General features: G+C 72.8%; 36 protein-coding genes and 1 pseudogene. 11 read left to right on the top strand and 26 right to left on the bottom strand.

Annotation, left to right across the window (positions count from 1 at the left end; all coding sequences use genetic code 11):
- The 7 genes and pseudogenes from OERS_RS14220 to OERS_RS14250 form a co-directional block, all read right to left on the bottom strand.
- Positions 1-193 (bottom strand): annotated as a pseudogene (locus tag OERS_RS14220) (hypothetical protein); the annotation flags it as partial.
- Positions 194-428: 235 nt separating this feature from the next.
- Positions 429-2,531 (bottom strand): acyltransferase family protein, encoded by a 2,103-nt coding sequence (locus tag OERS_RS14225; RefSeq protein ID WP_083201478.1) that lies wholly within the window; start codon positions 2,529-2,531, stop codon positions 429-431.
- Positions 2,532-2,533: 2 nt separating this feature from the next.
- A complete protein-coding gene (hemW, locus tag OERS_RS14230; protein ID WP_068626412.1) occupies positions 2,534-3,943 on the bottom strand; it encodes a radical SAM family heme chaperone HemW in 1,410 nt (469 codons plus the stop codon).
- A gap of 76 nt (positions 3,944-4,019) precedes the next feature.
- Positions 4,020-5,942: a translation elongation factor 4 gene (gene lepA, locus OERS_RS14235; protein WP_056650754.1), complete on the bottom strand. Its 1,923-nt coding sequence runs from the start codon at positions 5,940-5,942 to the stop codon at positions 4,020-4,022.
- 303 nt (positions 5,943-6,245) lie between these two features.
- Positions 6,246-7,115, bottom strand: a complete 870-nt coding sequence (locus tag OERS_RS14240; protein WP_248948581.1) for a transglutaminase family protein — start codon at positions 7,113-7,115, stop codon at positions 6,246-6,248.
- On the bottom strand, positions 7,112-8,041 hold the full coding sequence (locus OERS_RS14245) for an alpha-E domain-containing protein (RefSeq protein ID WP_068626416.1): 930 nt from the start codon (positions 8,039-8,041) through the stop codon (positions 7,112-7,114). The genes OERS_RS14240 and OERS_RS14245 overlap by 4 nt, the downstream gene beginning before the upstream one ends.
- On the bottom strand, positions 8,035-9,696 hold the full coding sequence (locus OERS_RS14250) for a circularly permuted type 2 ATP-grasp protein (RefSeq protein ID WP_083201479.1): 1,662 nt from the start codon (positions 9,694-9,696) through the stop codon (positions 8,035-8,037). The genes OERS_RS14245 and OERS_RS14250 overlap by 7 nt, the downstream gene beginning before the upstream one ends.
- Before the next feature lie 204 nt (positions 9,697-9,900).
- On the opposite strand from OERS_RS14250, the gene OERS_RS21570 reads away from it, so the two are divergent.
- Together OERS_RS21570 and rpsT are read left to right on the top strand one after the other, a co-directional pair.
- On the top strand, positions 9,901-10,602 hold the full coding sequence (locus OERS_RS21570; RefSeq protein ID WP_083201480.1) for a type II toxin-antitoxin system PemK/MazF family toxin: 702 nt from the start codon (positions 9,901-9,903) through the stop codon (positions 10,600-10,602).
- A 305-nt stretch (positions 10,603-10,907) separates the two neighbouring features.
- The gene (gene rpsT, locus OERS_RS14260) at positions 10,908-11,168 is read left to right on the top strand and encodes a 30S ribosomal protein S20 (protein ID WP_056650751.1); all 261 of its coding nucleotides are present in this window, start codon (positions 10,908-10,910) and stop codon (positions 11,166-11,168) included.
- 123 nt (positions 11,169-11,291) lie between these two features.
- Here the strand turns inward: rpsT and OERS_RS14265 are convergent, their stop codons facing one another.
- The 5 genes from OERS_RS14265 to OERS_RS14290 all read right to left on the bottom strand — a co-directional run bounded on the left by OERS_RS14265 (position 11,292) and on the right by OERS_RS14290 (position 17,727).
- Positions 11,292-11,819, bottom strand: a complete 528-nt coding sequence (locus tag OERS_RS14265; RefSeq protein WP_068626418.1) for a GNAT family N-acetyltransferase — start codon at positions 11,817-11,819, stop codon at positions 11,292-11,294.
- On the bottom strand, positions 11,816-12,832 hold the full coding sequence (gene holA / locus OERS_RS14270; RefSeq protein WP_068626420.1) for a DNA polymerase III subunit delta: 1,017 nt from the start codon (positions 12,830-12,832) through the stop codon (positions 11,816-11,818). The genes OERS_RS14265 and holA overlap by 4 nt, the downstream gene beginning before the upstream one ends.
- A 126-nt stretch (positions 12,833-12,958) precedes the next feature.
- Positions 12,959-15,529: a ComEC/Rec2 family competence protein gene (locus OERS_RS14275; RefSeq protein ID WP_248948583.1), complete on the bottom strand. Its 2,571-nt coding sequence runs from the start codon at positions 15,527-15,529 to the stop codon at positions 12,959-12,961.
- 34 nt (positions 15,530-15,563) lie between these two features.
- The gene (locus OERS_RS22050) at positions 15,564-15,821 is read right to left on the bottom strand and encodes a ComEA family DNA-binding protein (RefSeq protein WP_068626423.1); all 258 of its coding nucleotides are present in this window, start codon (positions 15,819-15,821) and stop codon (positions 15,564-15,566) included.
- 1,051 nt (positions 15,822-16,872) lie between these two features.
- The gene (locus OERS_RS14290) at positions 16,873-17,727 is read right to left on the bottom strand and encodes a DegV family protein (protein WP_068626427.1); all 855 of its coding nucleotides are present in this window, start codon (positions 17,725-17,727) and stop codon (positions 16,873-16,875) included.
- A gap of 105 nt (positions 17,728-17,832) precedes the next feature.
- On the opposite strand from OERS_RS14290, the gene OERS_RS14295 reads away from it, so the two are divergent.
- Complete coding sequence (locus tag OERS_RS14295) at positions 17,833-19,746, top strand: helicase HerA-like domain-containing protein (RefSeq protein ID WP_068626429.1); 1,914 nt, start codon at positions 17,833-17,835, stop codon at positions 19,744-19,746.
- 78 nt (positions 19,747-19,824) lie between these two features.
- Here OERS_RS14295 and OERS_RS14300 read toward each other — a convergent pair whose 3' ends face one another.
- From OERS_RS14300 to OERS_RS14350, 11 genes are all read right to left on the bottom strand, one after another.
- On the bottom strand, positions 19,825-20,736 hold the full coding sequence (locus tag OERS_RS14300; RefSeq protein WP_068626430.1) for an endonuclease domain-containing protein: 912 nt from the start codon (positions 20,734-20,736) through the stop codon (positions 19,825-19,827).
- A gap of 136 nt (positions 20,737-20,872) precedes the next feature.
- On the bottom strand, positions 20,873-23,833 hold the full coding sequence (leuS, locus tag OERS_RS14305; protein ID WP_068626432.1) for a leucine--tRNA ligase: 2,961 nt from the start codon (positions 23,831-23,833) through the stop codon (positions 20,873-20,875).
- Between the two features lie 254 nt (positions 23,834-24,087).
- Entirely contained in the window at positions 24,088-24,777 is a 690-nt protein-coding gene (locus OERS_RS14310) for a vitamin K epoxide reductase family protein (protein WP_068626434.1), read from the bottom strand.
- A 102-nt stretch (positions 24,778-24,879) separates the two neighbouring features.
- On the bottom strand, positions 24,880-26,061 hold the full coding sequence (locus tag OERS_RS14315; RefSeq protein ID WP_068626471.1) for an MFS transporter: 1,182 nt from the start codon (positions 26,059-26,061) through the stop codon (positions 24,880-24,882).
- Positions 26,062-26,282: 221 nt separating this feature from the next.
- Positions 26,283-26,987, bottom strand: coding sequence for a metal-dependent transcriptional regulator (locus tag OERS_RS14320; RefSeq protein WP_282956068.1), 705 nt, complete (start codon positions 26,985-26,987; stop codon positions 26,283-26,285).
- A 102-nt stretch (positions 26,988-27,089) separates the two neighbouring features.
- Positions 27,090-27,992, bottom strand: coding sequence for a metal ABC transporter permease (locus OERS_RS14325; protein ID WP_068626436.1), 903 nt, complete (start codon positions 27,990-27,992; stop codon positions 27,090-27,092).
- Entirely contained in the window at positions 27,989-28,888 is a 900-nt protein-coding gene (locus OERS_RS14330) for a metal ABC transporter ATP-binding protein (protein ID WP_083201485.1), read from the bottom strand. The genes OERS_RS14325 and OERS_RS14330 overlap by 4 nt, the downstream gene beginning before the upstream one ends.
- Positions 28,889-28,941: 53 nt before the next feature.
- Positions 28,942-29,883 (bottom strand): metal ABC transporter substrate-binding protein, encoded by a 942-nt coding sequence (locus OERS_RS14335; protein WP_248948585.1) that lies wholly within the window; start codon positions 29,881-29,883, stop codon positions 28,942-28,944.
- Positions 29,884-30,000: 117 nt separating this feature from the next.
- Positions 30,001-30,726 (bottom strand): YceI family protein, encoded by a 726-nt coding sequence (locus OERS_RS14340; protein WP_068626441.1) that lies wholly within the window; start codon positions 30,724-30,726, stop codon positions 30,001-30,003.
- An 85-nt stretch (positions 30,727-30,811) separates the two neighbouring features.
- Entirely contained in the window at positions 30,812-32,770 is a 1,959-nt protein-coding gene (locus OERS_RS14345) for a metallophosphoesterase family protein (protein WP_068626443.1), read from the bottom strand.
- A 68-nt stretch (positions 32,771-32,838) separates the two neighbouring features.
- On the bottom strand, positions 32,839-34,326 hold the full coding sequence (locus OERS_RS14350; RefSeq protein ID WP_068626473.1) for an MFS transporter: 1,488 nt from the start codon (positions 34,324-34,326) through the stop codon (positions 32,839-32,841).
- 196 nt (positions 34,327-34,522) lie between these two features.
- On the opposite strand from OERS_RS14350, the gene OERS_RS22275 reads away from it, so the two are divergent.
- Entirely contained in the window at positions 34,523-35,095 is a 573-nt protein-coding gene (locus tag OERS_RS22275) for a TetR/AcrR family transcriptional regulator (protein WP_068626445.1), read from the top strand.
- 402 nt (positions 35,096-35,497) lie between these two features.
- Here OERS_RS22275 and OERS_RS14360 read toward each other — a convergent pair whose 3' ends face one another.
- The 3 genes from OERS_RS14360 to OERS_RS14370 all read right to left on the bottom strand — a co-directional run bounded on the left by OERS_RS14360 (position 35,498) and on the right by OERS_RS14370 (position 41,157).
- Positions 35,498-39,523, bottom strand: coding sequence for an NPCBM/NEW2 domain-containing protein (locus OERS_RS14360; protein ID WP_068626447.1), 4,026 nt, complete (start codon positions 39,521-39,523; stop codon positions 35,498-35,500).
- 195 nt (positions 39,524-39,718) lie between these two features.
- Positions 39,719-40,351, bottom strand: a complete 633-nt coding sequence (locus OERS_RS14365) for an SGNH/GDSL hydrolase family protein (RefSeq protein WP_068626449.1) — start codon at positions 40,349-40,351, stop codon at positions 39,719-39,721.
- Positions 40,348-41,157 carry a FadR/GntR family transcriptional regulator gene (locus OERS_RS14370; RefSeq protein WP_082608883.1) on the bottom strand — a complete coding sequence of 270 codons (810 nt, stop codon included), beginning with the start codon at positions 41,155-41,157 and terminating at the stop codon, positions 40,348-40,350. The genes OERS_RS14365 and OERS_RS14370 overlap by 4 nt, the downstream gene beginning before the upstream one ends.
- A 94-nt stretch (positions 41,158-41,251) precedes the next feature.
- Here OERS_RS14370 and OERS_RS14375 point away from each other — a divergent pair, with 94 nt between their 5' ends.
- From OERS_RS14375 to OERS_RS14405, 7 genes are all read left to right on the top strand, one after another.
- The gene (locus tag OERS_RS14375) at positions 41,252-42,877 is read left to right on the top strand and encodes an ABC transporter substrate-binding protein (protein WP_068626453.1); all 1,626 of its coding nucleotides are present in this window, start codon (positions 41,252-41,254) and stop codon (positions 42,875-42,877) included.
- 75 nt (positions 42,878-42,952) lie between these two features.
- Positions 42,953-43,906 carry an ABC transporter permease gene (locus tag OERS_RS14380; protein ID WP_139107857.1) on the top strand — a complete coding sequence of 318 codons (954 nt, stop codon included), beginning with the start codon at positions 42,953-42,955 and terminating at the stop codon, positions 43,904-43,906.
- A gap of 1 nt (position 43,907) precedes the next feature.
- Positions 43,908-46,016, top strand: a complete 2,109-nt coding sequence (locus tag OERS_RS14385; protein WP_068626455.1) for a dipeptide/oligopeptide/nickel ABC transporter permease/ATP-binding protein — start codon at positions 43,908-43,910, stop codon at positions 46,014-46,016.
- Positions 46,013-46,807, top strand: coding sequence for an ATP-binding cassette domain-containing protein (locus OERS_RS14390; protein ID WP_068626458.1), 795 nt, complete (start codon positions 46,013-46,015; stop codon positions 46,805-46,807). The genes OERS_RS14385 and OERS_RS14390 overlap by 4 nt, the downstream gene beginning before the upstream one ends.
- Before the next feature lie 73 nt (positions 46,808-46,880).
- Positions 46,881-47,810 (top strand): dihydrodipicolinate synthase family protein, encoded by a 930-nt coding sequence (locus tag OERS_RS14395; protein ID WP_068626460.1) that lies wholly within the window; start codon positions 46,881-46,883, stop codon positions 47,808-47,810.
- Positions 47,807-48,895, top strand: coding sequence for an ROK family protein (locus tag OERS_RS14400; RefSeq protein WP_068626461.1), 1,089 nt, complete (start codon positions 47,807-47,809; stop codon positions 48,893-48,895). Before OERS_RS14395 ends, OERS_RS14400 begins: the two co-directional genes overlap by 4 nt.
- Positions 48,892-49,617: an N-acetylmannosamine-6-phosphate 2-epimerase gene (locus OERS_RS14405; RefSeq protein WP_068626463.1), complete on the top strand. Its 726-nt coding sequence runs from the start codon at positions 48,892-48,894 to the stop codon at positions 49,615-49,617. The genes OERS_RS14400 and OERS_RS14405 overlap by 4 nt, the downstream gene beginning before the upstream one ends.
- The last annotated feature ends 24 nt before the right edge of the window (positions 49,618-49,641 follow it).

Here is a 49,641-nt window from a genome sequence, read left to right on the forward strand (position 1 = left end):
GTGCTGTCGGGGGCGTGACCGGCGGTGCGGTCGGCGGCGTGGGCTGTGCGGGCGGGGTCACCGGAGGCGTGACGGGCTGCACGGGCTCGGAGGGAGGCGGCGCGGCGTCCGGGTCGGGCGTGCTCGCGTACGGGTTCTGCGGCGTGGGCTCGTTCTCTTCCGGCGGCGGCCCGCCTGCGGTGTTGTCGCTCATCGGGATCCCTCGGTCGTCGGGGTGCGGCAAGCCACACTGTGAACAGACTGTGACGATCGAACATTTCACAGATCGCTATCAACGATGACGCTTCGGGACGTTTCCCGCCACAGGAGCGCCGGGTGACGTCGAGGGCCAGGGGCGCCGGCACCTGTATGGCCGGGGGGTCCCGAACGCCCACCGCAGGTGACCGGTCCGGACAGCGCGGACCAGGGCCTCGCAGAGCGGAGGACGGTCAGCCGCGGAGCGCGACCGCCTGCGCGAGGCCGGCCGCGACCACGCTCGCGTAGAGCGCGGTCCCCTCCCCGGCCGGGTGCACGCCGTCGGGCCCCAGGAGCGTGGGCTGGGCCGCGATCGCCGCGCTCCAGTCCGCGACGACGACGTTGCCGAACCGCTGGGAGGCCCCGATCATCTCGGCGTTGGCGACAGGCACCCAGGACCTGTCGGCGTACCCCGTCACGAGCACCACGGTGTGGTCCGGTCCGATCGTCGCGAGGACCCGGTCCATCATCGCGGCGTCGACCGTGCTGTTCGTGCCCAGCGAGACCACGACGTAGGGCCGCAGGTTCCCGGCCGCCCGGACCGCGTCCACGAGCCCACCGGCGTCCTTCATCTGCCGGGAGACCGCGCCGTCGATGAGCACCCCGGGCAGTGCAGCCGCGAGCGCCGGTGCGCTCGCGAGGGTGACCGAGTCGCCGATGATCGTGACCTGGTCGCCCGGTGGGGGTCCTGGGACCGCGGCTGGCGCCGCGGGTTCCTGGACCGCCGGGTCCGGAGGCGCGGGCTCCGGGGCCGCTTCGGGGACCGGCGCCTCCTCGACCGCCGCTCCACCCGGCTGCTGCGTCCCCGCCGCCACCTCCTGCCCTGCGAGGATCTGCGACTCGACCGAGGAGACGGCCGGGGCCCGCACGAACCCCGCGACGGCCAGCCCCACGACGAGCACCGACGCCGCGAGCGTGACCCACCCGTGCACGGGCAGCGGGTTCCGCCCCGCGGCACCCCGCCGGGCCCACGCGACGACCGTGCGGACGTAGCCGCCGAGCCCTCGTCCCATGACCGGCCGTTCGACGAAGCGGTAGGACAGGGCCGCTGCGACTACGGTCACGGCCGTCGCGGTCAGAGCGACCCACGGACCGGGGGTCGCGTACAGGCCACCGCCGCCCGCGATCGCGGCGACCAGGACGAGCACGGGCCAGTGCCACAGGTAGAGCCCGTAGGAGCGGGCGCCGATCCAGCCTGCGGGGCCCTTGTCGAGCACCTGGCCCAGCCGAGGGGCGTGCAGGACGAGGTTGACGACCCCGGCGGTGGCCAGCGACACGACGAAGAGCCCGCCTCGGTAGGTCACCGCTGCGTCCCACGGCATCCGGAGCATCGCGAGCACCAGCACGACCGCGCCCACGATCCCCGCACCGAGCACGAACGCCGCGCCGCGCGTGGTCGACGTCCGCGGGGACTCGCGCACGAGCGTCGGGCGCCCGGTCCGCAGGTGCCAGAAGGCCAGGAACGCACCGATCATGAGCCCGAACAGGTGCGTGTCGGTGCCGAAGTAGACCCGGGTGGGGTCCGTACCCGGCACGTACAGCAGCGACATCGCGACGGCGGAGACCACCGCGAGAGCCCCTGCCAGGACCAGGGCCCGGCGCCGGGTGATCCGCAGCGCGAGCACCCCGAGGACCGCGAGCGGCCAGAGCAGGTAGAACTGCTCCTCGACCGCGAGCGACCACAAGTTGGCGAAGAGCTGCGGCGCGAGACCGCCCGAGTACGTGCTGCCCTGCGCGACGTAGACCCAGTTGCTCGTGAAGGTGGCCGCCCCGGCGACCTGCGCGCCGATCCCGACCAGGACATCGCCGCCCACGAGCCCCGCGACCGCCGTGCACGTGAGCACGACGAGCGCGAGCGCGGGGAGCAGTCGACGCGCCCTGCGGACCCAGAACCGGCTCAGCGAGAGCGTGCGCCGCTCCCGGAACTCGCGGACCAGGAGCGTCGTGATGAGGAAGCCCGAGAGCACGAAGAAGACGTCGACCCCGACGTACCCGCCCGGCAGCAGCTGCGGCGCGAAGTGGAAGAGCATGACCGAGACGACGGCCAGAGCCCTCAACCCGTCCAGGCCGGCGATCCGCCGGTAGCGGACCGTGGGACGGGCGGGGCGGGAGGGGCGCTCGGGCCTGCGCCCGGCAGGTACTTCACGGCCCGACGGCGGAGCGACGGCCCCGGTGGTCGGGTCCGCGAGCGATCCTGGACCCAGCAGCTCGGTCGGCTGCAGTCGTTGCCACACGTCGACGTGCTCGGTCGACGTCCTGGCCACCCCGGTCTGCACCGAGGCCGACTGTCCGACCATCGTCACCCGTCCGTCAGCTCCCGCACGACCGTGTCTGCCAGCAACCTCCCGCGCAGGGTCAGGACCCCGCGGCCGTGGATCGCCGCCCTGCCGTCGAGGAGGCCTGCCGCGACCATCCCGGCCACGTTGCGCCGGCCCACCTCGGTAAGGACGCTCAGGTCCAGTCCCTCTCGCAGCCGCACCCCCAGCATGACGCGTTCGAGGTGCGCCTCCTCGAGCGTCAGGAGCTCGCGTCCGGCGGCCGGGCTCTTGCCCGCCTCGAGCAGCGCCGCGTACCGCCGCGGGTGCTTCACGTTCCACCATCGCACGCCCTCACGGCCGCCCTGGACAGGCTCGCCCGACGCGTCCGACGAGTCGGTCGTCGACTCCGACGACGTGGTCAGCGTGCCGCTGACGTCCGTACGGTTCGCCGCGCCTCCGATGTACGAGTGGGCCCCTGGGCCGATGCCCCACCAGTCCTCACCACGCCAGTAGGCCAGGTTGTGCCGGCACGCGAAGGCGGGATCCGGGCCGACCGCCGCGCCGACCGCCGCGGCACCGGCGGCACCGGTGGACCGCCGCGCCCAGTTGCTCACCTCGTACCACTCGAGCCCGGCAGCGGTCAGCAGCTCGTCCGCGAGCTCGTACTTCTCGGCCTGGTCGTCCTCGCTCGGCAACGAGATCTCGCCACGGCGGACCTGGGCCGCCATCTTGGTCCCCTGCTCCACGACGAGCGCGTACGCCGAGACGTGGTCGACCCCGGTGGCCAGGGCCGCCTCGAGGCTCGTGCGCCAGTCGTCGAGCGTCTCGCCCGGCGTCCCGTAGATGAGGTCGAGCGACACCGCGAGCCCCGCCTCGCGGGCCCAGCGCACCACGTCGGGGATGCGCCGGGGGTCGTGGGTCCGTTCGAGCGTCGCGAGCACGCGCGGCACCGCCGACTGCATCCCGAACGACACCCGTGTGAACCCCGACTCGGCGAGCTGCGCGAGCGACTCGGGGGTCACCGAGTCCGGGTTGGCCTCGGTCGTGACCTCGGCGCCCGGAGCCAGGCCCCACGCGTCGCGCACGCCCGCGAGCATCCGACCGAGGTCGCCGGCGGGGAGCAGCGTCGGCGTGCCACCGCCCACGAACACGGTCGAGACCGGACGCGACGCCAGGCCCGCCTGCTCCATGACGCGCGCCGCGAGCTCGATCTCCCGCAGGGCCGTGTCCGCGTACGAGGCCTGGCTCGCACCGCCGCCCAGCTCGGAGGCCGTGTAGGTGTTGAAGTCGCAGTACCCGCAGCGCACCGTGCAGAACGGCACGTGCAGGTACACCCCGAACGCGCGACCCGCGTGGTCGTCCGACCCGGCCCCGCCGGGACCGGGCCCCACCCACGCAGGGAGAGCGCCGTCGTCGGGCACGGGGATCCCGTCCGGGAGCGCCGGGCTCATGCCCGCACCCCGGACGCCGCAGAGCGCGCGGTCCCCGCGACAGCGAGGACCACGCGCTCACCAGGAGAGCAGCACATCACTTCTTGGACTTGTCCTTCGCGTCCTTGCCGCCGCTGCTGCCCGCGCCGTCGGAGGACAGCGCCGCGATGAACGCGTCCTTGGGGACCTCGACCGTACCGATCGTCTTCATGCGCTTCTTGCCCTCCTTCTGCTTCTCGAGCAGCTTGCGCTTGCGGCTGATGTCGCCGCCGTAGCACTTGGCGAGCACGTCCTTGCGGATCGCGCGGATGGTCTCGCGGGCGATCACGCGCGCGCCCACGGCGGCCTGGATGGGGACCTCGAACTGCTGACGCGGGATGAGCTCCTTGAGCTTCTCCGTCATCATGACGCCGTACGAGTACGCCTTGTCCTTGTGCACGATCGCGCTGAACGCGTCGACCGTCTGGCCCTGGAGCAGGATGTCGACCTTCACCAGGTCCGCCGCCTGCTCGCCCGAGAGCTCGTAGTCGAGCGACGCGTAGCCACGCGTCTTGGACTTGAGCTGGTCGAAGAAGTCGAACACGATCTCTGCGAGGGGCAGCGTGTACCGCAGCTCGACGCGGTCCTGCGAGAGGTGGTCCATGCCGCCCAGCACGCCACGCTTGCCCTGGCACAGCTCCATGACCGCACCGATGAACTCGGTGGGGCACAGGATCGTGGCCTTGACAACGGGCTCACGGATCTCGCCGATCTTGCCGCCCGGGAACTCGCTCGGGTTGGTGACCGTGACGACCGAGCGGTCCTCGAGGGTCACCTCGTAGACGACGTTCGGCGCGGTCGAGATGAGCTCGAGGTCGAACTCGCGCTCGAGGCGCTCGCGCACGATCTCGAGGTGCAGCAGGCCCAGGAAGCCCACGCGGAAGCCGAAGCCCAGCGCGACCGAGGTCTCGGGCTCGTAGTTGAGCGCCGCGTCGTTGAGCTTGAGCTTGTCCAGGGCGTCGCGCAGGACCGGGTAGTCCGAGCCGTCGATCGGGTACAGGCCCGAGAACACCATGGGCTTGGGGTCGCTGTAACCACCGAGCGCGTCCTCCGCCGGCTTGCCCGCGTTGGTCACGGTGTCACCGACCTTGGACTGGCGCACGTCCTTGACGCCCGTGATGAGGTAGCCGACCTCGCCCACGCCGAGCCCCTTGGTGGGGTGAGGCTCGGGCGCGCTCACGCCGATCTCGAGGAGCTCGTGCGTCGCGCGCGTCGACATCATGACGATCTTCTCGCGCGGGTTCAGGCTGCCGTCGACCACACGGACGTAGGTCACGACGCCGCGGTAGGTGTCGTAGACCGAGTCGAAGATCATGGCGCGCGCCGGGGCGTCGGCGTCGCCTTGAGGGGCCGGCACCTCCTGGACGATGCGGTCGAGCAGCTCGGTCACGCCCATGCCCGTCTTGCCCGAGACCTTCAGGACCGTCGAGGGGTCGACGCCCACGAGACCAGCGATCTCCTCGGCGTACTTCTCGGGCTGCGCGGCCGGCAGGTCGATCTTGTTGAGCACGGGGATGATCGCGAGGTCGTTCTCCATCGCGAGGTACAGGTTCGCGAGGGTCTGCGCCTCGATGCCCTGCGCGGCGTCCACGAGGAGCACGGCCCCCTCGCACGCGGCGAGCGAGCGCGAGACCTCGTACGTGAAGTCGACGTGCCCGGGCGTGTCGATCATGTTCAGGGCGTAGGGGACGAGCGGCGCCGACGTGTCGTCCGGGTCGTCACCCTCTCGCACGGCCCACGGCATGCGCACGGCCTGCGACTTGATCGTGATGCCGCGCTCGCGCTCGATGTCCATGCGGTCGAGGTACTGCGCACGCATGGCGCGCGCGTCGACGACGCCGGTCAGCTGCAGCATGCGGTCGGCCAGCGTGGACTTGCCGTGGTCGATGTGCGCGATGATGCAGAAGTTGCGCAGCAGCTCGGGCGGCGTCGCCGCGGGCTGGATGCGGGTGCTCAGCTGGGCGCTGGGGATCGGGGACAACGGGGGTGCGCTCCTGTGGTGGGTCAAGACGGGGCGGCGGACGGCGCCCGGACCTGCGGCTCGGTGCTCGACGACGGAGCGTGAGCCGCCGGAGTTCTGCTCGGCAGGTCGCTGGTCGCCGCGCGCAGGGTCGGACAGCAACCACCATTGTCCCACGAGCACGCACCCGGCCCGCACCCGGTGGCCGGCGGCGGGCCGGGCGGGCCGGAGCCCGCCCGTGCGCAGGTCGGGCCCCCGGTGCGCGCCCGGGGGCCCGCGCCGCGTCCCGGCCCGGCTCCCCCCGGCGGCCCGCGCCGCCAGGTGTCAGGCCGTGCGCGTGATCTCGACCGTGACCTCCAGGTCGCTCGCGGCCGCGCCGGCGTACACGCCCTTGAGCGGTGCCACGTCCTCGTACTCGCGTCCTCGCCCGAGCACCACGTGGTCGAGCCCCGCTCGGCGGCGGTTGGTCGGGTCGTAGCCGCGCCACGCGCCCGTCCACCACTCGATCCAGGCGTGCGACTCCCCCGTGACGGTCTCCCCGACCACCCCGTCCGTGACCGGGTACAGGTAGCCCGAGACGTAGCGGGCCGGGATGCCGACGCTCCGCAGCGCCCCTGCGCACAGGTGCGCCATGTCCTGGCACACGCCCTTGCGCGCCAGCCACGCCTCGGCTGCGGGCGTGTGCGCCGTGGTCACCCCCGGGACGTAGTCGAGCCGGTCGCGCAGCGCGAGGCAGATCGCCTCGGCCGCCGACTCGGGGTCGAGCCCCGCGGCGACGTCGAGCGCGAGCGCCGCGACGTCGCCGGGCACCGCGGTGGTCGCACTGTCCGTGAGGTACGCCGCCTGGGCGTCCACGACGTCCTCCCCGCCGAGCTCCTCCCACGTGGCCTGCCCCCCGCCGCCCGGGGGCGGGGCGACCTCGACCGTCGCGGTCGCGACGATCGTCAGTCGGCGGTGGGGCTCGAGGACCTCGAACGCGGTCACCCTCGTGCCCCAGTAGTCGACGTACTCGTGCGACCACGTGGTCGGCTGGACCGCGACGGAGGCGTCGAGCACGTCCTGCGCCGGGCCCGCCGCGGGCGTCATGCGCGCCTCGTTGTACGACGCCGTCACGGGCGCCTCGTAGTCGAACGTCGTCGTGTGGACCACACGCAGGGTGCGCCTGCCGGCGTCCTCGATCGTCTCGGTGCTCACAGCGCCTCTCCTACCCATGTCGTGGCGGCAGCGGACGGGAAGTACCGCTGCTTGATCGCGTCGCTCGCGCGCGAGCAGGCGCGCTGGACGCGCTCCATCGCGGCGGGCAGGTCCTCGAGGACCTCCTCGAGCGGCGCGAACTCGAGGCTCGCCCGGACGCTGCCGAGCTCGCGCCGCGCGTCGTCGCTGACCCCGTGCCGCCCCTCTGGCTCGAGCTCGCGCAGGCACGCCTCCGCGCTCTCGAGCGCGCACACGATCGAGCGCGGGAACAGGCGGTCGAGCAGCAGGAATCCCGCGGCCCGCTCGTCCGAGGCGATGCCGCGGTAGACCCGCAGGTACGACTCGTAGGCGCCGCACGAGCGCAGCAGGGTGGTCCACCCCGGCCCCGCGTGCCCCAGACGGGTCTGGGTCGTCACGAGCCGAGCCGTCATGTCCGCCCTCTCGATCGACCGGCCCAGGAGCATGAAGTGCCACGTCGCGTCCCGGCTCGTGGCCGAGTCCATGAGCCCCGCGACGATCGCCGCCCGCTCGCGCACCCACGAGAAGTAGTCGTGCGGACGGGCCAGGCGGATGCTGCCCGAGACCTGGTTGCGGGTCGTGTTGAGGCACTCCCAGAGCTCGGTCGAGATGATCTCGCGCGCACGCCGGGCGTTCTCGCGCGACGCGACGAGCGACCCCGCGATCGACGACGGGTTGAGCTGGTCGTGCGCCAGCACGCGCAGGACGTGGGCCCGGTCCACGAGCCCGGTGCCCGGCTCGACCGGGTGGTCCATGACCGTCAGGAGCGACCGGCAGGCCAGGTCCTCCGCGGCCCACGGGTCCTCGCTGAGCATCTGGACGTGCACGTCGAGGATGCGGGCCGTGTCGTCCGCGCGCTCGACGTACCGACCGATCCAGAAGAGGGACTCCGCGATCCGGCTCAGCATGGTCGTTCCCCGTCCGTCGCCACGTGGCCCGGGGCCGGTGCGGCCTCGGGCTCGGGAGGGACCGCGCCCGGGCGGTCGCTCGCCTGCTGCTGCTGTTGCTGCTGGTGCCGGCTCCCCGCGCCCAGGGCCGCGTCCGCGGGGTTGGTCGCGATCGGGACGCCGACCGACGACGCCCCGGACGCCGCGAGCGCCACGGGCGCGACGTCGTCGACCACCTGCCGGGCTCCCTCGCCCAGGACCCACGTGTCCTTGGACCCTCCACCCTGGGAGCTGTTGACGACGAGCTGCCCCTCGGGCAGGGCGACGCGCGTGAGCCCGCCCGGCAGGACCCAGACGTCCGTGCCGTCGTTGACCGCGAACGGGCGCAGGTCCACGTGCCTGGGGCGGAAGCGCCCGTCGACGAAGGTCGGCGCGGTCGAGAGCTGCACCACCGGCTGCGCGACCCACCCGCGAGGGTCTGCCTGGAGCCGCCGACGCATGGCGTCGAGCTCGGCACGAGAAGCCGCCGGACCCACGAGGATCCCCTTGCCCCCCGAGCCGTCGACGGGCTTGACGACCAGCTCGTCGAGGCGGTCGAGCACCTCCGCGAGCGCCTCGGGCTCCTGCAGGCGCCACGTGTCGACGTTCGGCAGCAACGGCTCCTCGGCCAGGTAGTAGCGGATGAGGTCCGGGACGTAGGTGTAGACCAGCTTGTCGTCCGCGACCCCGTTGCCCACGGCGTTGGCGAGCGTCACGGTGCCGAGCCGCGCGCACCCGAGCAGCCCCGGGACGCCCAGGATCGAGTCGGCACGGAACTGCACCGGGTCGAGGAAGGCGTCGTCGACCCGTCGGTAGATGACGTCGACGCGGCGGCGGCCCTTGGTGGTGCGCATGTAGACGCGCCCGCCCGCGCAGAACAGGTCGCGCCCCTCGACGAGCTCGACGCCCATGAGCCGGGCGAGCAGTGAGTGCTCGTAGTAGGCCGAGTTGAAGACGCCGGGGGTCAGGACGACGACCGTCGGGTCCGGGACGCCGTCGGGGGCCGCGGCGAGCAGCGCGGCCAGGAGCCGGCGCGGGTAGTCGATCACGCGACGGATGCGCAGGCTCGAGAACAGCTCGGGGAAGGTCTGCACCATGGCCTGCCGGTTGGAGATCACGTAGCTGACCCCGCTCGGGACCCGCACGTTGTCCTCGAGCACCCGGAAGTCGCCCGCCTCGTCGCGGATCAGGTCGATCCCCGAGACGTGCGCGCGCACCCCGTTGGGCGGCTCGATCCCGTACGCGGCCCGGTGGAAGTCGGCCGAGGACAGGATGAGCCGTTGCGGGACCACCCCGTCCCGGACGCAGCGCTGCGGGCCGTAGACGTCCGCGAGGAACGCCTCGAGCGCCCGGACCCGTTGGGCCACCCCCGCGGAGATCCGGTCCCACTCGTCGGCCTCGATGACCCGCGGGACCACGTCGAGCGGGAAGGGGCGCTCCTCGCCCGCGACGTCGAACGTCACGCCCTGCGCGAGGTAGGAGCGGGCCAGGGCCTCCGCCCGCGAGGAGACCTCGGCCGCGGTGAGGCGGGTCATGGTCGTGTGCACACGCTCGAACCGGGGACGCAGCCCGCCGTCCTCGTCGAGCATCTCGTCCCAGGCCCGTGAGCGGGGATAGTCGTCGAAGAGGTCTGCCATGACCGGGACCGTAGTCACGCGGTGTTCCCGTGGCGTGTCCCGCGTGTTACCGGTCGCGTCCGGGTGTGACGGGCGGTCGACGCAGGGCTGGTCCCCGGCGGTTCGGCCACAGGTGCGGTGGCCGGTGCGTGCCGGGCGGCGGCTTGCCGACGGCCCGTGCAGGGCCGCTCGGGGCGCCGTGCCGGATACGGGTAGATTGCGGGCGTGGCTCAGAACAAGTGGATCTCCCTGCTCACGGACGCGGCCCGCGCGATCCTCGGCGCGCTCGGCGGCTCGTCGCGGTCGGGTGGCTCGGGCACGGGTCGTACGACCTCCGGCCCGACGACGTCGGGCACCCCGCGCGGTGTCGCTCCCCGACCCGGGTCCGGTGCGCCGTCGTCGGGCACCGCCCGCCCCACGCCGGGACCGCGCACCACGGCGGGAGCCTCGCGAGGGGCCGCGAGCACGCGGCCTGCGGGCCGCAAGCCCGCCCCCGCCCAGACGCGCGGGCCCCAGCCCGGCGCGGGCACCTACCCCGGCGACTACACCGGCCGGGTGCGCGCCGAGTACGCGCCGCAGCTCGACGGCGACCCGGACCCCGGCGAGATCGTGTGGACCTGGGTCCCCTACGAGGAGGACTTCACCCAGGGCAAGGACCGTCCCGTGCTGCTCGTGGGGCGTGACGGCGGCTGGCTGCTCGCGATCATGCTCACGAGCAAGGACCACTCGCGCGACGCCGCGGACGAGGCCCGCTGGGGCAGGCGCTGGCTCGACATCGGCTCCGGTCCCTGGGACGCTCAGGGGCGCGACTCCGAGGTGCGCCTCGACCGTGTGATCCGCGTCGACCCCGGCGCCGTGCGCCGCGAGGGGGCGGTCATGGGCCGCTCGACGTTCGACACGATCATCCGCGAGATGGGCAAGGTCTGAGGCTCCGTCCGGGCCTGCGTCCCGGCACGAGACCGTGGGGTCGGGGTCTGCTGGCCCCCGCGCAGGGCGCCGCACGGGGCGCGCGCGGGCCGCACGAAGGGCGGCGCGGGCCGCACGAAGGGCGGCGTTCCAGCGTTCTGGCCGATCCTGCGGTCGGCTGGTAGTCTTGGTGGTCGCGTGTCCGCCCAGGTCGGCGGGCACAGTTCCAGCTCCTCTCCAAGGGTTCCCCACCCCCAGTCCCGGAGCTGGAATCGCCCTCTACGACCTATTCGATCGCTTCGGCGAACACACCAGAAAGTCCACACGTGGCTAACATCAAGTCTCAGATCAAGCGCATCAAGACGAACGAGAAGGCTCGTCTGCGCAACAAGGCTGTCAAGTCGGAGCTCCGGACGAACGTTCGCCGCGTTCGCGAGGCCGTCGCCGCCGGTGACAAGGAGGCCGCAACCAGCGCCCTCGTCGTCGCGTCGAAGAAGCTCGACAAGGCAGTCTCCAAGGGTGTCATTCACGAGAACCAGGCTGCTAACCGCAAGTCGGCACTCGCGAAGGCCGTCAACGCTCTCTGAGCCTGACACTCCCTTCCACGCGTGACCTTGTGCGCCCCTGATCCACCTCGGGCAGCACGGTGAACGTCGAGAGGCGCTGCTCCCTCCACGGAGCAGCGCCTCTCGTGCGTCCGGGGTTGGCTCTCAGGCTTCCTGAGGCATCCCGTCCAGCCCGGCCCGCAGCAGCACGCCGCTGCCTCCCGTGAACTGGATCGTGTGGAACGACGTGGCGCGCGCCACCTCGTGGAACCCCCACCGGCGGTGGAGCGCGATCGACGCGGCGTTCGTCGCGTTCACGACGTAGCAGACGAACGAGGCGCGCCCCGAGACCCAGTCCATGCGCGCCTGGGTCAACGCGGCCCCGACGCCCCGACGGCGGGCCTCCGGGTCGACCGTGATCCCGCCGAGGTAGTGGCCGACCGGAGCGGGGCCGTCGGAGTACGGCCACCAGTGCGTCTTCGCCCACCCCGCGACGGCGTCGTCGATCGTCGCGACGACCACGAACCGTCCCGGGTCGGCGATGGCGAGGCGCACCTGGTCGAGGTTCGCACCACGCGCCGCGCGGCGTTCGATTCCCGCGATGCTCGCGAGGTCGTCCTCCCCGGCCGGCCTGACCCGGATCGAGCTGCGGCCCGGGGTATCGCCGCCGGCGATGCTCCGGGACCGGGTCATCGACCGGTGCCGTGCGCTCCCGCGATCACCAGGACCGCGCGCTCGACCGCGAACACCGGGTCGCGTCCGCCACCCTTGACCTCGGCGTCGGCCTGGGCGACCGCCGTGATCGCCGCCGCGAGGCCTTCAGGGGTCCAGCTCGAGAGGTCCTTGCGGGCCCGGTCGATCTGCCACGGCGCCAGGCCCAGGTCCTTGGCCGACGCCCCTCCCCGCCCGCGCATGGCCGCGACCTTGGCGAGCGTGCGCAGCTTCATCGCGAGCACCGCGACGAGCGGCACCGGGTCCGCGCCGGTCGCCAGCGCGTGGCGCAGCAGGGACACGGCCTCACCAGCCTTGCCCGCCACGGCCGCGTCGGCCACGCGGAAACCGCTCGCCTCGACGCGACCGCCGTAGTACTTGTCGACCGTCGCGGCGCCGATGGTGCCGGTCGTGTCCGCCACGAGCTGGGCGCACGCGCTCGCGAGCTCGCGCAGGTCGTTCCCGAGCGCCTCGACGAGGGCCTTGACGGCCGCTGCGTCGGCACGGCGACCCGCCGCCTTGAACTCGGCTGCGACGAACGAGAGCTTGTCGGCGTCCTTCTTGATGGCCTCGCACGCCACGACCGGCGCGCCGCTCGCCCGGATCGCGTCGAGCATCTTCTTGCCCCGGACGCCGCCGCCGTGCACGATCACGACGGTCGTCTCCGGGTCCGGCGAGGCGACGTAGTCCACCACGTCAGGGATGAGCGCGTCGGCCGCGGCCTCGGCGCCCCGCACGACCACAAACTTGGGCTCACCGAAGAGGGACGGGCTCGCGGCGACCGTCAGCATGCCCGACTGATACGTCACCGCCTCGATCTCTGTCTTCTCCGCCTCCGCGTCCCGGGCCCGTGCGAGCTCGAGCAACGAGTCGACGGCGCGCTCCGCGAGCAGCCCCTCCGGCCCCTGCACCAGCACCACGGGGGCGAGCTCGACCGCGTTCCAGGAGAGCGTCGCGGACGGGCGGGCAGAGGTGCGGGAGGGAGCTGGAGCCATGAGCACAACGATCCCACGGGCCACCCACCGAGGGCACATCGCTGACTCCTGGCGGGGCACGACTCACCAGCGCGCGGCACCTGGGGCGGGGCCCTCAGCAGCCGACGGCCGGCTCGTCCGTCCCCGTCACCCGTCCTCGCACCCCGCGACCGCGAGAGCCCCGTCCCGCACGACGAGCGCGAAGGTCCCGCATCGGTCCGTGCGGAGGACTGCGGCTCCCACGCCCGCGTAGAGGTCGAGGGCCTCCTGAGTAGGGTGCCCGTACGTGTTCTCGCCCGAGCTGACGATCGCGACCGCCGGGCTCAGCGTCGCGGCAAGGCGTGCGGACTGGACGCGCGAGCCGTGGTGCGCAACCTTGACGACGTCGACCGACGGGACGCCCGCGCGGGCTCGCAGCGTCCGGTCGAGCGTCTCCTGTCCCCCAGCCTCCAGGTCGCCGAGCGCCACGAGCGTGAGCCGCGGGGTCACGACACGCAGCGCGATGCTCGCGTCGTTGGCTCCCCCGTCGGCCTCGGCGAGACGGGGACGTCCGTCTCCGGAGGCGCCGGGACCGGGCGTGGAGCCCGCCTGCAGCACCTCCCACGACACGTCGCCGAGCGTGCCGCCCGCACCGGGTTCGGCCACCTCCACGGGAACACCTCGGTCGGCGAGGTCGTCGAGCACCCACTCAGCCTGCTCTGCGGGGTCACCGAGCCCGGTCACGAGCGCTCGTCCCACCTGGCGCCCGTCGAGCACCGCACCGAGCCCCCCGACGTGGTCGGCATGGAAGTGGGTCAGGACGAGCAGGTCGAGGCGCTCGATCCCCAGGTCGTCGAGGCACCGCCCTGCGGCGTCTCCCGCCGGACCGACGTCGATCATGAGTCCGCGCCCGTCGCCGGTCCGGACCACGAGCCCGTCCCCCTGGCCGACGTCGCACGCGGCCACGGCCCAGTCCGCCGGGACGTCCCGGCCGGCCGGTGCGATCCAGCGGGGCCACGCGATCACCACGCACCCGACCGCTGCCACGGCGACCACGGCCCACGCCGCGACGAGGCGCAGGGTCGCGCGCCGCCGTCGGGCAGCCAACGCCTCCCGGACGCCCGCGCGCACCGCCGTGCGCCACGTGTGCGGCCAGCCGCTCCCCCGGCTCCACGGGACCCGCACGCCCAGCAGGCCCGCCACATGCCGCCAGCGCCACACCAGGACCAGCGCCGCGAGGGTCAGCAGGGCGAGCGCCACCGCTCCCAGCGCACCACCCGGCCACGGCACGCGCGCCCCGGGCAGCCCGGTGAAGAACCGGGCGACCGCCGCGATCCACCAGGACGCGAGGCCCGCGGGCCACGCGAGCACGACCCCTCCGAGCGGGAACCAGGGGGCCACGAGCGTGGCGAGCACCCCGAGCACCGTCGCGGGCACGAGTGCGGGCGCCGCGACCAGGTTCGCCGGTACGGCGTACGTCGCGATCGACGGGTCGAGCAGGACCAGGACCGGCGCGCACGCGAGCTGGGCCGTGAGCGGGACCGCGAGCGCGAACGCGGGCCCCTTGCCGATCCACGGCGCGAGACGTCGTGCCACGGGCTGGGTGCCCAGCACGAGGGCGGCGGTCGCGACGCTCGACAGCACGAACCCGTACGAGCGCGCGAGCGACGGGTCGAGCACGAGCAGCACGACGACGACGGCCGCGAGCGCGGGCACAGCGCGCGAGGGACGCCCCAGCCCGATCCCGACCAGCCCGACCACCCCCATGGCCGCGGCACGCAGCACGCTCGGGTCGGGATGGACGAGCAGCACGAACCCCGCCATGACCGCGCCAGTGACCCCGATGCGCACACCGCGCGGCGCCCGGGCCAGCGCGCACAGCGCCGTCACGGTCGCCACGACGATCGCGAAGTGGCCGCCCGAGACCGCGGTGACGTGCGTCAGGCCGGTCGTCCTGAGGGCCGCGTCGAGCTCGTCGTCGATGCGCGAGGTGTCGCCGACCGCGACGCCCGGGAGCAGCGCACGGGCGTCGGCGGGCAGACCGTCCGAGGCCGTCAGCAGGTCCGCGCGGAGCACGCCCACGACGCCCAGCGCCCGGGAGGGCGGCGCGGTCACGACCGGCGGCCCGCTCGCGACGAGGGTGGCCACCGTCCGGTCGCCGGGGCCGGCAGGCAGGAGCCGGCCCGACGCGCGGACCTCGGCCCCGTAGTCGGCCTCGCCCCAGGCGAGATCGCCCAGCACGCCGATCCGGCCCCCGCCCGGCGCGACGACACCTCTCCCCTCGACCGTGGTCAGGTCCAGGGCCGTGCGGACGCTGTCCGACGCGCCCGACCACGGGTTCACGACCACGACGGGCTCCTGGACGACCCGTCCCACGACCTCGACCGTCGCCCCCTGGCCCGCGAGGTCCGCGGCTCCCCCACGCTCCCGCGCGACGAGGTCGGCCGTCCCGCCCAGCAGGACCGCGAGCGCGCACGCCGCGACGAGGACGCACTGACCGAGCCCACGGGGTGGGCGGGCCCGCCGCACGAGCAGCAGCATGCCCATCAGCGCGAGCAGTCCGGCAGCGGCCGCCGCTCCCACGAGGGCCGTCCTGGCCCCTGCCGAGGTGAGCCACCACGCGACTCCCCAGGCCACGAGCGCACCCGGGACCAGCCGCAGGTCGGTCGCCGAGACCTGGCGCGGCGTGGGCACCGGGGCCACGCCCGGAGCGGGGATCGTCGGGGCGCTGGCGGGCACAGGGGCGCCTCTGGTTGTGGATCGGTTCCCCACCTCAGACCCGCACCTGGTCGCGCAGCCTCGCGAGCAGCGCGTCGCCGATCCCGCTCACCTCCCCGAGCTCCTCGACGCTCGTGAACCTCCCGTTGGCCTCGCGCCACTCGACGATCCGGGCCGCGAGCACGGGCCCGATCCCCGACAGGGCGTCGAGCGCGGTCTGGTCCGCCGAGTTGAGGTCGACGGGTCCGGCCTCGCTGCCCGGCACGGTCGCGGGACCGGGCGCCGCGGCGACGACCTCCCCCGGGCGGGGCACGACGATCTGCTCGCCGTCGACGACCTCGCGCGCCAGGTTGACGCCCGCGAGGTCCGCCTCAGCCGTGGCGTCCCCTGCGGCGGCGAGCGCGTCGGCACGCGTGACCCCTCGGGCACGGTCACGAGCCCGGGAGCACCCACCGCGCCGACCACGTGCACGACGACGTCGCTCGCCTCGGTCGCACCGGTCGCCCCGACGTCGCTCGCCTCGGTCGCACCCGGCGCGGTCGAAGACCCGTCGTCCGAGGCCCTGGTCTCGCTCGACGCCTGCCCGCCCGGCCCGGCGCCGCCCTCGGAGGCGGTCGCCGGGTCGGCGAGCGTCGCCACAGGGCGCAGGTCGCCATCTCCCCGAAGGGTCCACGCGCCGACACCGACCGCGAGCAGCAGGACCGCGACCGCCGCCACCACGGCCGTCCGCGCGGCCACGGACCAGCGGCGGGGACCGCCGTCGGGTACGTGCTCGAATCCCGCGTGCGACGTCGGGTGGCCGTTCGCCGCGGTGTACGCGGCGGCGACCGCGTCGAGCGCGCCGCGCGTCCCGGCGGGGCCGTCCTGCACGCTCGACGGCCGTGGGCCCCCGTCGTCCAACCCTCGACGTGAGGTCGAGCGTAAGGGGCCGCGTCCCTCCTCACCGGGCCCTCGACCGTCGGTCGAGGGTTCGGTCGCCACGCCCGCCGAGACGCTCCACCACGCCGGTTCCGGCCCGGGGTCCTGCCGCTCCTCCGGCCTCAGGTCCGGGTCGAGAGTCACGGACGAGAAGCCGTCCGCAGGCTCGGCCCCCCGCACCGACGGGGCCGAGGCACCCCCGACGGCCGCGGGCCCGGGGGCCGCACCCGGGACGCTCCGCAGCCTTCGCAGCCGGGCCGCGCCGTCCTCGCCCGGCGGCTCGGCGAGCGGGTCAGCAGGCGTCGGGTCGTGCGGGCGGCGCACGCGGGAGAAGGTCACCCCGGCACGCTAGGCGCGTCCGCTCACGCCTCGCGGGGCATCAGGGATCACCTGTGGAGGAGGTACCTTCGAACCCGCCTGTGCACGGCCAGACACCGCCCAGAGCCTCAGGTCGCGCGGTCGGCCACGACGATCGCCAGGACTCCCGGTCCCGCGTGCACGCCCACGACCGCGCTCACAGGAGTCACCGCAGCCCGCACCCCGGTTGCGTCGAGCAGCCGCTCGGCGACCTCGGTCGCCGCGGCGTCGTCCCCCAGGAAGTGGACCGCGAGCTCGGGCTCGGTGCGCCGCTCGACCGACTCGACGGCGACGTGCACGAGCCGCTCGACCGCCGCGGCCCGGGTCCGGACCTTCTGGATCACCTCGATCCGACCGTCGCGCACCGCGAGGAGCGGGCGCACGCCCAGCACCGTGCCGAGCGCAGCCGCCGCGGCCCCCAGGCGTCCGCCGCGCCGCAGGTGCTCGAGCGAGTCGACCATGAAGATCGCGCGGCTCGAGTCGGCGACCCCGATCGCCCGCCGGGCCACCTCGTCGATCGTCGCACCGGCCGCCGCGGAGTCGGCCGCGGCCAGCGCCGCGAACCCCAGGCCCATGGCCACGGTCCGGGAGTCCACGACGCGCACCGGGATCGGCGACCGCGTCGCCGCGAGGGCCGCCGCGTGCACGGTGCCCGACAGGTCTCCCGAGAGGTGGATCGAGACGACCGAGCGCGCCCCCGCACGGGCCGCCGCCTCGTAGGCCTGCACCAGGGCGTGCGGCGTCGGCTGGGAGGTCGTGACGCGCTGGCCCGAGCCGATCCTGGCGGCGACGTCGTCGGGTGACACGTCGACGCCCTCGAGGAACGTCTCGTCACCGACCAGCACCTGCAGCGGCACCACGGACAGGGACGGGCGGTCACCCGGGGGAAGGGAGGCGGTCGAGTCCGTGACGACGTGGACGGCCGGAGGCTTGGCAGGACTCATCTTCGGGAGATCCTACGTGGCGTGCCCCTGCGGTCGCACGCGGTCGGCCCGCGAGGGCGTGCGTGCGCCGCGCGCTCACCCCGGCGCCGCCCTAGGATCCGAGACATGCCCGACGACGCAGCCCCCTCCCCCGCAGAGCTCGCCGCACTGAAGGCCGCCGCCGCACAGGCAGCCGCCGAGGCGGCCGAGGCGAAGGCAGCCGCGGCCCAGGCCGCGCTCGAGGCGGCGCAGGCCGCTGCAGCCTCGTCGGCCCCGGAGGCGTCAGCCGCTGGCGCACCGTCGGGACCCGCCGACCCGACCAGGTCCGAGGCAACCGCCGAAGCGAGCGCCGCACCCGCGGACGCTCCGCCGTCGGGCACCTCCCCCGGGCCGCTCGAGGGGTACCCCGCCGAGGTCGCCGCGGGCTACGCCACCAAGGGCGGGACGCTCGCGCTCGGCGCGCTGCTCGAAGCGCCCGACCGGACGCCCGGCGACCCCGTCCCACGCGCCGACGTCCAGGTCGGGTTCGCGCTCGCGATGCTCAACCGGCACGGGCTCGTCGCCGGGGCCACCGGCACGGGCAAGACCAAGACGCTGCAGGGCATGACCGAGGGACTCTCCGACGCCGGGGTGCCGACGTTCGTCGCCGACATCAAGGGCGACCTGTCCGGGCTCGCGGTGCCCGGCGCGAGCGGCGAGAAGATCCTCGAGCGGACCGCGAGCATCGGGCAGGACTGGAAGCCGACCACCTATCCGGTCGAGTTCTACTCGCTCGGCGGGCTCGGCAAGGGCATCCCGATCCGGACGACCGTGAGCGACTTCGGGCCCCTGCTGCTGTCCAAGGTGCTCGGGCTCAACGACACGCAGGAGTCGAGCCTGGGCCTGATCTTCCACTGGGCCGACACGCAGGGCCTCGCGCTGCTCGACCTCAAGGACCTGCAGTCGACCATCGCGTACCTCACCTCGGACGACGGCAAGGCCGAGCTCAAGGGCATCGGCGGGCTGTCCGCGGCCACGGCCGGGGTCATCCTGCGCGAGATCGTGACGCTGCAGGCACAGGGGGCGGACGTGTTCTTCGGCGAGCCCGCGTTCGACACGACCGAGCTCCTGCGCGTCGCGTCCGACGGCCGCGGCACCGTCTCGGCGCTCGAGCTGCCCGCCGTCCAGGACCGGCCCGCGCTCTTCTCGACGTTCCTCATGTGGCTGCTCGCGGACCTGTACCAGGACCTGCCCGAGGTCGGCGACCTCGACAAGCCCAAGCTCGTGTTCTTCTTCGACGAGGCGCACCTGCTCTTCACGGGCGCGTCCAAGGAGTTCCTCCAGCAGGTCGTGCAGACCGTGCGCCTCATCCGTTCCAAGGGCGTGGGCGTGTTCTTCGTGACGCAGAGCCCCAAGGACGTGCCCGCCGACGTCCTGGCTCAGCTCGGCAACCGGGTCCAGCACGCGCTGCGCGCCTTCACGCCCGACGACGCCGCGGCCCTGCGGGCGGCCGTGCGGACGTTCCCCACGTCGCCGTACGACCTGGAACAGCTGCTCCAGTCGCTCGGGACCGGCGAGGCCGTGGTCACGGTGCTGACCGAGAAGGGCGCCCCCACGCCGGTCGCCTGGACCCGGGTCCGGGCGCCCCAGTCGTCCATGGAGCCGGCGCCCGAGACCGTGATCGACGGGATCGTGGCGGGGTCGCCGCTCGCCGCGCGGTACGCCGAGGCGGTCGACAACGAGTCGGCGTACGAGCTGCTCACCGCGCGCATTGCCGCGCAGCACGCCGCGGCCGAGCAGGCGGAGCTCGCCGAGCAGCTAGCCAAGGAGCAGGAGGCCGCCCAGAAGGAGGCCGACAAGGCGGCCAAGAAGCAGGCCGACGAGCTCGAGAAGATGCGCGCCAAGCTCGAACGGGACGCGGCGCGCGCCGGGAGCGGGACGCGGACGAGCACGGCCCGGAAGTCGACCGCGTCGTCGGGGCTCGACAAGTTCCTGGGGTCGATGGCGACGCAGCTCGGCCGGGAGATCACGCGGACGGTGTTCGGGACGCGGCGGCGGTGAGCCCAGGGCTCCCCGGCCCGCCGTCGAGTGCGTGATTCGGCTGCGACACGCCCGGCGAGTCGCAGCCGAATCATGCACTCAACGGGCCAAGGCCGCCCGCACCCGCCGGATGAACCTCTCGGGGTGTCGCATCACGTCGTCGGCCGTGACCGTGATGATCAACCAGCCCGCCTCCTCGAGCCGCTGTCGACGCTCGACGTCACGTCGCCACGTCCCGGGGTCGGTGCGGTGGACGTCCCCGTCGTACTCGATCGCGATCCGGAGCGCCGGGTAGGACATGTCCGGGAGGGCGAGGAAAGATCCCGCCCGGTCCAGGGCGGGCACGTTGACCTCCGGGCACGGCAGCCCTGCGTCGACCAGGATCATCCGGGTCCGCGACTCCATCGACGAGTCGGTTCCGCCGACGACGTGCTCGATCGCCACCCGCGACGCCGCAAGTCCCCGCATCCTGTGGCTGCTCCCGAGGAGCCTGCGCATCTCGACGACCGAGGTCGCAGGGTCCTTCCGGCGTGTCATGGCGTCTCCGAGGACGACCAGCTCGTTCACGCTCAGCCCGTGCGAGAGGTGCAGCCACGTCTGCGCCGGAGTGGTGACCGGGATCCCGTGCCACGTCGTGACGGCGAGAGCCGGTTGGGTGCAGGTGTGAGCCACCAGGTCGTCGCGCTGCGGTCGCAGGTCCCTGCGTGGCACGACGACGTGCAGCCGCTCCCCCGGCCCACCACCCGCCTCGGCCGACGACCGGTCCAGCCGCCAGGGCACCTCGATCCCGAGGAGCCGTAGTGCCGTGACGTGGCTGAACGCCGCAGCGGACGGCAGGATCTCGAGCGCAGCCCGGCACCGAGCGGCGATGCCGTCGATGCTGCCCGCCGGTACGCGGACGCCGCGGGTCGGGGCCTCCCACCAGGGCCGACCGAGCTCGTGGCGTGTCAGTCCGTGGCTCGCGGCGTCCCGCGACCGGAGCACGACGGACGGCACCTGAGGGTTCGACATGCCGCCACGATGCCGCCTTTCGCACGCCCAGGGGTGGGTCATGCGGTCATCTGTGGACAACCTGCCGTCGAGTGCGTGATCCGGCTGCGACACGCCCGGCGAGTCGCAGCCGAATCACGCACTCAAGCGACGAACGTCAGGCCGGGACCACGTTCACGAGCTTGGGCGCCCGCACGATCACCGTGCGGATCCCGCGCCCGTCGAGCGTGCGCTGCACGTTCGCGTCCGCCAGGGCCAGCTCACGCAGCTCGTCGTCCCCGATCGAGGGCGAGACCTCGAGCCGGCTGCGGACCTTGCCCTGGACCTGCACGACGCACGTCACGGTGTCCTCGACCAGGTACTCGTCGAGCGCGACCGGGAAGGGCTCGTGCGCGAGCGACTGCGGGTGACCGAGCCGGGACCACAGCTCCTCCGCGATGTGCGGCGCGATGGGCGCGACCATGAGGATCAGCGGCTCGATCGCCTCGCGGGGCACCCGGTCCAGGCCCGTGAGGTGGTTGTTGAGCGCGATGAGCTTGGCGATCGCCGTGTTGGAGCGCATGTGCTCCATCTCGACGCGCACGTCGGCGATGGTGCGGTGGACCAGGCGCAGGGTCGCGACCTCCGCGGGCTCCTCCGAGACCGTCGTCTCGCCCGAGTCCTCGGACACGACGTTGCGCCACAGCCGCTGCAGGAAGCGCTGCGAGCCGACGACCGCGCGCGTGTCCCAGGGGCGCGACAGGTCGAGCGGTCCCATGGACATCTCGTACACGCGGAACGTGTCGGCGCCGTAGGCCTCGTACATGTCGTCGGGCGTCACGACGTTCTTGAGCGACTTGCCCATCTTCCCGTACTCACGGTTGACGGGCTCGCCCTTCCACAGGTACCGGACCTCATCGCCGCTGCTCTCCTCGACGACCTCTTCCGCGGGCACGTACGCGCCACGCGAGTCGGTGTACGCATAGGCCTGCACATAGCCCTGGTTGAAGAGCTTGTGGAACGGCTCGGTGCTGGTCACGTGCCCCAGGTCCAGGAGCACCTTGTGCCAGAAGCGCGCGTAGAGCAGGTGCAGCACGGCGTGCTCGACGCCGCCCACGTACAGGTCGACACCGCCCGCGGGCCCGGCCGTGGCGTTGTGCCCGGGGCCGGTCCAGTACTTCTCGAGCTCGGGCGAGGCCATGTGCTCGGTATCCGCCGGGTCGAGGTAGCGCAGGTAGTACCAGCACGACCCTGCCCAGTTGGGCATGGTGTTGGTGTCGCGGCGGTAGGTCTTGGGGCCGTCGCCCAGGTCGAGCGTGACGTTGACCCAGTCCTCGTTGCGGCCCAGCGGCGGCTCGGGCGAGGAGTCGGCGTCGTCCGGCTCGTAGGTGCGCGGCGAGTAGTCCGGGACCTCGGGGAGGTTGACGGGCAGCAGCGAGTCCGGCAGCGCGATGGGCTGGTCGTTCTCGTCGTAGACGATGGGGAACGGCTCGCCCCAGTAGCGCTGACGGCTGAAGAGCCAGTCGCGCAGGCGGTAGGTCACGGTGCCGCTGCCGATGCCCTTGGCCTCGAGCCACTCGATCATGGCGCGCTTGGCGTCGGGCACGCTCAGGCCGTCGAGCGAGATCTCGTCGTTGGACGAGTTGACGATCTCGCCGTCGCCGGTCCAGGCGCCCTCGTGGTCCTCGGGGGCCGCGACCGTGCGGACCACGGGCAGCTCGAAGGCCTCGGCGAACGCGTGGTCGCGCTCGTCGCCGCCGGGGACCGCCATGATGGCGCCCGTGCCGTAGCCCATGAGGACGTAGTCCGCGGTGAACACGGGGATGAGCACACCGTTGACGGGGTTCACGGCGAGGTGGCCCGTGAACACGCCGGTCTTCTTGCCCGCGTCGGCCTGGCGCTCGACCGCGGTCTTGGCGGCGGCCTCCTTGCGGTAGGCCGCGACGGCGTCGATCGGGGTCGCGTGCCCGCCGGTCCAGACGTCGTGCGTGCCGTCGGGCCACTCGGCCGGGACCTCGTCGAGCAGCGGGTGCTCGGGCGAGACGACCATGAACGTCGCGCCGAACAGGGTGTCGGGGCGCGTCGTGAAGACCTCGACGTCGCCGACGGGGCTGCTCCCGCCGATCGCACCGTCGATCGCGAAGCGCACGGTGGCGCCCTCGCTGCGACCGATCCAGTTGCGCTGCATCGACTTGACCTTCTCCGGCCAGTCGATGAGGTCCAGGTCGTCGGCCAGGCGGTCCGCGTACGCCGTGATGCGCATGTTCCACTGGCGCAGGCTGCGCTGGAAGACGGGGAAGTTGCCGCGCTCGGAGCGACCGTCGGACGTGACCTCCTCGTTCGCGAGCACGGTGCCCAGGCCCGGCGCCCAGTTCACGGGCGACTCGGACACGTAGGCCAGGCGCTGCGGGTCGATCACGGCGCGCTGCGCGACGCGGTCGAGGTCATCCCAGCGGGTGCCCTCGGGGTGGCCGGGGACGGCACGCGTACCCGCGGCGTACTCGGCCACGAGCTCGGTGATGGGGCGCGCACGGCCCGTGCCGCCGTCGGGACGCTCGGCGTCCTCGTCGTACCAGGCCTCGAAGATCTGCAGGAAGATCCACTGGGTCCAGCGGATGTACTCGGGGTCGATCGTCGCGAACGAGCGGCGCGAGTCGTGCCCCAGGCCGAGGCGGCGCAGCTGGCGCTTCATGTTGGCCATGTTGGCCTCGGTCGTGACGCGCGGGTGCTGACCGGTCTGCACCGCGAACTGCTCGGCGGGCAGGCCGAACGCGTCGTAGCCCAGCGCGTGCAGCACGTTGTCGCCACACATGCGTCGGAAGCGTCCGACGACGTCGGTCGCGATGTACCCGAGCGGGTGGCCCACGTGCAGGCCCGCGCCCGAAGGGTACGGGAACATGTCCATGATGAAGTACGGCGAGCGGCCGTCGGCGTGCCTGCCCTCGCCGTCGGTGAGGTGCCCCGAGGGGTTGGCCGCGAAGAACGTGCCGCGCTCCTCCCACGCGTCCTGCCACCGGAGCTCGATGTCCTGCGCGAGGGCGGGCGTGTAGCGGTGGGAGGTCGTCTCGAGCGAGGCCGCGGGGGCGGTGTGCGCGGACTCGGCGGGGTTCTCGGGGGCGGGGTTCTCTGGCGTGCTCACCCCGCGAGTTTACCGTTCGGCACGGGGGCGCCCGGCAGCGTCTTCGCTGCTGGGCACGGGGTGCTCCGGTCGCCGCCCGCCGGGGTGTGACCGGCCCGACGGCGCAGCGCACCCCGCGCTACCCGGTCGCCGTCCGTTCGGGTCTCCCGGGCGAGCGGGGGCGGGTCACCGGGCCGGTGGTGCCGGCCACCGGCCCGGTGGGTTCTGGACCTGTCAGGTGCTGCCGAGGGCCGTCCGGCCCCTCCGGCCGCCGATCAGGTGCTCTGGAGGTAGGTGACGATCGTGGGGCCCATCTCCAGGAAGACCCAGGCCACGAGGAGGACGTACATCACGGCGAGCAGGATCCCGCGGTTGTCGACGACCAGCCGCTTCGCGCCCTCGCCGACCGGGAGGTACCCCTCCTGCACGGCGTGCACGACCTGGTACCAGAACAGCGGGATCATCGCGGCCCACACGACCATGCAGAAGGGGCAGAGCACGACGAGCACGTAGAGGCTCGTCCACACGAGGAAGACGATGAGCCCTATCGCGACCGTCGTGACGGCGAGCATCGTGAGCCAGAACCAGCGCGGCAGACGCGCACCGGTCAGCACCACGACGCCGATCGTCATGACCACGGGGAACGCCGCGACCCCGAGGTAGGGGTTGGGGAACCCGAGCAGGGTGCCCTGCCACGACGCCATCGCGGGACCACAGTCGAGGAACGGGTTGAGCGAGCACGACGCGACGTGGTTCGGGTCGACGAGCTTGAGGTACTTCTCGATCGCGAGCCAGGCGGCGCCGACCAGGCCGACCGCGCCCGCCACCACGAGGACCCACCCGAAGGCTCGGGTCGAGAGGTTCTTGGCGTCGACGTCGGGCAGCCCTGCGGCTGCGTCCGGGCGCTGCGCGCGGGGCGCCGGGGTGCGCCCGGCACGGGAAGGACGGGTGGGGCTCTCGCTCACGAACCGCTCCTGGAGGTCTGCGTGTGCACTTCCGGCACACAGGTGGGCCCAAGGTACCGGCGAACTCTGAGGTTTGACTGGAGGTCTCGCCGGTCCGTCACCTCAGGACGCGGCGACCGTCTCCTCGACGGGCGCGTCTGCCGGGACCACGTCCTCGCGGACGTGCTGGCGACCGAAGGCCACGATGATCGCGAGCCCCACGAGCGTCAGCGCGAGCCCTGTCCAGGCCGGGGCGAGGTAGCCCCAGCCCGCGGCGATCACGAGACCGCCGAGGAACGCCCCGTTGGCGTTGCCCACGTTGAGCGCCGAGTGGCACAGCGCGGCGCCGAGCGAGGGGGCGTCCGGTGAGAGGTCCATGAGGCGGGTCTGGAGCGCGAGCCCCAGGATCTGGGAGGTCACGCCCAGCAGGAACAGGGCCGCGACCGCGGGCACGGGGCTCTGGCCCGTGAGCGCGAACGCGACGAGGGCCGTGGCCGTGGACCCGAACCCGATCCAGACCGTGCGCATGACGTCCTTGTCCGCGAGCCTGCCCCCGACGACCGTCCCGAGCGTCATGCCCAGGCCGAAGATCGCGAGCACCACCGGGACCACGCCGAGCGAGAGCCCGGTGACCTCGGTCATGGTCGGGGCGACGTAGGAGTAGACCGCGAACATGCCGCCGAACCCGATCGCCCCACCCACGAAGCTGATCCAGAGCGCGCCGTTCTTGAGCGCCGCGAGCTCCTGGCCCACGCTCGACCCGGTGTCGCCGGACCCGGCCGGGACCCAGCGCCACAGGGCAAGGAGCGTGATCCCGCCCAGGACGCCGATGAGCACGAACGCCGCGCGCCACCCGAGCACCTGCCCGGCGTAGGTCGAGAGCGGCACGCCCACGACGTTCGCGACGGTCAGCCCCGTCATCATCATGGCGACGGCGTGGCCGCGGCGTCCGGGGCCCGCCACGGCGGCCCCGACGGCCGCCCCGACGCCGAAGAACGCACCGTGCGGCAGTCCGGCGAAGAACCGGCCCGCGATGAGCCACTCGAGGCTGGGGGCCGCGGCGGACAGCACGTTGCCGAGCGTGTAGGCGAGCATGAGGCCCACGAGGAGCTTCTTGCGCGAGACGCGCGCGGCGAGCACGGTCAGGAGCGGCGCGCCGACCACGACGCCCACGGCGTAGGCCGTGATCGCGTGCCCGGTCAGGGGGATGGAGGCGTCGAACGCGGTCGCGATGTCGGGCAGCAGGCCCATGGTCGCGAACTCGGTGGTGCCGATCGTGAAGCCGCCCACGGCGAGCGCGAGCAGCGCGAGGCCCGCGGTCCGGGTGCCGCGGGGTGCACCGCCGGTGCGTGCCCGACGGCGGGGCGCGCCCGGGACGGGCGCGTCGGAGCGGGTGTCGGTCGTCCCGGGCAGGCCGGTGCTGTCGACGGTCAAGGCGCCCCCTTCAAGGGTGTCGTTGCAAGGATCGAATCGTTTCGAACGCAGCGCCGGCGCCATCGGCAGCGTGATGCGGGAAGACCGTCAGTCTAGACCGGGGCGGAGTCCGTGGCGAGAGGCGCGGGCACGACCCACACACGCGACGCCGCCGGCAGTCCCAGGTGGACCGGGCTCGCGTCGCTCCCCCACGTGATCGCCATGGTGCCCGCGTACTCGCGCCGCTCGTGCACGCGGACCTCGGCGTCGAGGCCCAGGCCCAGCTCGGCCAGGTAGCGCAACACGTCCGGGTCCGAGTCCGAGATCCGCGCCACGACCGCGCACGCCCCCGCGTCGAGCTCCGAGAGCCGGATCGCCGCCGGACGCGGGACGAACCCGGACGCCGTGGGGATCGGGTCGCCGTGCGGGTCGCGCGTGGGATGGCCGAGCAGGGCGTCGATGCGGTCGAGCATCAGGTCCGAGACCGCGTGCTCGAGCACCTCGGCCTCGTCGTGGACCTCGTCCCACGAGTAGCCCAGCTCCGAGACCAGGTACGTCTCGAGGATCCGGTGCCGACGGACCATCGCGACCGCGTGCGATCGCCCGAGGTCCGTGAGCTCGATCGCACCGTAGCGCGCGTGCACCAGGAGCCCCTGCGACGACAGGCGGCGCACGGTCTCCGAGACGGTCGAGGCCCCGACGCCGAGCCGGTCCGCGAGGAGCTTGGTGGTCACCGGCTCGTCGGACCACTCCTGCGCGGACCACACCACCTTGAGGTAGTCCTGGGCGACGGAGGTCAGGTCGAGGGGATGGTCCACGGCGCCCACTCTATTTCACGGCCCTCCCCCGGGGCCGGGAGGACCGAGGTCCGGACGCCGGCGCGCACCCGGCGCCCGCCCCCTCGCCACACCCCGGTCACCTCACCCCGCGACCAGCTCCGCGCGCTCGCGCTCCGCCGTCGGGCCGGAGGACGGCACGACGCGCGGGCGGCGCGCCAGGTGCACCACGTACGCGACCGCGAACACGATGCCCTGCGCCACCACGATCGTCGCGGCGCTCGCGGTGTCGAGGTAGTAGCTCGCGTAGATCCCCACGACGGCGCACCCGACCGCGACGAGCGGCGCGACCACGAGCATGCGCGACATCCGGTCGACCAGGAGGTAGGCCGTCGCGCCCGGCGTGATGACCAGGGCCACCACGAGCACGACCCCGACCGCCTGGAGCGCGACCACCACGGTCAGCGCGAGCGACCCCAGGAGCAGCGCTGACAGCCGCCGCGGCGAGATCCCGACGGCGTGCGCGTGCACGGGGTCGAACGCGAACAGCGTCAGGTCGCGCCGCTTGAGCACGAGCACCACGGTCGTCAGCGCGCCCAGGACCACGACCTGCCACAGGTCCGTGTCGGTGATGCCCAGCATGTTGCCGAACAGGATGTGCCCCAGGTCGATCTGGCTCGGGGTCACCGAGATGAGCACGATCCCGATCGCGAAGAGCGTCGTGAAGACCACGCCGATCGCCGCGTCCTCCTTGAGCCGGCTCGTGTCGCGCACGGTCCCGATCAGCGCGACCGCACCGACCCCGAACACGAGCGCCCCGATCGCGAACGGCACCCCCACCACGTACGACAGGACCACGCCCGGCAGCACCGCGTGCGACACCGCGTCGCCCAGCAGCGACCAGCCGATCATGATGAGCCAGCAGCTCAGGAGCGCGCACACGATGCTCGCGACGACCGCGACGAGCAACGCGCGCTGGACGAACTCGTACCCGAGCGGCGCGGCGAGCCAGTCCCCCGCGCTCGCGAGAAGGTCGACGGGGTTCAACGGGCTGCTCCTTCGGACGGGGCGTCGGACGGGTCGGCGACGGCCGAGCCGTCGTCGGCGACACCAGAGGTGGTGGTCGAGGCACCCGAGCTGTCGCTCGCACCTTCGCGGCGCGCCGACGCGAGCGGGTCGATCCCGAACGTGCGCGCGAGGTTCTCGGGGCGCAGCACCACGTCGGGCGGCCCGGTCATGATGATGCGTCGCTGGAGGAGGATCGCGTCGTCCACGAGGTCGGGCAGCGACGCGAGGTCGTGCGTCGAGACGAGCACGGCGCACCCCGCGGCGGCGAGGCTCCGGAGCACCGAGGTGATCTGCGCCTCCGAGACCTTGTCGACCCCGGCGAAGGGCTCGTCGAGCAGCAGCAGCCGCGCGCCCTGCGCGATCGCGCGCGCCACGAAGACGCGCTTGCGCTGCCCGCCCGACAACCTCCCGATCTGCCGGTGCGCGAGGTCGGCGAGCCCCACGCGTTCCAGGGCGTCGGCCACGGCCCGCCGGTCCTCGGCGCGTGCGCGGCGCGTGGGTCCGAGCCCCCCGTAGCGCCCCATGGTCACGACGTCGCGCACGTCGACCGGGAAGGACCAGTCGACGTCCTCGGACTGCGGGACGTATCCCACGAACCCGTCCTTGCGCGCCGCGTCGGCGTCCCGGCCGTAGATCCGGACGTCGCCCACCTGGGTGACGCCGCTGCCGCGCGTCATGCCCATGACGGACCGGAAGAGCGTCGACTTGCCCGAGCCGTTGGCCCCGATGAGCCCTGTCACGGTGCCCGGGGCGAGCGAGAGGGCGACGTCCTCGAGGGCCAGCGTCTCGCGGTAGCGGACAGTGAGCCCGCGGACCGCCAGGGCGGCAGGTGCAGCGGGCTCAGCAGGCTCGACCGGTGCAGCGCTCCGGGCCAGAGCCGACCCCGCGTCCGTCCCTGGTGCCGCCGCACCGCTCCCGACGCCCGCGCTCACGACTCGCCCCGCAGACCCTCGCTGATCACGCGCGCGTCGTAGGCGAGGAGGTCGAGGTAGGTGGGGACGGCGCCGTCGGGCCGGGAGAGCGAGTCGACGTAGAGCGTGCCCGCGTAGGTCGCGCCCGTCTCCGCGGCGACCTGGCGCTGCGCGGAGTCCGAGACGGTCGTCTCGCAGAACACCGCGCGCACGCCGTTGTCACGCACGTGGTCGATCACGCCCGCGACCTGCTGGGGCGTGCCCTGCTGGTCGGCGTTGACCGGCCACAGGAACTTCTCGTCGAGCCCGACGTCACGCGCCAGGTAGGAGAACGCCCCCTCGCACGTCACCAGGACGCGCGACCCCGCGGGCACCTGCTCGACCTCGGCCGCGAGCTCGCGCCCCACGGCCTCGATGCGCTCGGCGTAGTCGGTCGCGTTCGCCCGGTAGTCCGCAGCGTGCGCAGGGTCCGCGACGGCGAACGCCTCGCCGATGTTGCGCGCATAGATCGCGCCGTTGACGGGCGACATCCAGGCGTGCGGGTTGGGCCGCCCGTCGTACGCACCCGAGGCGATCGAGAGGACCTCGACGCCGTCGGAGACCGTGACGTGGGGCGCGTCGAGGCGTGCGACGAAGGGTTCGAACCACTTCTCGAGCCCGAGCCCGTTGTCGAGGACCAGGTCCGCGCTCGCAGCTCGCCGCAGGTCCGCGGGCGTGGGTTCGTAGCCGTGGATCTCCGCGCCGACCTTGGTGAGCGAGGAGACCTCGACATGCTCCCCCCCGACCTCGCGGGCCATGTCGGCCAGGACGGTGAAGGTCGTCAGGACCTCGAGGCGCCCGACGGCCTCACCCTGGCCCGGTCGGTCGGCGGAGGCTCCGGCGGGCTCGCCCTGGGCGGCGTCGACAGTGCACGCCGCGGCGAGGAGCAGGGCTGCCAGGCCTCCGAGGAGGCCTTTCACCCCTGTGCGAAGTTGAAAGTTCGGCATACCGAACTTTAACCACGGAGGAGGTCCCGCGTCGAGTCCCCGGGACGGGCCGAACGGGTTCGTCGTACGTGCTCAGGGGGAGGAACGCTCTCAGGGGGAGGTTGGCGCCGGAGACGGCGCCCCTGGGACGCGCTCGAGCTCGAGCAGCATCTCGACCGTCCCCGAGGGCTCGACCGTCACGAACGGCAGCTCGGGCAGGTGCACGCCGTAGTCGACGAAGGTCACGGGGATCGCGCCGCTGACCTGGACCCCGTCGCCCGAGCGCCGCGCCTCGAGCGTCACGGTCACGGGCTCGGTCACGTCGCGGATCGTCAGCGTCCCGCGCGCCTGGACCGTGAGGGGCTCTTCGCGCTCCTCGACCCCCTCGAGGTCGACGGGCTCGGTGAGGATGAACACCGCGTCGGGGAAGACGTCGGTCTCGAGCAGGCGCCGGAACGCGTCGTCGCGCACCACGCTGCTGCTCGCGATCGACCCGGTCTTGACCGTGATCTCGGCCCGGACGAGCTCGCCGTCCGTCACGACGAGCGTCCCTCCGACCTCGTCCGTCCGACCGACGACCGTGCCCTTCTCACCGCTGAGCACCTCGTCCACCCGATAGCCCGCCTGCGACCCGGCGCCCACGACCCAGGTGCCGTCGGGGTTGAACGGGCCAGGGTCGGGTGTGGCCGTCGGGGAGATCGTCTCCCCCGGTGTCTGGAGCCCGAGCGGCGGCGGGGCCGTGCCGGCCGAGAGCCGAGCGACCACGTAGGGGCCCGCGAGCACGATCACCAGCGCCGCGACGATCGCGACGAGGATCCATCGGGCACCTCTGCTCATACCGCGTATTCTGCCGCGTCCGGGGACGGGGTCGGGACCGGCACCGGTCGATTCACCCGCTCCGTCGGAGTCGCGCACGAGCCCCTCACTCCTCCTTCGCGGAGTCGTCCGTGATGGTCGCGGCGGGCGCCCCGTCGGTCACGCCCGAGCCGTCCTGACCGTCGACGGCCCCGGTCCCGTCGGTGCCGTCACCGGTCCCCGTCCCGTCCGGCGCCTCGGTGCCCTCGCCGGTCCCGTCGAGGACCTCCTCCGGCACCGGCACCGGGAACGCCTCGCGGGGGCCGACCTGCGCGGAGCCGTCGGGGAAGACCTGCACGAGCTGCCAGTCGACGAACTCGCGCAGCACGGGGTCGAAGCGCAGGACGGTCATCTCCGCGACCCCCTTGAGCGGCCCGACGGTCGGCTCCCCCGACTCGGCCCCCGCGGTGCTCGCGTTGACGTACCGGATGCCCAGACCGAACTGCTCGGGCCCGCTGCGGCGGTGCGTGTGCCCCGAGACCTGCAGCGGGACGCAGCCCGTCTCGAGGGCCTCGTTCCCGGCGCGCGGCGAGTGCACGAGCAGGAGGTCGATCCCGTCCTTGGCGTCGCACGCGGCCTGCGCGAGCCGCTCGGCCTGCTCGGCGGGCGTCTCGGGACGGGCAGCCTTGGACCCGGCACCGATCCTCGTCTCGAGCGCGTCACGGTCTCCGAGGATGCGGACCCCGTCGACCTCGATCACGTCGCCGTCGAGGATCTTGACGCCTCGCTTGCGCTCCTGCGTCGAGGTCTCGACGCTGTCGTGGTTCCCGTCCGCGACGACCATCGTGGCACCGTCCGGGACAGCGGACGTGAACGAGTTCACGCAGAACTGCTCGACGCTCGTGCCGTTCATGGTCGTGTCGCCCGCGTTGAGCACGATGCTCGCCCCGGAGCGCTCGGCCGCGGTGCGGATCAGCGGGGTCATCCCGATGTTGCAGTGCAGGTCGCTCACCACGAGCATCGAGACGAGCTCGTCCTCGGGCGTCGCGGACGGCGACTCGGTCGAACCGGCCGAGGGGGTCGCGCCACGACGCGCGGCGGAGCCCTCCGCGCCCTCGGCGGCCCGGTCGCCCTCGCTGCCCGACGGCGCCTCGCCGGCCGGGTCCTCGGCCGCGCCGTCTGCGCCGGTCGGGTCGGCAGGGCCCGCCGGGACGCCCGCGACGCCGCCGTCGACCCCCTGCTGCCCTTCGGCGGGCGGTTCGGTGGCTGCGTCCCGCGCGGCCTGCTCGTCGGCCTCCCGCCGGGCGGCGACCTCCTCCTCGAGCACGTCGCGCTCGTCCCACGCGACGCCCAGCGCCGTGTTCGCGCGGGCATAGAAGGCCTCGTTGTCCTTGTAGGCGTTCATGAGCATGCCGCCGTAGGTGTCGACGACGCCCGCGAGGCGGCCCGTGATCCGGGCTCCCTCGAGCGGGGTGCCCGCGAAGACCGCCGATGCGGGGCGCGAGTCGGTCGTCGAGGGCTCCTCGGCCGAGGCGGACAGCGCACCGAAGACGAGCGAGACCACGACGACGCCCGCGGTGATCTCCCAGGTCCTCGGCGCGACCGCCTCGCCGATCTCACGCCGTCGGGCCGCTCCGAGGAGCAGGTAGAACCCCGCGCCCGCGCCCGCGACCACGAGGATCGCGAGGCCCGTCCGGCGCGCGGCGTCGGCCACGAGGCTGCGCGTGACCTGCTCGATCGTGTCCTGCGGTCCGCCGAAGAACTGCAGGTAGCCCTGGAGGTCCTGCGTGAGGGCGGCGATGGTCGTCGCCTGGTCGAACGCCGTGAGGTCCGCGGGGATCTCCTCGACCGTGATCCGTGCGCCGAGACCCGCCGGGAGCGGCGAGTCGATCTCGAGCGTGCCGAGCGGGCCGAGGTCGACCACGACGAGGCTGTCGGTCGTCACCTCGTACCGGGCCTCGTGCGGGCCCAGGCTGAGGTCCGCGGTCGCGGTGGTGACGCCGAACACGACGCACGGGACGAGCAGGGCGACGACGGACAGCGTGTAACGGACCCAGCGGGGCGGGGTGCGGCGGGGACGATTCATCACCTCTCACCCTTGCGGATCGGACGCCCGGATGCCAGCGGGCACGCTCGCCGGCATCCGGGTGAATCTCACGCCCGGGCGGGGCGCAGGGCCACCAGCGCGATGACCGACGCCACGAGCATGAGCCCGAAACCGATCCAGGACGTCGTCCCGACCCCGCTGCCGAACGCCTCGTGCGCCGAGGCGAGCAACGCCTGCGCCTGCTCGGTCGGCAACGTCTGCGCCACCTGCGTGGCGCCGCCGAGCGTCTCGGCGGCCGCCGCCGCGTCCGCGGCGGGCACCCCGTCGGGCACGACGACGTTGCGGTGGTAGGAGGCCGTGAGGATGCTGCCCAGCACCGCCGTGCCGAGCACGGCCCCGACCTCGTACGCGGTCTCGGAGATCGCCGAGGCGGCGCCCGCCTTGTCGGCGGGGACCGCCGAGACGATCAGGTCGTTCGACACGGTCTCCGCGGCGCCGATCCCGATCGCGAGGACCACGAACGCGACCACGAGCCCGGTCAGGGTGCTCGCCCCCGCGGTCAGGGCGACCATCGCGTACCCCGCGGCGGCGAACAGGATCGCGACCGCCACGACGTGGGACGGGCGCACCCTGCGCACGACCCGGACCACCAGGAGGCCCGCGACCACCATCGCGACCAGGCCCGGCAGGAGGGCGTAGCCCGCCTTCATGGGGCTCAGCCCCAGCACGAGCTGCACGTCCTGGGACACGAAGAACAGGAAGCCCACGAGCGAGAAGACCGAGAGCAGGTTGATGACCACGGCCCCCGAGAACTCGCCCTTGCGGAACAGCCGGACGTCGATCATGGGGTCCGGGCGCCCGAGCTGACGGCGCACGAAGATCCAGCCCGCCACGAGGCCGAGCACGAGCGCCCCGAACGCCAGCGCGCTGGGCCCGGACTTCGCGAGGGTCTTGATCCCGAGCACGATCGGCGCCATGGTCGCCATGGAGAGCACGATCGAGACCACGTCGACGCGGCCGGGGTTCGAGTCCTTGGACTCGGGCACGAAGACAGGCGCGAGCACGAGCAGCAGCACGAGGACGGGCACCGCCAGCAGGAAGACCGAGCCCCACCAGGCGTGCTCGAGCAGGAACCCGCCGGCGATGGGCCCGATCGCGTTGCCCGCGGCGAAGCCCGCTGCCCAGATCGCGATCGCGAGCCGCCGCTCCTCACGGTCGGTGAAGATGTTGCGCAGCAGCGAGAGCGTGGGCGGCATGATCATGGCGCCGAAGAACCCGAGCCCCGCGCGCGAGGCGATGAGCGCCTCGGCGCTCGGAGCGTAGGCCGCGACGACGGAGAGCAGAGCGAACCCGACCGCGCCGACGAGCAGGAGCCTGCGCCGGCCGATCCTGTCCGCGAACGAGCCCATCGAGACGAGCAGGCCCGCGAGCACGAGCGGGTAGATGTCGATCATCCACAGCAGCTGGGTCCCCGTGGGGCGCAGCACCTCGGAGATCTGCGGCAGCGCGAACGTCAGCACCGTGTTGTCGATCGAGACGAGCAGCACGGGGAGCATGAGCACGGCGAGCGCGACCCACCGGCGCCTGCGGGTCAGGGGCGTGCCACCGGTAGGGGTCGTGGGGTCCTGCGGTGCGCCGACGGGGCCGTTCGGGTCCCGGGGCGTCCGGTTGTCCTGGACGAGAGTCACGGGAGCGTCCTTTCACGTACGAGGACGGCTGGGGCGGCGCTGTGGCGCCGGACTGCCAACCGTCCAGACGGTATAGTAACCGTCCGGTCGGTACACTTTCAAGATGCCGCCGCCCCCCGCCGCTCGCGCCAAGGTCCTCGAGGCCTTCGCCACCCTGCTCGTGACCCAGGGAGAGCGCGCGACCACGCTCGACGCGGTCGCCGCCGAGGCCGGCGTGTCCAAGGGCGGCCTGCTCTACCACTTCGGGTCCAAGGTCGCGCTGGCCGAGGGGCTCATGGAGCACCTGCGAGACCTCACGGCCGCCGACGTCGACGCCATGCGCACAGCTCCCGCGGGCCCCGTGGACTACTTCATCCGCACGTCGGCCGACTCGGACAGCGACTTCGAGCTCGTCTACGTCGCGGTCTCGCGGCTCGCTCAGGGCAGCTACCCGCAGGCACGCGCCGCGCTCGACGACGCGCACGACGCCTGGGCCGGGGCCGTGCTCGAGGTCGTCGGCGACCCTGTGCTGACCCGCGCGATCATGCTCATCGGCGACGGCCTCTACGCCCAGGCGAGCGAGCACTTCGCGAGCGGCGCCTCGCCCGCGAACGCGGCGACGCCCCAGGGCGGGTCGATCGACGACCTGCTCGCCCTGATCGACCAGATGATCGCGCTGCGCGCACAGCGCGCCTGAGGCCGCCGGGCCCGCCCGCCACGGGCCTGGCGGCGCGTCGCCGTCGGGCAGGGCGCTCCTTCGTCGCCGGACATGCGAGAGGCGCCGTTCGCCCCCAGTGGCAACCGGCGCCTCTCCCTCCCGCACACCTCTATGCGGTACCCCCGCCCTGCGAGCAGCGCGGGGGATTCCCTCGTGCCTCGCCCGGGGCTCCCACGGTCCGTAGCGTGGTGCGTCCGGTACGACGACGGTCAGGGGGCCCGAGGGCCCACGAGCCAGTCTCCACTGTCTCGGCCCTGACCGCCAGGGTGACACGAGGCCGGAGGTCGGTTCGCACCGACCTCCGAGCAGCGGCAAGGCGTCCGGGGACGCCGTCGGTCGAGCCTCGGCCCGCCCGACGGCACCCCCGTCCCCCTCGTCAGGTCAGCCGACCCCGCCGTACGCGACGGTCCGGTCGACGCTCACCTTCTTCCCGTCCACGGTCCTGGTCACGGTGACCGTGACCTCACTCGCGGGGATCGTCGCGGCCCGAGCGTTGAAGCTCTGGCTCGCACTCTTGCCCGGCAGCACGCCGACGAACGTCTTGGTGCCGAAGGGCGTCGTGACGGCGACGTCGACCGGGACGTCCTCCTCGTTGACGGCGCGCACCGACAGGAGCACCGAGGCGCCGCTGCGCTTGGCCGAGGCCTCGGCCGAGAAGGCGATCTCCGGGGCAGGCTCGGCGCACGTGAACCTCGCGTCGCCCCACACGCCGTGCGCGCCGTTGATGGCGCCCGGGCTCGTGGGGTCGACGACCAGGTCGATGTACTGGGCCCCCGTGACGTCGACCGAGACCTGCTCGGTCGGGAAGCCCGCCTGGAACGTGGTGCCCTGGTACCGGTTGGCGCCGTCGACGTCCACCTTGAAGATCACCGACCCCTTGAAGGGGTCCTCGAGCCCGACGTCCGCGGTGAACGCCGTGCACTGCCCGCCGAGGTAGTACGTGATCTTCGACGCCGCGTGAACGCCCAGCCCCTTGGTGTAGGTCTTCTTGAGGTCGGGCGTCGTGTTGATGACGAGCGGCTTGTCCGGAGAGGAGGCCGAGTCCTTGTTGGCGACGTCCTTGCCGATCACGCCGTAGCCGTTGGTCGCCGACGTCCACGTGAGGTCGGAGGCCCAGACCGTGCCCTGCGGGGCCTCCGGCAGCCCGAGCGTGGCGACCTTCATCGCGAACAGCTTGGCGTTGGTCTGCACCGGGAACGTGACGGACCGCAGCTCCTTGGCCGGGTTGAGGATCACGGTGTCGGAGTAGACCTGGTACTTGTACGTCGGGTACTCGTACCCCGCCGGGTTGTTCTTGTTGTTGCGGCCCTGGCTCGCGACCGCGACGCTCGACCCGTTCAGCCCGCCCTGGAGCAGCCAGTTCGGGAAGAAGAACGACTGCTTGGACGTGGTGCCGTCCGCGTAGGTGATGGTCACCTCGGGAGTGACGCCCGCTCCGGCGGACGCCGAGCCGAGGAACGCGAGGTGCGTCCCCTTGCCCGAGAGCGCGACCGTCTGACCGTCGAGGGCCATCGAGTTCGCGACGCCCGGCGCTGCCGCGGGCCACGTGTACTCGATGGTGTCGTCGCCGCTCGTCACGGTCAGGGGTTCGCCCCACGTGGCCCCGGCGGCCGCGAGCGCGTCCTCCGAGAAGGAGGCTCCCCCGCCGTCGAAGTTGCCGGCGTCCTTGGTCGCGAGCGACGTGACGGACACGTGGTTGAAGGCTGCCGCCAGGGTGCCGTAGGCGACGTAGAGCTGGTTGGCCCCCGCCACCGTGCGCTCGTCGCCCGCCGCGTCGCGGTAGGTCGCACGCGCACCCACGGTCTGCTGCCCGGCCGCGGACCCCGCGGCCGGCGAGACCACCACGCGGGCCGTCACGCTCGCCCCCGGCGCGACCGAGGCCGCCGTCGTCCCGGTGCTGCTCACGAGCGTCCACCCCTGCGGGAGGACGGGTTCGATGACCAGGTCGGTCTTGGCCTTGGTCCCGGTGTTGGTGAAGGTGAGCTCCGCCGTCGTCTCCTGCCCCTGGAAGACCTGGGCCGCGAGGCCCACGGTCACCGAGGCACGGCCCGCGTCGGAGTCCTTGCCGCCGACCGCGCTGGTCCCGGCCAGGACGACGGTCGCCGAGGCGTCGGACGAGATCGCGCCGAGCTTGACGCGGACCACACCACCCGGTGCCGACGCGTCGTAGAACCATCCCGTCGTGGCGGACTCGAGGGCCGCCGCGTCGGCGACCTGCGTGAGCGCCGCTCCCCCGACCGTGACACCCGAGGGCGCCGAGCCGGTGTGGACGTCGAGCAGGTACGGGCGCGCCGCAGCCTTGCCCGCGTAGTCCCCGACCCGCTCGCCGACCGTGACCGTCACGTCACCACCGTCCTGCTCGGGGGCCGAGACCGTGAGCTCCTGGGACGACGTCGCGTCGTCCTTGTAGGCACGCGTGAGCTTGTCGTCCTCGTACAGCGTGAAGCTCTCGTCGCCCTGGGGGTAGACGTCGAGCGTGATCGCCGAGTCCTCGGGCACGAGCGACGCGTTGCGCGCCACCAGGCCCTGCGGGACGACCGCACCCGCCCGCACGAACACGGGCAGCGTGTCGAGCGGGGCGCTGTACCCGTTGAGCACGCGACCGCCGTCGAGCACGTCGCCCGTCCAGTAGTCGACCCAACGCCCCTCGGGCAGGTAGATCCCGTTGCGGATCTCCGAGTCGGAGAACACGGGCGCGACGAGGAAGTCCTCGCCGAGCAGGAACTCGTTGTTCGCCTCGGCCCCGTAGGACATGGGGTCCTGCGGGTACTCGAGCGCGAGCGAGCGCATCATGGGCGTGCCCGTCTCGTGGGACCCGGCCGCGAGCGTGTAGATGTACGGCATGATCCTCTGCCGCAGCTGGAGGTACTTGCGGTTGATCTCGGTGGCCTCGTCGCCGTAGAGCCATGGGCGCTTGTCGACCGACGCCCAGCCGCTCATCGAGTACAGGGCCGGCGCGAAGGCCTTCCACTGCAGGTCGCGCACGTAGGACTTCGTCGACCCACCGAAGATCCCGTCGACGTCACCCGTGCTGAACGCGAGCCCCGAGTTCCCGGCCCCCGTGAGCGCCGAGATCTGCCAGCGCACCGCGTCGAGGTTGCCCGAGTGGTCACCCGTCCACTGCATGCCGCACCGCTGCGACCCCGCCCATCCCTCGACCATGAGGGACGTGCCGCGCGCGTCCGAGTAGTCCTCGAAACCCTTGTAGGCGGACTCGCAGCCCGTCAGCGCCATGCGGTAGCCGTTGCCGACCCACGCGACGTCGAGCTTGCGCATGCGCACGCCCGCCTCGCCGACCTCGTACTCCTGGTTCGTGAGCGACCGCTGGGTCCACAGGCCCGTGACCAGGTCCGAGTCCTCGGCGATCTGGGCGACCGTCTCCGGCAGGTCCTGGTACTCGCAGCCGTAGCCGTCGTTGACGAGCATCCAGCCCGCCGGCATGTCGTTCTCCTTGAAGCGCGCGGCCGTGATCGCCGCCTGCGGCGTCTTCTGCTTGATCCCCTCCGGGTCGCCGAAGCCCGACGACGAGTACGTGGGGTTGGAGCGGTTGTAGCAGTCGGCGTCCCCGTACTCGAGGGCGTAGACGGGCGGCATGAGGGGGCGGCCCGTGAGCTGGGTGTACCCGTCGAGCGCGCCCTTGTAGTCGCCGACGAAGTAGTAGGCGTCGAAGCGCCGCTCCTCGTGGGTCGTCGTGGCCTCTTCCGTGAAGGCGTAGGTCCCTCGGGCGAACGTGTTGCGCAGCGCTCCGTAGCCGTTCGACGTCATGTAGTACGGCACCGCGTTGGGGTAGCCGTCGTCGTCCCAGTCGAAGTTCCGCGCGATGTTGATGGTCGCGCCCGTGTGGATCGAGCGGCCGTTCTGCATGCCGCCGCCGAGGAACTGCTCGTCCGACGCCGTGCGCAGGTGCTGGGTCGCGGACGAGGCACCGAACGAGAGGGGCGCGGACTCGTCCCAGACCACCGAGCCGTCGGCCCGCACGAGCGTCATGCGGCCCGTGGCCTTGTCGATCTTCAGGGTGACCTTCGCGGTCGCGAGCGTGATGGTCGCGCCGTCGGTCACGGTCGGCGTGGTGCCTGCGAACTCGTCGAGCCCGACGACGATGTTCGCCGTGCGCGTCGCGTCGCCCTGGGGCGTGTTCGCCGGGTCGGAGAACGTCCCCGAGGGGTCGGCCTCGACGCGCAGCGTCTCGTCGTCGAGGAACGTCACACGGTAGGCGCCGGTGCCCGCCGTGAGAGTCACCTTGTTGCCGACGGCCGTGACCTGGGTGATCGCCCCGAGCGGCTTGCCCGCCGCATCCACGGGGACCTCGGGGGTCACGGGCTTGGGGGCGGCGGCTGCCGCGAGCGAGGTCGCTGCCGGCGCGGCGGGTGCCGCGCCGGCAGGGACGGAGACGAGGCCTGTGCCCACGAGCGCCAGTGCGGCGATCGAGGCAGCGAGGACTCGGGATGAAGGCGGTGCGCCGCGACGGGGGGTCGCGGGGCGGCGCTGTACGACCGGTTTCATTGAGCTCCCTTGCCTAATGACTGGTTGTGCGTGTTTTAGCCTTGAACCACGCACTAAGAATCAGTCACCTCGACGTCGGAGGCAAGAGATACGGAAGTACTAGCGCAGATGTACAACTTTCAACCAGGCCTCGGCGAGGAGGTCGTGGCCCGCGGGCGTGGGGTGGACTCCGTCGTACGCCCACGCCTGCGGACCCAGCCCGCTCGTCGTGACGGCCTGGGCGAAGGGCCCGTCGGTCGCCACGAGCGGCAGGCCGTAGGACCCGGCGAGTCGGCGCACGACCTGGATCTTCGGGTCGAGGTCCTCGCGCCAGCCCCACTGCTCCGGGCGCACGGGCACCAGGAACGGCTCGACGAGGACGAGCGCCGCCTGCGGAGCACCGGCGAGCGTGCGGTCGAGCAGGTCGCGATACCCGGCCTCGAAGTCCTCGGCACTCGTCTCGTCGCCCGCGTCGTAGCGGCGCCACGTGTCGTTGATGCCGATCTTGATCGAGACGAGGTCGGGCTCCAGCGCGAGGACGTCCTGGTCCCAGCGCGCCTGGAGGTCGACCACCCGGTGGCCACCCACCCCCCGGTTCAGGACAGTGACGCCGCGACGCCCGCACACGCCCGCGACACGGGCCGCATAGCCGTGCCCCAGGCCGAACTCCCCCTCGGCGAGGCGACCCGCGTCGGTGATCGAGTCACCGATCAGCACGACCCGCGAGCCCGGGCCGAGCGACGGGCCGCTCACGCGACACCGCCCCGCACACCCTGGGACTCCTGGGCACCGGCGGCCGTGGCCGCGGCGACACGTCCCTCCTCGACCGTCGAGGCCATCTGCGTGAGCGCGTCCCGGAGGGGCGCGTAGTGCGCGACGACGGCGTCGCGGTAGGCCTCGGCGTCCCCGGCCTCGGCCGCGCGGAGCATGGCCCCGTGCGCCTTGGCCGTGAGGTCGATCTGGTCGGGGGCCGGCAGGCCGAGCTTGGGCGACACGACCTGGTGCACGTCCCAGAAGGCGGTGCCCAGCTGGGCCACCAGGAAGTTGTCGAGGTGGGCGAGCAGGTGCGAGTGGAACGCGCGGTCCTCCTCGAAGAAGTCCTCGCCCGCGCGCGCCTTGCGCTCCATCTCCGCGACGAGCCGCTCGAGCTCGGGGTTCCTGCTCCCGGCCATCTCCGTGACGATCTGCTCGGCCATCGAGATGTCGAGCGCCTGGCGGACCTCGACGACCTCGCGCAGCGCCGAGAAGTCGTCGCCCGGGATCAGGACCCCGCGGAAGACGAGCCCCTCGACCAGCGGCTTGAGCGAGAGCTGCCCCACGTACGTGCCGTACCCGTGCCGCACCTCGACGATGTCGAGCGCCGCGAGCGTCCTGATCGCCTCCCGGACGTTCGACCGGCTGACGCCGAGCAGCGAGCACAGCTCGGCCTCGGTGGGCAGCAGGTCTCCGGGCCGCAGGTGGGCCCGCAGGATGTACTCCTTGATCTGCTCCGTCGTCGTCGGGGGACGAACCCCCTGTCGAGCGAATCCCCCATGATCCACGGGATCGGTAGCTGTCATGCGCCTTGACCTCCTCAGGAATTGCCTCTACCGTTCAACCCTACCAGCGTCAGACATCAGACGTCCTATATCTGGAGAGTTCATGGCTACCTCGATGGCGAATAGCACGAACGCGACCGACACCTCTCGCCGCAGCTTCCTCAAGCTCGCCGGAGTGATCGGCGCCGGAGCAGTCCTGGCGAGCGCGGTCGCCGCCTGCGGCGGACCTGCGTCCACCTCGGCCGACCCGCAGACCACCCCCGCCGGCAGCGGGGCCAAGCCCAACCTCGACGGCACGATCGAGGCCGGCATCTCGTACGCCCTGTCCACGGGCTTCGACCCCATGACGACGTCGGGCGCCGTGACCATGGCCGCCAACTGGCACGTCCTCGAGGGGCTCGTCGAGCTCGACCCCGCAGCCCGCACGCCCTACGCCGCGCTCGGCAAGGAGCTGCCCAAGAAGATCGACGAGACCACCTGGGAGGTCACGCTCCGCGACGGGGCCACCTTCCACGACGGCTCCCCCGTCACGACCGACGACGTCGTCTTCAGCTTCAACCGCGTCCTCGACCCGGCGAACGCCTCGCTCTACTCCCAGTTCCTGCCGTTCCTCGCCTCGGTCACGGCAAAGGACGACAAGACGGTCACGTTCACGCTCAACTACCCGTTCGGGCTGTTCGTCGACCGCGTCTCGGTCGTCAAGATCGTCCCGAAGGCCATCGTCGAGGCCGACCCCAAGGCGTACGACTCGCTGCCCGTCGGCACCGGCCCGTACAAGCTCACGAGCGCCACGGTCGACGACAAGATCACGTTCGAGCGCTTCGACGCGTACAACGGTTCGCGCCCGGCGCTCGCCAAGGCCATGACCTGGAACCTGCTCTCCGACGCGGCCGCCCGCGTGACCGCGGTCGAGTCGGGTCGCGTCCAGTCGATCGAGGACGTGCCCTACCTCGACGTCGAGCGCCTCTCCAACGCCGTCACGGTCGAGTCGGTCCAGTCGTTCGGCCTGCTCTTCATGATGTTCGACTGCACCAAGGCGCCGTTCACGGACAAGCGCGTGCGCCAGGCGTTCTTCCACGCGCTCGACATGGACAAGATCATCAGCACGGGCCTGCTGGGCAACGCGACCGCGGCCACGAGCTTCCTGCACAAGGAGCACCCGTCCTACGTCGAGGCCGGCACGGTCTACACGTACGACCCGGCCAAGGCCAAGAAGCTCCTGACCGACGCGGGCGTGAGCGACCTGTCGATCACCCTCCTGACGACCGACACGAGCTGGGTCAAGGACGTCGCCCCGCTCATCAAGGAGGACCTCGACGCGGTCGGGATCTCCACGACGCTCGACATCGGCCAGTCCGGCGGCCAGTACAAGAAGGTCGACGACGGCCAGCTCGAGGTCATGGTCGCCCCGGGCGACCCGTCGGTCTTCGGCAACGACCCCGACCTCCTCCTGCGCTGGTGGTACTCGGGCTCGGTGTGGCCGGTCAAGCGCTACCGCTGGGCCAGCACGCCCGAGTTCGCCGAGGTCACGCGCCTGCTCGACGCGGGCGCTGCCGAGCAGGACGCGACCGAGCAGAAGAAGACCTGGGGCGAGATCTACGACATCCTCTCGGACGAGGTCCCGCTCTACCCGCTGCTGCACCGCAAGCTCCCCACGGCCTGGGAGGACTCCGCGCTCACCGGGTTCAAGCCCATCCCCGTCACGGGCCTGTCCTTCCTGGACGTCTCCCGCACCGCCTGACGTCCCCGTGTTCCGGGTGGCGGCGGCGCCCCTCCCTGCGCCGCCGCCACCCACCCCGACCCCGAGGAGTACCGCGTGACCGCGCTCCTACGACTGACCGGACGACGTCTGCTCGCCCTGCCCGTCATGATCCTGGGCATCACCCTGCTCGTCTTCGTCGTCATGCAGTTCGCGCCCAGCGACCAGGCGACCAACGCCCTCGGCGAGTCCGCCACGGACGCGGCCAAGGAGGCCTACCGCGCGGCGAACGGTCTGAACGACCCGATGCTCGTGCAGTACGGCAACTTCCTGGCCGGCCTCGTGCGCGGCGACATGGGCATGACCGTGCCGCCCTCCCAGCCCGTGAGCGAGCTCATCTCGAACGCGTTCCCGCTCACCCTCCAGCTGACCTTCATGGGGCTGGCGATCGCCGTCGTGCTGGCCCTGGTGCTCGGCGTGAGCGCCGCGCTCTACCGCGACCGGTGGCCCGACCAGGTCATCCGCGTCCTGTCGATCGCGGGCGTCGCGACGCCGTCCTTCTGGCTCGCGATCCTCCTCATCCAGCAGTTCTCGCTGCGCCTCGACTGGTTCCCCTCGGGCGGCTACACGAACCCCGCCGACGACTTCGGGATGTTCCTCGCCTCGATGTTCCTGCCCGCGCTCTCCCTCGCGATCCCCGTCGCGGCGTCGCTGACCCGCGTGGTCCGCACCGCCATGGTCGAGGAGCTCGACCGCGACTACGTGCGCACCGCGATCGGCTCGGGCCTGCCCCGCGGCGTCGTCGTGGGACGCAACGTCCTGCGCAACGCGCTCATCACGCCCATCACGGTGCTGGGCCTGCGCGTCGGCTACCTCATGGGTGGCGCGGTGATCATCGAGGTCATCTTCGACCTGCCCGGGATGGGCAAGCTCATCCTCAACGGCGTGACCGCGAGCGACACGGCCCTGGTGCAGGGAGTGACGCTGACCGTCGCCCTGACCTTCGTGGTCGTCAACATCCTGGTCGACCTCCTCTATCTCGTCGTCAACCCTCGAATCCGGACGGTGTGACATGCGTCGGAAGCTGACAGAACGACTGTCCCGCCCGGGTCTGCGCCTCGCCGCTCTCCCCCTGGGCTCCAAGATCGCCCTGGCGTTCGTGCTCCTGGTCGCGCTCCTGGCGATCTTCGCCCCGCTCGTCGCGGCCTACGACCCGCTGCAGTCGGGCACCCCGGCCCAGCCGCCCTCGGGCGAGCACTGGTTCGGCACGGACCGCACGGGTCGCGACATCTTCTCGCGCATCGTCTACGGTGCTCGCTACTCGCTCGTGATCGGCCTGGGGGCCACTGCCGTGGCCCTGGTCGCCGGTGCGATCCTCGGTTCGGTCGCCGCGACGGCCCACAAGGCCGTGAGCGAGACGCTCATGCGCATCCTCGACATCATCATGGCCTTCCCGGGCATCGCCCTGGCCGTGGTCTTCGTGGCCGTGTGGGGCAAGTCCCTGCCGGTCCTCATCTTCACGATCGCGTTCCTCTACACCCCGCAGATCGCCCGCATCGTCCGCGCCAACGTCCTGAGCCAGTTCGGCGAGGACTACGTGTCGGCCGAGAAGGTCATCGGCGCGCGGACGTCGTTGATCCTGATGAAGCACGTGGCCCGTAACTGCATCGCCCCGATCATGGTGTTCGCGACCGTGCTGGTCGCCGACGCGATCGTGTTCGAGGCGAGCCTGTCGTTCATCGGCGCGGGCGTGCAGGACCCCGAGCCCTCGTGGGGCAACGTCATCGCCTACGGTCGCAACCTGCTGCTCAACGGCGGCTGGTGGGCGACGTTCTTCCCGGGCATGGCGATCCTCCTGACGGTCCTCTCGCTCAACGTCCTGTCCGAGGGCCTGACGGACGCGATGGTCCGCCCCGCGGCCCGCAAGCCGGCCGAGGCTCGTGCCGCGGCCGCTGCGTCCGAGGACGCCGCGCACGCCACGGACCCGCTCACGGAGCCCGACGCCGACGCTCCCCTCGAGTACTCGGGTGCGGCCGACCTGCGCGAGCCTCGCGTGCTCGACGAGCTGGTCGCGGACACCTCGGTCATCCCCGACCCGCAGCTCGCGGTCGCGGCGGCCGCCGCCCAGCGCGAGGCCCTCGCGGTCCAGCTCGAACGCCTGCGGGTGGCAGAGCGCGAGCGCTCCGACCGCCTGGTCTACACGGGCGACGCCGCTCCCCTGCTCGAGGTCAAGAACCTCTCGATCCGGTTCCCCGAACGGCACGGCGACGTGGCGGTCGTGGACGACATCAGCTTCGCGGTGCGCCCCGGGGAGACCATGGCGCTCGTGGGCGAGTCGGGCTGCGGCAAGTCGCTCACGAGCCTCGCGGTCATGGGCCTGCTGCCCGCGTCCGCGCAGGTCACGGGCGAGATCCTGCTCGACGGCGTGGACCTGCTCACGGCGACCCCGGCCCGCCGGAACGCTCTGCGCGGCCACGAGATGGCCATGGTCTACCAGGACGCGCTCAGCTCGCTGAACCCGTCGATGCTGATCCGCACCCAGATGGCGCAGCTCGTCAAGCGTGGCGGGACGCGCACCGCGGTCGAGCTCCTCGAGCTCGTGGGCCTCGATGCCCAGCGCACGCTCAAGAGCTACCCGCACGAGCTCTCGGGCGGCCAGCGCCAGCGCGTGCTCATCGCGATGGCACTGACCCGCGACCCACGCCTGGTCGTGGCCGACGAGCCGACCACGGCCCTCGACGTCACGGTCCAGAAGCAGGTCGTGGACCTGCTCAACGAGCTGCGCGACGAGCTCGGGTTCGCCATGGTCTTCGTGAGCCACGACCTGGCGCTCGTCGCCTCGCTCGCGCACCGCGTGACGGTCATGTACGCGGGCCAGGTCGTCGAGTCGGCCCCCGTGCCGAGCCTGCTCATGAACCCCCAGCACGAGTACACGCGGGGTCTGCTCGGGGCGGTCCTGTCGATCGAGTCGGGCGCCGAGCGCCTGCACCAGATCCCCGGCACGGTCCCGTCCCCGCGCGACTTCGCGACGGGCGACCGGTTCGCGCCTCGGTCCTCCCGACCGCAGGACGCGTTCGTGCCCAGGCCCCCGCTGCGCACGCTGCCGGGGACCGACCACCGCTATGCGAGCCACACGGAGTCGACCGAGAGCGGTCTCCTCGTCCAGGAAGGTGCCCGATGAGCGACGACACGCCCGTGCTCGAGCTGAAGGACGTGCACGTGGTGCACAAGGCCCGCACCGGCAAGCTCTTCCGCCCGGACCGCGTCCACGCGGTCGCCGGGGTGGACATGGCCGTGCGGCGCGGCGAGACCATCGGGATCGTGGGTGAGTCGGGCTGCGGAAAGTCGACGCTCGCGAAGGTCATGGTGGGCCTCCAGGCCCCCACGAGCGGCGACGTGGTGTTCAACGGCCGCAGCGTGCTCAAGCGCAACGCCCGCACCCGCAAGGAGTTCGGGCGCGCGATCTCGATCGTGTTCCAGGACCCGTCGACGGCCCTCAACGGCCGCATGCTGGTGCGCGACATCCTGCGCGACCCGCTCGACGTGCACGGGATCGGCTCGCCGCGCGACCGCGAGAAGCGCGTGTCCGAGCTGCTCGATCTCGTGGGTCTTCCCCAGTCGGCCCTCGACGTGCTGCCGAGCCAGGTCTCGGGCGGCCAGCGCCAGCGCGTGGCGATCGCCCGCGCCCTGGCGCTCGACCCGGACGTGATCGTCGCGGACGAGCCCACGTCGGCGCTCGACGTCTCGGTGCGGGCCCAGGTGCTCAACCTGCTGACCGACCTCAAGGCGCGCCTGAACCTCGGGCTCGTGTTCATCTCGCACGACATCCAGACCGTCCGGTACGTCTCGGACCGCATCGCGGTCATGTACTTCGGGAAGGTCGTCGAGGAGGGCATGGCCGAGGAGGTCTTCGACCACCCGACGAACGACTACACCCGGACCCTGCTCGGCGCCGCGCCGACGCTGCTCTGACGGTCCCCCCTCATCCACCCGGTGCCGGGCGGTCGTCCCGCCCGGCACCACCGCACCATCCTTGGAGTCCGCTGTGCCCACCCCGACCACGCCCACCTTCTCCGGCGTCATCCCTCCCGTCGTCACGCCTCTCACGGCGGACGGCGAGCTCGACCGCGCATCGTTCGAGCGCGTCATCACCAGCCAGCTCGACGCGGGCGTGCACGGCCTGTTCGTGCTCGGCTCGTCCGGTGAGGTCGCCTATCTCGACGACGCCCGTCGCACCCAGGTCATGGAGGCCGCCGTCGAGATCACGGCCGGCCGCGTCCCCGTCATGGCGGGCGTGATCGACCTGACGACGCACCGCGTCGCGGGCCAGGTCCGGCGCGCGGTCGACGCGGGCGTCGACGCGGTCGTCGCGACCGCCCCGCTGTACATCCGCACGAACGACGAGGAGATCGAGCGTCACTTCCGCGGCGTGGCCGCGGCGAGCGACCTGCCGTTGTTCGCGTACGACGTCCCGGTGTGCGTGCACTCGAAGCTCGACCTGGACATGCTGGTGCGACTGGGCACCGAGGGCGTCATCGCGGGCGTCAAGGACTCGAGCGGCGACGACGTCGGCTTCCGCCGCCTGGTCGCGGCGAACCGTGCCGCCGGCAGCCCGCTGCGCCTGTTCACGGGTCACGAGGTCGTGGTCGACGGCATGCTGCTGCTCGGCGCCGACGGCGTGGTCCCCGGCCTCGGCAACGTCGACCCGGCGGGCTACGTGCGCCTGTGGGACGCGGCGCAGGCCGGCGACTGGACCGCGGCGCGCGACGAGCAGGACCGGCTCGCGGCCCTCTTCGAGATCGTCTTCCAGCCTCGCGGCTACAGCGGCGGCGCGAGCGGCCTCGGCGCGTTCAAGACCTCGCTCCAGCTCCTCGGCCTGATCGAGTCCAACGTCATGACGACGCCGGCCCCCGCCCTGGAGGGCGAGGTCGTCGACCAGATCAAGGTGATCCTCGCGGAGGCCGGGCTGCTGTGACGAGCTCCCCGATCAGCCACCGCACCGCCGTCGGGATCGACCTGGGCGGCACCAAGATCGCCGCCGGGCTCGTGCGCGACGACGGCACGGTCCTCGCCCGGGCCGGGGTCCCCACCCCTGCCCGGGAGGGGGCGGCCGCGATCCTCGACGCGGTCGCGCGCCTGGTCGAGCTCGTCCTGCCCGACGGCGCCGACGCGCCCGGGTCATCCGGCTCGCCCGACCTCCTGGTCGGGGTGGGCATCGGCTCGGCCGGGGTGATCGACTCGGGCCGCGGGACAGTGGTCTCGGCGACCGACGCCCTCACGGGCTGGGCCGGGACCGACCTCGCGGGCGGGGTCGCGGCGCGGCTCGCGGCCTCCGGCAGCCTCGCGGCACGCCTGCCCGTGCTCGCCGAGAACGACGTGCACGCCCACGCGCTGGGCGAGCACTGGCTCGGCGCGTGCGCGGGGACGCGCACCGCGCTCGTGGTCGCCGCGGGCACGGGGGTCGGTGCGACGCTCCTGCTCGACGGCTCGCCCCAGCACGGCGCCCGGCACGTCGCGGGCCACCTGGGGCACCTTCCCGCCGCCGAGGCCGCCGGGCTCGCGTGCACGTGCTCACGCACGGGCCACCTCGAGGCCGTCGGGTCAGGTCCCGCGCTGCACGCGCTCTACCTGCGGCTCGGCGGCGACCCTGCGCACACGACGGCACGGGCCGTGTGCGAGGTCGCCGACGTCGACACGATCGCGCGGCACGCGGTCGTCGTCGCGGCGACCGCGCTCGGTCGCACGGTCGGCGGCGTCGCGAACATGCTCGACCCGGAGGTCGTCGTGGTCAGCGGCGGGCTCGCCGGGGCCGGGGCGCTCTGGTGGGACACCATGAGCGCCGCGCTCGCCTCCGAGCTCATGCCTCCGCTCGTAGGTCTGCCCGTGGTCCCGGCCGTGCTCGGCGGGGACGCCGCGGTCCTCGGTGCCGCCCGGCTCGCGCTCGCCGCGCACGACCGGACCCCTGGCGGCGCCACCGCCCTCCCGCACGACCCCGAGGTCGGCCTCGACCTCGTCACCGCTGTCCCGTCCGCCCCCTCGGCCCCCCGGAGGAACTCGTGACCGACCGCTCGTCGACACCGCCCGGCACCCCCGCCCAGGACCCCTTGATCGCCCTGCGCGGCGGGCTGGTCGTCTCGTGCCAGGCCTACCCGGGCGAGGCCATGCGCGACCCGCGCACCATGACCCAGGTCGCGCTCGCCGCTGTCGAGGGTGGTGCGGCGGGCATCCGCGTCCAGGGCATCGCCGACATCGAGCACGTCACGCGTGCGTTCGCGGAGCGCAGGATCACGGTGCCCGTCACGGGGCTGTGGAAGGACGGGTCCGACGGCGTCTTCATCACCCCGACCCTGCGCCACGCGGTCGCGGTCGCCGAGGCCGGCGCGACGATCGTCGCGATCGACGGGACCCGCCGCCCGCGTCCCGACCGCCTGAGCCTCGCGGGCACGGTCGCCGGGCTGCGCGAGCACACGTCCGCCCTCGTCATGGCCGACTGCGGGAGCCTCGACGACGCGCTCGCGGCCCTCGACGCCGGGGTCGACGTGGTCGGCACCACGTTGTCGGGGTACACGGGCGAACGTCCCCGCACCGACGGGCCCGACCTCGAGCTGCTCGCCGAGCTCGTCGACCGCCTCGACCTGCCCGTGATCGCCGAGGGCCGCGTCCACTTGCCCGCCCAGGCCCGGTCCGCTCTCGACGCGGGCGCGTGGGCGGTCGTCGTGGGGACCGCGATCACGCACCCCACGAGCATCACGGGATGGTTCGTCGACGCGCTGACGCGCTGACGCCCCCGCTCCTCCCGCCCGAAC

Origin of the sequence: Oerskovia enterophila, assembly GCF_001692445.1 — a bacterium.
Lineage (GTDB): Bacteria > Actinomycetota > Actinomycetes > Actinomycetales > Cellulomonadaceae > Oerskovia > Oerskovia enterophila.

Excerpts from the sequence above, each read along its gene's own strand:
- OERS_RS14225 (WP_083201478.1), bottom strand. The coding sequence starts at position 2,531 with ATGGTCGGACAGTCGGCCTCGGTGCAGACCGGGGTGGCCAGGACGTCG.
- hemW (WP_068626412.1), bottom strand. The coding sequence starts at position 3,943 with ATGAGCCCGGCGCTCCCGGACGGGATCCCCGTGCCCGACGACGGCGCT.
- OERS_RS14245 (WP_068626416.1), bottom strand. The coding sequence starts at position 8,041 with ATGCTGAGCCGGATCGCGGAGTCCCTCTTCTGGATCGGTCGGTACGTC.
- OERS_RS14250 (WP_083201479.1), bottom strand. The coding sequence starts at position 9,696 with ATGGCAGACCTCTTCGACGACTATCCCCGCTCACGGGCCTGGGACGAG.
- OERS_RS14265 (WP_068626418.1), bottom strand. The coding sequence starts at position 11,819 with ATGACCCGGTCCCGGAGCATCGCCGGCGGCGATACCCCGGGCCGCAGC.
- holA (WP_068626420.1), bottom strand. The coding sequence starts at position 12,832 with ATGGCTCCAGCTCCCTCCCGCACCTCTGCCCGCCCGTCCGCGACGCTC.
- OERS_RS14290 (WP_068626427.1), bottom strand. The coding sequence starts at position 17,727 with ATGAGTCCTGCCAAGCCTCCGGCCGTCCACGTCGTCACGGACTCGACC.
- OERS_RS14295 (WP_068626429.1), top strand. The coding sequence starts at position 17,833 with ATGCCCGACGACGCAGCCCCCTCCCCCGCAGAGCTCGCCGCACTGAAG.
- OERS_RS14300 (WP_068626430.1), bottom strand. The coding sequence starts at position 20,736 with ATGTCGAACCCTCAGGTGCCGTCCGTCGTGCTCCGGTCGCGGGACGCC.
- OERS_RS14340 (WP_068626441.1), bottom strand. The coding sequence starts at position 30,726 with ATGAGCAGAGGTGCCCGATGGATCCTCGTCGCGATCGTCGCGGCGCTG.
- OERS_RS14345 (WP_068626443.1), bottom strand. The coding sequence starts at position 32,770 with ATGAATCGTCCCCGCCGCACCCCGCCCCGCTGGGTCCGTTACACGCTG.
- OERS_RS22275 (WP_068626445.1), top strand. The coding sequence starts at position 34,523 with ATGCCGCCGCCCCCCGCCGCTCGCGCCAAGGTCCTCGAGGCCTTCGCC.
- OERS_RS14370 (WP_082608883.1), bottom strand. The coding sequence starts at position 41,157 with ATGACAGCTACCGATCCCGTGGATCATGGGGGATTCGCTCGACAGGGG.
- OERS_RS14375 (WP_068626453.1), top strand. The coding sequence starts at position 41,252 with ATGGCGAATAGCACGAACGCGACCGACACCTCTCGCCGCAGCTTCCTC.
- OERS_RS14385 (WP_068626455.1), top strand. The coding sequence starts at position 43,908 with ATGCGTCGGAAGCTGACAGAACGACTGTCCCGCCCGGGTCTGCGCCTC.
- OERS_RS14390 (WP_068626458.1), top strand. The coding sequence starts at position 46,013 with ATGAGCGACGACACGCCCGTGCTCGAGCTGAAGGACGTGCACGTGGTG.